The organism is Paenibacillus sp. FSL K6-0108, assembly GCF_045040695.1.
GTDB lineage: Bacteria > Bacillota > Bacilli > Paenibacillales > Paenibacillaceae > Paenibacillus > Paenibacillus pabuli_B.
In genome coordinates this window covers 7,497,104-7,554,774 of sequence record NZ_CP150288.1, presented here as the reverse complement: position 1 = coordinate 7,554,774, position 57,671 = coordinate 7,497,104, and the positions used below count along the sequence as shown (strand labels likewise).

Sequence of the window (57,671 nt, the reverse complement as noted above, 5' to 3'; positions counted from 1 at the left end):
ATCCTATAATTGTAATTTTTCCTGTCCGTATTGCTATGAGGCGCTCGAAGAAAGTGGGAGTAAGAAGATAATAACGGAGGATATGGTAGATAAAGCAATCTCATTATCAGGGGGGCACTTAGAACACATAACCCTTTTTGGTGGAGAACCTTTATTAATTAGTAATAGGAAAATAATTAACTATATAACAAGTAACTATAACAAATATAGCTACTCAGTGATAACAAACGGATACTACCTTGATGAGTATATCGATATATTCAAGAAAATAGATGTAAAACAAGTGCAAGTCACCATTGATGGAACAGAGGCAACTCATGATCTTAGTAGATGCTTGAAAAATGGAAAAGGTACTTATACTAAAATCATGAAAGGGGTAACAAGCTATCTGGAAAACGGTATACCTATAAAGATCAGAATGAATATGAGTGAAGAAAACTATGTTGATTGTATCAACCACAGAGATATCTTATTGGAGCAGTACAAGGAGTTCACCGATATTCTATCTTTTGAAATGGCAACCATATTCGATACGTCTGGAGAAAAACGTTCAAAAATAAATCAGGAACTAATGCAGAATGACCTGAAAAATACAGTCTTTAAGAAGAAAGAATCCATTAATCAATATCTCAGCTCCTCGCTTCCTATAACCAAGTTTTTTACTTTAAACAAGCCCATTAAACCTATAATTACACCTTGCAGAGCCCATACAAATAGTCGATTTTATGATTCAGAAGGAAATATTTATTCTTGTATTCTTTCGGTAGGGAAAGAAAGGTTTTCAATTGGAAAGTATTATCCGAAAGTTGAAACGAAGCAAAATTCTATTATCAATAGAAATGTAAGTAATATTGAACAATGCAGTCAATGTAAATATGCGTTAATATGTGGGGGCGGTTGTCCTTTGATATTTAATGATGATAATTTGATGTTGCCAAATTGCAGCTACTGCATGGATGAATTATATGAGCAAATACCCAATATTTATAACACCAAACATCAAAAAGTAATAAATAACATCTAAATTCGAAGAGGGGATACCGAAGACATGAATGCATTAATTATTGCTGATTTGGAGGGCATAAGTGGCGTTCAATCTTTAGATGAAATTGAAAATTGTAGAAGATTTTTTTCGGATGAAATTAATGTATACATTGAATGTTTGAATAAAAAGGGGATTAACAAGATTACTGTTTGTGATGCTCATAGTAATGGGGACTACCTTAGTGAAGAGGTACTTGTCGGGAAAGTTGAATTGGTATCCAAAGTAACGAATGTTTCATTTGATCAAAAATATGATTTTGCCATTTTGGCTGGATTTCACGGGAAAAGTAGAAGTGACGGTTTATATCCGCACACATTACGTCCAGATATAAAAAATATATGGTTAAATAACAAAGCTATAGGAGAAGTTGAATTATATTGTAGGTGGTTGGGAAGCAAAGGCATCCCCGTCATTTTAGTCACCGGTGACACGCAAGCTATTCTTGAGGCTAATGAATATAATATATACCGTCAGGTTTGTTGTGTTAAAAGTGTACGTGGTGAAGTGCAGGATCATTTCAGTGTTTTGTATAGTAAAATACAAAAAAATATAGAAGCTGCTCTTCAATTAGATTTCCAATATTGTATTTCAAAAGATTCTGAAAAAATAGAGGTAGAATTATTGTTCTCAGAAGTCGCCGATTTAGTGAGTGGTCATATGGCCGATACCAACAGTATTACCTTTAAAAGTTGCAATGAATTCGTCAATCAATTGGATAGATTTTTTAGCTTAGTTAATAGTGCTACTGAAGATTTAATAAAAACTAACATTGCATTTATAAAAGAATTGAGAAAGCAGACAGGACATATTCCTAAAGATAAGATTACAGATCCTAAAACACTTAATATTCTCAATAGTAACCCTATAATGATTACCGGGAACGACAGAAGCTACCTAATAAAAGAGATTAAAAAAATTAGTTCAGAATACGTTGAGGAATAGGCATGGATTTACTTAGATACGGCTTATACTATATCAAGAAAAGAAAATTCCTATGTCTAAGCTATGTTTTGTTAGGTATTCTGGTGACCGTTTTAGTTGTTATGTTGACTTATATAACAGGAACTTTAGTAGATCTTTTGTCAAGTTCAGAAAGTTTGCATCGCATTATGCAAATTATATTTTTACTTACATTCACAAATATAATCATCATTGTGATTAACTATATAACAGGAATTATTTATTCGAGAATGCAAGTTGATATTGCATATAATATCAGTTGCGATGTGGTTCAACATATTCATAAAGCAGAAATCAAACGATTAAATAATATGAATTCTGCCTATTTGAATCAAAGAATAAGTCAAGATGCAGGCTCTGTGATCAAATTTACTCTCCAAACGATAACACTAAGCTTGAAAAATGGGATAACCATTACATTGTGTCTAGTTATTCTATTTAAGCTTTCAATTATGATTGCTATTGTTGTACTTGTTTCTTTAATGATATATGTCTTCCTCTACACTTCTCTTAGAAAAGTTATATTTCTCTACTCCAATGAGATTAAAGAGAAACAAAGCATATATTTTGGACAAATGAATGAGCAACTACATTTATCCTGGTTCGTTAAAGTTCACTCACTTCATGATTTTTTCAAAAATAGACTCCGAAATGCTTATACAATGTTTCAAGATAGCTTTATGAGATATCAAAAGTTCTCTCAGTTTTTTCTTTCTTTAGATAAATTGGTAATGGGGATAGCACAAATTGTTGTGTACTATATATGTGTTATAGAAATTTTTAACGGGAATATTGCTTTAGGGTCATTTGTAATTATTGCAGGCTATTTTAAACAGTTGATGAATGCAATAAGTTATTATTTTAATTTAGGAAGAGATTATCAGGAATCACTAGTTTCGTACCAAAGAATCAATGAGTTAATGAAGTGGGATATAGAGCAAATCGGAGAGAATGAAATACAAACTGTAGAGAGTATAAAGTTTGAAAATTTCGGATTTTCATATAATGAAAACGCTTTGCTTGGAGAGATTCAGTTGGAATTTCACAAAGGAAAGTTGTACTCATTCTCTGGAAGGAATGGTGTGGGTAAAACTACACTTATCCTCTCTCTAATGGGTTTGTTCACTAAAGAGATGGAAGGTAATATTTATATAAATAACTTGCCTATTGAGCAAATCGATATGGTTACCTTAAGAAAAAAGATATTTGGATATTCAGACCAGGCATCTACAGTTATATATGATTCAATAAAAAATAATCTTGAGTTAAATAATGAGTCAAATAATAAATTGAAAGAAATAGTGGAGATTCTTGGACTAAATCATTATATAAACAATAGCCCTGCTGGGTTAGATTCCATTATTAATGAGCAGAGTAAAAATATATCTGGTGGAGAAAAGCAGAAAATTAGTATTGCTCGAGCATTGCTTAAAGATTCTCAAGTGTTAATTTTGGATGAGCCGACGTCAGCTATGGATTTGCAATCTATATCGAGGTTACTTAATTATTTGCACAAGCTTAAATTAGATAAAATCATAATTTTAGTGTCGCATGACTCAAATGTATTGAAGGAATGTGACGTGAATTATACGTTAACTTAGTCTTTTGTCTTTATGTACGAGTAAGGAATGGTGGATTTATTCGGATTTTATATCCTGAGTATTTATAAGATGCTGACTAAACCCGCTTTCTACATGGAAAGTGGGTATTTGGCTTTAAATATTGTAGTGTACATCCCCACGTACGAAGATAAGTTTTTAGGAAAAATAAGGGTATACAGAATAAGCTCAGCATGATAATCTAATTATGCAGATCGTCAATCTATAAAAACAGATTGTTAGTGCGATTACTTTTGAAGAGGAGGTAACATGAATGAGCGGCGATGAATCTTTTAACATTTCCATTGAGCAAGCGAAGCTGCTGGGACATTCGCTTCGAGTGCGAATTATTAAACAGTTGCTACATACTCCAAGGACGGCAAAACAAGTAGCGGATATGCTCGGAGAATCAGGGGGGAATGTCCATTACCATATGATGAAATTGTACGATGGTGGACTGATTAAGATGGTGGAGGAAAAGAAAGTTGGGGGAGTTACTGAAAAATACTACCTTTCCCGCTCTAAATGGTTTAATACGATAGGATCTGGAACTGTCGATCCCGTGTTGGCTGATGAGTTTGACTCGAGTGATGTAACTACATTGATCCTTCGTTTGGATCTTACCAACGATCAAAAGGATGAATTACATGAAGAATTTAAACAGCTGCTTGAGAGGTGGGTGGATAAAACGTCAATGCATATGACGGATAATGTTTTAACAATAAGTCAGGAGTTTAGCGTAGGAATCCAGATCAAGTCAACAAAGGAGAAAAAGGATACTGGTGACAATACGGGGGTGTAACAATGAGTATGCTTCGTAACCGTAATTTTTTACTTATGTTTCTTGGGAGAGTGGTCACGAATATCGGAGATTCCCTTTACGCCGTAGCAGCGATGTGGCTGGTCTCTGAATTGGGAGGATCTACTTTTTATACAGGAGTAGCCGGGTTTCTTACGATAATCCCCAGATTTATTCAATTTTTTTCAGGCCCTATAATCGATCGGGTTAATATCCGCTCACTTCTAATCTATACACAGTTAATACAGGCGGTATTGCTCTTATTAATTCCCATTGCACACTACATGGGTTTCCTAAATGTGGGGCTTGTTCTTATCGTCTCTCCCATTCTCTCCACGTTCAACATGTTTGTCTATCCGGCCCAGATGTCCTCCTTACCACAATTTGTTGAGGATCGAAATCTCTCCAAGGCTAATTCCATGTTCACCTTTGCCAATCAAGGCATTGAAACAGGCTGCAACGCTCTTGCAGGAATACTATTGGTAACCATTGGGGCAACTTCTATCTATCTTCTTGATTCGGTTATGTTCATGATGAGTACGCTCCTCTTTGCTATGATCAAAGTCTCTAGGGTACAGCACCTTAAGTCAAGTGGAGAGGGACCTAACAATCTAATAGAACTTGTCAAGAAATATGGTTCTGAACTTACAGAAGGGATTCAAATCTTATTTAACAAAACAGTTTCACGACTTCTTTTTGGAATAATCCTGATTAATTTGGTGGGCGGTGCAACATTTGTCGTTTTGCCGCAATTCAGTAAGGGATATGGAGGTGCAGAGATATATGGCTTATTGCTAATGGCCCAAGCGTTGGGAAGTTTATTAGGAGCGTTGTCGGCACCATATCTTAGGTTAGAATCAATAGGAATGGGGAAAATTTATGCCTTAGCTTTCATGCTTAGTGGTTTGCTGTGGACGCTCTCTGTTTTTTGCCCCTATCCGTGGTTGATGATAATCGTATACGGATTAGCTTGGTTTCCTGGTGGTGTAACCAACATTTTGATTAATACTTATCTGCAAAAGGGTATACCTACGAATCTGCTAGGAAGAGTTTTTTCAGCTGCCTATAGCTTGAGTGGAATTGCTATGCCTATTGGTTCCTTAATAGGTGGAATTGTGGGTCAGATGGTGGATGGAAAGGAGGTTATCGGATGGAGTGGTTTTGTAGTTATACTGGTCGGAATCTATTGGATGTTGGACTATAAAACACGCTCGCTTCCGAATGCTCAGAGTGTAACTGACAAAGCATTTATATCTTAATTACTGATACACAGGAAAACTGTTAGGGTAACTCACTTGTTGTCTATATTGAGCTTTTAGTTGGAAAATAGGAGATAGAATACTGCGATATTTAAAGTTATACCCTTAGAAATATTCCTTAAAAACATGGATTCCGTACACTCTGGCATGGGGGTATGGGGTCCATGTTTTTTTGGTAACAAAAAAATAAAAAAAATTTAACTTTTTTTATAAAAATTGCAGACAAAATGCCTCTTCACTTCGTCTATATCTGTAAGAGGTGATTTTCTGATGAAAAGATGGTGGATACGGGCAGGAATGCTGCTGGCTCTACTGGTCATTATATATTTAGGTGTGAAACCGGACATGCTGGTGGGCAAACCGGGAATTAAAGCTGAATCGGCGGTATTAATGGATATGAGCACGGAACAGATTTTAATCAACTTTAATGGTTCTGAAGAGATTGCCTCTGGGGGAATCAGTAAATTGATGACAGAGCTGTTGGTTATGGAGGCCGTAATCAACGGAGAGTTACGTTGGGATGACCCTGTTACGATCAGCGCATATGCAAGTTCAGTGGGTGGCAGCCACCTGGGTCTGAAACAAGGGGAGCAATTCACTGTGCAGGAGCTGTTCCAGATTATAGCCGTCTATTCCGCGAATGACGCGGCTATTGCTCTGGCTGAACATATTAGTGGGACAGAGCAGACTTTTGCACAAAAGATGAATCAGAAGGCTACAGAAATCGGACTGTCTGACAAAACGGTGTTTACCAATTCAACCGGTTTAAGTGTGAAGCTGCTTGGTCCGAATCGTCCCAAGGAAATACAAGGGCAGACCGTAATGACTGCTGTAGATGCGTGTAGGCTTGCACGTTATCTGTTAAATGATTACCCTGAAATATTAAGAGTTTCCAGCCAAATGCAGGTATCGATGCACCAGAAAGGTATGTATATGAGCAACACCAATTGGATGCTGTCCTCTATTGGCGGACCCTATGCTTACGATGGCAACGATGGATTGAAGACCGGATATGATGAGGATTCCGGCTATCACTTCGTTGGGACAGCTGAGCGAAATGGCAAACGACTGATCTCTGTTGTACTGGGTTCGGATAGTCGTGAGGGACGCTTTGTTGAGACACGCAAGCTGTTCAATTATGGATTTTCCGGTTCAAAATAAGGGGATAATTGAAATTTACATGACATGTTATTCATTGAAAGCTCTGCAATCAAACTTCGAGGTTGTCAACGCTGTTAACCTTTGGTGAATCATGGTAAAATGATTTACGTATAATTCCAATTTATGATGTAATTCACTTTAAAGGGGGAACTAGTTTGAACGCAATGAGTAAAAAGGTATATGCTCTCACGCTTAGCATGGCGATGTCCATCGCTCTGATTCAACCAGCAGTCCAGGCAGCAGAAGCGGTGAAGCCTACGGCGACAGTCGCTGAATCCATTGCTTCGAAGGCAACACAGACCCTACAGCAACTGGGATACATAGATGGCACAACAGATGGAATGAGAGAATCACAAACGCCAATTACTCGTGCTCAGGCGGCAATCATCCTACAGCGTGTACTTAAACTGGATGCTCCAGCGGCTCTTACAGGTTTCGCAGATGTGTTGGCTAAGGATGAAGCTGCTCCTGCCATTTACGCGCTGAAGCAAAGTGGTCTTATTCAAGGACAAGCCAAAGGATATGCACCAGATGCACCTCTCACAAGAGCACAGATGGCATCGTTGTTTACTCGGGCATTTGAACTGAAGGATAATGGCATTCAGGTTGTATACAGTGATATGTCGCAGATTCCGAAGGTACATACGGAGGATGCCATTCGTCTGAAGCAGCATTTTATTATCGAAGGCAGCGCCTTTAACGCCAAAAATGCGGTGACCCATGGTGAGTTTGCTGATGCGCTGTACCTCGCTCTTGGTCTTGATGTGCAGTCAGAAGGTCTCACACCACTGGAAGACTTCTTCAAACAGCCGGCTCAAGCAGGATTCCAAATGTCTCCGGATGGTAAACATCTGGCTTACATGGAGCCTTGGAACAACCGAATGAATATTGTGGTGAAGGAAAATGGTCAGGACAAGTCGGTACGTATCACAAGTGAGACTGAACGCAGTATAGCGGGATTTGTATGGGCGACGAAGGATAAGCTGTTGTATGTAAAGGATGAAGCAGGGGATGAAAACTACCACATTTATGTAACAGATATCGATGGGAAGAACAGCAAGGATCTGACACCATATCCGAATACAAGAGCGATCTTGGTAGACTCGCTGGAGAATATTCCGGATGAAATTCTGGTAGGTCTGAACAAACGTGATCCACGGATCTTTGACGTGTACCGGATTAACATCAAGACCGGTGAGGCTGTACTTGCTGCAGAGAACCCGGGCAATATTACGGGATGGCTCACGGACCATGAGGGTAAAATCCGTGTGGCCATATCGAGTGATGGTAATGTCTCTTCGTTGATGTATCGTGAATCGGAAGATAAACCATTTGAGAATTTGATGACCACCAAGCTTGGAGAAACATTTGCGCCGGTGATGTTCACGTATGATAACAAAAGCATCTATGCTGTATCCAATCTGGAGCGGGATAAAACTGCGATTGTCGAATACAGCCCAAGCAGCAAAAAAGTAACGAAAACCATCTATGAAAACAAGGATGTGGATGTATCCAGTTTCGTTCCTTCTAAAGAAAAAGGCACAATCCTCGCAGCTGTCTATGAGACGGACAAGGTTAACTATGAATACTTCGACAATGATTTCAAAAAATTGATGCAGGATATTCAGGCGAAAGTTCCGGGTAAAGAAGTAAGCATTTCAAACATAAGTGAAGAAGGTCAGGTTCTGTTCGTTGCGTATAGCGATAAAACGATGGGTACGTATTACTTCTACGATTCCAAGTCTGGTAAGCTCGATAAATTAGCTGACGCGGCACCTTGGATTGATGAGAGCAAAATGTCGGATGTAAAACCCATCACGTACAAGTCACGTGACGGCCTAACGCTTCATGGTTATCTGACGCTTCCAAAAGGAACTGAGGCTTCCCAATTGCCGCTGGTTGTTGTTCCTCATGGTGGACCTTGGGCCAGGGACTCGTGGGGTTTCAATCCTGAAATTCAATTTCTTGCAAGCCGTGGTTATGCCGTACTACAGGTAAATTTCCGCGGTTCTACTGGATACGGCAAGGAATTCCTGGATGCCGGCAACAAAGAGTGGGGTAAAGCGATGCAGGACGATCTCACAGACGGTGTAAATTGGCTGGTTGAAGAGGGAACGGTTGATGCGAAGCGTGTAGCCATCTATGGTGGATCTTATGGTGGTTATGCTGCTCTGGCGGGGTTGGCTTTCACACCGGATGTTTATGCCGCAGGCATTAGCTATGTAGGGCCATCCAACCTGTTCACACTGCTAGAGTCACTGCCGCCTTACTGGGAGTCGGAGCGCAATATGTTCTATGAGCGGATGGGTGATCCGGAGAAAGACAAGGAGTTGCTGACAGCAGCCTCACCACTTTTCCATATTGATCAGATGAAAGCGCCATTGTTCGTAGTTCAGGGCGCCAATGATCCACGTGTCAAACAGGCGGAGTCCGATCAGATTGTGGAGGCATTGCGCAAGCGCGGTGTGGATGTGCCTTATATGTTAAAAGCAAATGAGGGGCACGGCTTTGCCAATGTTGAAAATCAACTGGATCTGTATCGTGCCATTGAAAAATTCCTGAATCGTCACCTGATGCAGAAATAAGAAATAGTTTATTCAAACAAGAAGACCGTCACACGGGTTTTATTTAACCTGTGGGACGGTTTATTTTGTAGAGAAGGAGGTTGAATGAACGTGGTGATTTGGTGTCCAAAATGGCATCCAAGCATATTAACAAATTGACATATACAATCATTTTGTTTTAAAATGACCAGTGAGTCATTTTTATTCGATTCGGTTTAATATATATGTATCATTACAGCCTGACGCTGCTGGATTGCAATCTGATTGGGGAGGAAACATGTGATGCAAAAACAAATGAAGTGGCCGCTTATCCTATTCGCTATCGGGGTGTTTATGGCTGCGCTGGATAACGGGATTATTACATCATCCCTGACGACTTTAAATGCGTCGTTTGGCGTGTCGCCGACGTGGGGAGCATGGACAATTACGCTCTATACGCTCGGTCTTGCGGTTAGTGTGCCGATTGCGGGTAAGCTTTCCGACCGTTATGGACGCAAGAAGCTGTTTCTGATAGAAGTGGCTTTATTCGGAATCGGGTCTTTACTCGTTGCGTTAAGCACATCGTTTATCTTCTTCCTGATTGCTCGTGTCATCCAGGCGTTGGGTGGTGGCGGGATTTTTATCATTGCGAGCTCTTACGTATTAAGCAAGTTCCCAGCGGAGCGTCAGGGCACAGCCTTGGGCCTTCTGGGAGGTATGAACGGGGTTGCGGCGATTCTTGGGCCGAATATCGGTGCTTTTATCCTCGACATTACGGGGAATTGGCATTGGTTATTCTTGATTAATGTACCAATCGCCATTTTGTTATTTATTGCAGGCATCCGTTATATTCATGAAGAACAGGAGCTGAGCCGTAAAGCAGTGGACTGGAGTGGTATTGCGGTCCTGACGCTGGGTGTGCTCAGTCTGATGTACAGCTTCAGCAATCTGGATGGCGTAAATATGCTGCAAAGTCTCGGTTCACCGATGTTCTATGGCTTCTTCCTGGCAGGTGTGGTCATTCTGGTCCTCTTTTACTTTCTTGAAAAAAGGCTGGAAGGATCACATCGTGAACCTGTTGTATCTACACAGCTTCTGGGCATTGCGTCCTTTCGTTGGACGCTGCTGATTGCCTTTTTCTCAGGAGCCATTCTGGCATCTGTGATCTTCATTCCAGGCTTTGTTGAGCAATACCTCGGGGTATCCAACACAGCCTCCGGCTACTGGTTTACACCGCTTGCTCTGGCTTCAGGAATTGGTGCGGGTGGTGGCGGTTATCTGGTAGACCGCAAAGGGCCAATCTGGACGTTATCTGTAGCGGGATTGCTATCGGCCATCGGCTTCCTGCTCTTCCCGCTCTGGGTAGAGCATATCTGGCAATTCGTAATTGCGAGTGTACTCGTGGGGATCGGCTTCGGTATGATGCTTGGAGCTCCAGTGAACGTACTGGTTACTGAGCAAGCAGGTGAGAACAACAAGGGCATTGCGGTAGCGACCAGTTCCTTGTTCCGTCAGATGGCTATGGCTATCGCGCCAACCATTTTTGCCGGTTTCCTGGCTCGCTCCTTCTCCAACCTGGGATCTAATATCCAGCAAGGTTTCGCAGATCAGGGCATTCAGGTGCCGCCCGAAGCGCTCCAACAATATGCGTCTGGCGGCGGTGCGGCTTCAGGGAGCGATATTTCCAGCTTAACCGAAGGATTGTCCCAAATTCCTGATCCGGGCATTCGAGATGTACTGCTGCAGGCTTTACATCAGACAACCGGCGAGGGGTATAGCGGGCTGTTCTGGTCTGCAGTTATTTTCAGTGTGCTCACGCTGGTCGCTGCGCTTATTACAGGACGCCAGCGTTATAAAGAGAAGAGGAATAGGGTGGAGACAGTCTCAACAAATTGAATGGATGGACATTCCACATCAAGAGAACAGTGCACCTTTTGCCAGTAAAAAAAGGAGTGCTGTTCTTTTCAATTTAACCGTATTGTAACTTTTCATCATCCAGCAATGATTACAATAGAACGAGCGTGAGCGGTGTTTTCCTTTCAGATAAAGAAAACTTCTGAGAACACCGTGTCACAAGCCATTACGCACGTTTAATGGTAAGTATATGAGTTGGACGAATAATGAACACTGTACCGTTGCGGGGTCAGGATAATTAAAATTCAACTTATATAGTAGTAGTATCGAATTTCATTTTGACAGTGAAGAAGGAATCGATGGATGACAAGCAGAACTAAAGATAAGAAAAAGAAAAGAAGAAAAGGTCTATATATAACGCTCGTATCGCTCGTTGTTTTGTTAATCGGGGGCTATTTGTTTCGTCAGCAGCTTGCAGTAGCGGCCTTCGATCTGTTTCTCGCTGGTTCGGTTGAAGATCAGTTGTCCCGTTCTTATGTTCCTCAGGAGGGCAACAATACGCCTGACCCAACGGTATATCGAAAAGAACCGTTCTCAGTGTTGCTGCTTGGCTCGGACAAACGTGCCTATGAGAAAACGCGTGGGCGCTCAGACACGGTCATTTATGCCGTTGTTCGTCCGAAAGAATCCCGCGTACTCTTGGTATCCATCCCTCGTGACACCTATGTGCAGATTGTGGGACGTGATGCCAACAAGGATGGCGAGGATGATTATGACAAGCTCGCGCATGCCTACGCTTTTGGTGGGGAGAATATGTCTATTAACACGGTGGAGAAATTCCTCGATGCGGATGTAGGTTACTATGCAACGATTAACTTTGACGGGATCAAAAAAGTGGTTGATGCACTTGGTGGCGTGAAGCTGCCGATTGATGAGGACATTGTGAACAAGAATCCTGAACATGTACAGTTCACAATAGAAGGCGGTAAGCCGATCTATGATGGGCAGGAAGCACTTTACTATGTAAGATACCGTGAGGATAGCGATTTTAATCGCACCAAGCGGCAGCAGATTTTCCTGAATGCCATGGCGAATGAGATGCTTAATTTGAACGCCATCAGCAAAATCCCGGAATTGATTCAGATTATGGGAGAAAGCTTCCAGACCGATATGCAGCCTTCCTTCATTATTGATCTGGCCAAGCAGGTAATGACTCAGGAAAAACCGCAGATCTCAAGCTTCACTATTTTGGGCGAAGGGATGCGGAAAAACGGAATTTATTATGGCAAGGCAGATGAGAAAGATGTCCAATATGCCAAAGAGCTGATTAGCAACTGGATGGATGAGTCGACCCCAGCCGGTGAAGTGATGATTCCTGACCGGCAGAAGATCGAGTAACCAATTCCATACAGAAGTTATGTTTTAGACACAACGATCAGCAGTGCGTTTATTGGCGGGCTGCTGTTTTTTTTCTTTGTAGAAAGAATCATGTCCTTTTGGAACATCTTTCGTTCTAATGCGTATTATGTAAGTTGAATGTAATAAGGTGACTGATGAATTCACAAGGAGGATACGTAAGGGTATGAACATTGCATTTTTTTTGCTGCCCAAACAAGAGGTTACGTGTGTAACGTCGGATTCTACTCTACGGCAAACGTTGGAACGGATGGAGTATCATCGGTTCACGGCGGTACCCATTTTGAATAAGGAAGGCAAATATATTGGTACGGTAACCGAAGGTGACCTGTTGTGGTATATGAAGAACTCTGAGGGGAAGATTTCATTTGAAAACGCTTCAAAATTCCTGCTCAAAGACGTACCACTTCGCCTGGATATCAAGCCGGTATCCATTGAAGCCAACATGGAGGATTTGATCAATCTGGCCAAAGTGCAGAACTTTGTACCGGTCGTTGATGATATGGAGCGCTTCATCGGAATCGTAAGACGGAGCCAGATTATTGAATATTGCGAGGGTATTGTAGCCAAGGAATCCATGAAGGTGAAATAAGTTGAGGGCCAATTTCGATATCATTACAGCATTGTGGATAAACACAGCCGTTCGGTATCATGTTAAACTAAAGAAGAGCTGAACAAAAAGCGAACTTACATGAATTTAGCACTAGATAAAATACGAATTCGTTATACGGGGTCCCCGCAAAGAACCTGAGATGAGTTTCGGAGACTTCTCCGCTTGTTGGGTAATTTTGCGGCCCCCCTTTTTATGCTATAATGGAGAATAAAGCTTTTTCGGGGAGAGTGACTTTCGCCAATATGCCTAAAGAACTGGATGTAGCCAAACGCGCTAAAGTGATTGAATGGCTGAAAACCGAAGTGCTTGATCAGGTATCCCGATTATTTAAAGCGTTATGGGAAGGCAGTACAACCCGAATCGGGGACAGTCTCGCCAGTTTGATGATGAGTAGTTACATATTGGGCCGCAGGCTCGGTATTCCTTTCAAGGATCTGGATGCACTGCTTATTGAGAAATTGAAAAAGCATAAACAGGAAGGTCACCAGCTAGAAGACTGGTACCAGGATATTTCCGCGCTAGAAGATCACATGCGTAAGAGGTGAATTTGTTGAAATTTAGCTTTAAATCAGCTGTCTGGAGCGTAGTTTATCTGCTCTTGCTACTTTCGCTGTTAACTCCTTTATCGGTTTTGGCTATATTTTTCATGATGATACCAGGAGTTATTTTGTTTACATCACTACCAGTAAAATCATTTATATGGCATCTCGTCCCGGTGGCGATTATTTTGGCCGTGTTTAGCCCGATTTATTTGTTATTACTGCTTCTATTCACGCTGCCTGCCATCGTCATGGGCAACGCATATAAGAAAAAGAAATCGGCCTTGTTTGCACTGATGGCGGGAAGTGGAGCCATGCTGGCCGAGTATCTGCTGCTCTTGTTAATTGGAAGTGTAATCTTCCAATTTGATTTGTCGAGTTATATTGATGATGTGGTCAGGCTGACAATTGAACCTCTGACGAATACATCAAGTCAGATGGTAAATGGATTTGTATGGACACCTGAAATGACTCAGGATGTTGCTAGGCAGACACAGCTCATGATTCCGTTCGCTTTGGTGGTGACATCCATGGTGATGGCGCTTATTACACACGTGATCGCACGTCCTATCCTGAATGTGATGGGTGTATCCGTATCGAAGCTGCCGCCTGCACGTGAATGGCGCATGCCTCGTGCCCTGATCTGGTATTACTTCCTGGCATTGCTCTTTGAGGTCATCTCCAGGCAGAGCGATGGGACATACTGGACCATGATTGCCATGAACTTGTCGCCTCTAATCAATTTGGGCTTCATGATTCAAGCTATCGGCTTCTTCTTCTTTCTCTCACATACAAAGAAATGGAATCCGGTTGTACCGTATTTGCTGGCGGCAGCAGTCTTCTTCATCGGGCCGCTGCGGATTATCGGAATTATCGATCTGGCGTTCCCGCTTCGCGAGGCAATATCGAAACCAAAACGATAGGGTGATGAGTCATGCCTAAATTTCTGAAGAAACGCTGGCACGGCTACTATACCGTATGGGCGTTCATACTGCTGCTTCTGCTTGTTATGTTCGTGACCATCTACAACTGGACGCTTGGTTTAATTAGTCTGATATTAGCTTCGGCGCTGGGTATCGTCATGATTAAGGCGGAGCTAGCGTTCCGTCGTGAGCTTAACGACTACATTAATGGCCTGTCCATTCGGATTAAGCGAATGGAGGGGGAAGCGGTCAGCATGCTCCCGTTCGGTATTGTGCTGTACAGCGAAGATCGTACTGTTGAGTGGCATAATCGCTTCATCGCGGACATGTTCCAAGAGAAGACAATGGTAGGCAGTCCACTGCAAAATTTATTTCCCAAACTTCCTCAACCTAAGGAGAAAAAGGATGGGTCCAAGGAGTCGTCCAAGGAACTGCATGACGAATTTCAGTTGGATGATCGATACTATGGAGTTATCCATAATCCGCAGGAGCGATACGTATATGTGTACGAGATTACGGAGCTAGCCATTCTGCGTGACAAATATGAGAACGAACGCATTGCACTGGGTATTTTGGTTCTAGATAATCTGGATGAAGCTGCCCAGGGTATGGATGACCAGCAAAGAACTGCACTGATTGCACGTGTGACGAGTGAGATTACATCATGGGCAAAGCGGTATGAGGTATATCTGCGCCGCCTATCCTCCGATCGTTATCTCATGATGTTGAATCATAAGTCTTTGCAGGAACTTGAGCAAAGCCGATTTGTTATTCTCGATGAAGTCCGGGAGATGACCGCTGATCTTAAGGTACCGATGACACTAAGTGTTGGATTGGCATTCGGTTCGGATACCATTAGCGAGATGGGTGAACTGGCTCAGTCCAGTCTGGATATGGCACTTGGCCGTGGTGGTGACCAGGCTGCCGTAAAATCTGGACAGCGATTGTCCTTTTACGGTGGAAAGTCCAACGCGGTGGAGAAACGTACACGGGTAAGAGCCCGAGTTATTGCACATGCGCTGCGTGACCTGATGCAGGAGAGCGACCGGGTGATTATTATGGGTCACAAAATGCCCGATATGGATGCGATTGGCGCGTCCATTGGAGTATGGAAAGCGGCGAGTCTGTACAATGTGGAGGCACGAATTGTACTGGATGGACCCAATCCTTCCATTGAACGCATGATGGAACAGGTGAATAAGGATGAAAAGCTGTCCAAAGCCTTTGTATTACCGGAGCAGGCTACCCAGATGATGACGGAGCATACACTGCTCGTTGTGGTTGATACGCATAAGGCGTCCATGACCATGGAGCCGAAGCTGGTTCAATCCGCTACGCGTGTTGTGGTTGTGGATCACCACCGCCGGGGTGAAGAATTCATTAACGATGCAGTACTGATCTATCTGGAACCATATGCTTCCTCGGCAGCAGAACTGGTGACCGAGCTTCTTCAGTATATTCATGACAAGGTACAATTCACTCCGCTGGAAGCAACGGCGTTATTAGCGGGGATTACAGTGGATACGAAGCATTTTGCACTCCATACGGGATCGAGAACATTTGAAGCGGCAGGCTTCTTGCGTCGTAGTGGCGCAGACACGATTATGATCCAGCGGCTGATGAAGGAAGATCTGTCAGAATATATTGCTAAGGCAGAAATCATAAAGCATGCTAAAATGGTATACGGGAACATTGCGCTGGCAGTCACGGACCCAGGCAGCAAGATTCCACAGATGATGATCGCCCAAGTGGCGGACACATTGTTAAATATGACTGACGTGGTCGCTTCATTTGTTATTAGTGAACGTCCGGATGGACTGATTGGCATCAGCGCAAGATCGCTGGGGCGCATGAATGTTCAGGTGGTCATGGAACGACTGGGCGGTGGCGGACATTTGACGAATGCTGCCGTGCAGCTTGAAGGAACGCTTGGAGAGGCGGAAAAACGGCTGACGAACGTACTGGCTGAAATCGAAAAGGAAGAGGGTTTGTTCGAATGAAAGTCATTTTTATAAAAGATATGAAGGGTCAAGGTAAAAAAGGACAAGTGAAGGAAGTGTCTGAAGGATACGCACAGAACTTTCTTCTGCCACGGGGAATCGCACGTCCAGCAACAGATGGTAACATGAAAACATTGGACAACCAGAAGGCAGCGGAAGATAGACGTAAGCAGGAAGAGAAAGCAGAAGCGGAAGCTCTGGCTAAGAAGCTGGAAGCTGAAGTGACCGAACTGAAAGCAAAATCCGGCGAAGGCGGCCGTCTGTTCGGTGCAATCACGACCAAACAAATCGCAGAAGCTCTGGCAGCGAAAGGTCTGAAAGTCGACAAACGCAAAATTGAACTGGACGAGCCTATTCGCACACTCGGCGTAACGCAAGTTACCGTCAAGGTTCACCCTGAAGTGAAGGCTACCTTGAAGGTACAGGTAACGGAGGAGTAAGATGGGCGGCGAAATGTTATTCGACCGGATTCCCCCACAGAACCTGGAAGCCGAACAGGCGGTGCTGGGTGCAATCCTGTTGCAGGGCGAAGCCCTGATTACAGCGATGGAACGGGTGCAAACCGAGGATTTCTATGATAAGCCCCATCAATTAATTTTTGAAGCAATGATCCAGCTTGGCGAGGGAAATCAACCGATTGACCTCGTGACACTGACTTCCCTACTGAAGGATAAAGGCGAGCTCGAGGACATCGGTGGCGTCAGTTATTTGGCCAAGCTGGCTCATGGTGTTCCAACTGCTGCGAACGTGGATTATTACGCTCAGATTATCGAAGAGAAATCGATGCTGCGACGCTTGATTCGTACGGCTACGCAGATCGTTAGTGAAGGGTATACGGGCGGCGAGGATGTCGCAGCCATGCTTGGTGAAGCTGAGCGGCGCATTCTGGAAATTTCCAACCGCCGATCCAGTAGTGGTTTTATTGCCATTCAGGATGTACTCATGGAAGTATTCGATAAAGTCGAAACGCTGCATCAGAACCGGGGGAATACAACGGGCATTCCATCTGGGTTCATCGATTTGGACAAGATGACAGCCGGGTTCCAGCGTAGTGACTTGATCATTGTAGCGGCACGTCCATCTGTAGGTAAAACGGCCTTCGCTTTGAATATCGCTCAGAATGTAGGCATTCGGGCACAAGAAACGGTAGCCATTTTCAGTCTGGAGATGTCCGCTGCACAGCTCGTACAACGGATGATCTGTGCGGAAGCCAATCTGGACGCCGGAGTTCTTCGTACAGGGGAATTCAAAGGGGACGAAGACTGGCAGAAGCTGACGATGGGCATTGCGGCCTTGAACGAAGCAAACATCTACATTGATGATACACCAGGGATCACTGTAGCGGATATTCGTGCGAAATGCCGCCGTCTCAAGAAGGAGAAAGGTCTCGGCATGATTCTGATTGACTACCTCCAATTGATTAGTGGACGTGGTAAAGCCGGCGAGAACCGTCAACAAGAGGTATCCGAGATTTCACGTACACTGAAACAGATTGGCCGGGAATTGGAAGTTCCGGTCATTGCCTTGTCTCAGCTGAGTCGGGGTGTAGAGCAGCGTCAGGACAAACGTCCGATGATGAGTGACTTGCGGGAATCGGGTTCGATCGAGCAAGATGCCGACATCGTTGCGTTCCTGTACCGGGATGACTACTATAACCAGGAGACCGAGAAGAAAAACATTATCGAGATTATTATCGCAAAACAGCGTAATGGTCCGGTAGGTACAGTGGAACTGGTCTTTCTGAAAAACTTTAATAAATTCGTTAACTACGAACGGGCACATAATGATGCCTTTGCCATGTAGGGGGCAGACACACTCTGCTTGATTGGGAAGTGAAATCGTCTGTCCCTGATATCAACCGTTAGATCATATGAACTCATAAATACGTTGTGAATACGACATATAGCGTTTGATTTAAATGCGTAGCGTATAACCGGGGTTAGCCGTCAAGCAAGATTTGACTGGCTTCGCCGGTTTTTTGCGTCGAAATATGGAGTCAATTCCGAACATTACAGTTGGACTATATCTAATTGTTCGCCATTTGATTTGACTTTGAAAAAAGGGACTGGTACACTAGTACTGCTGCGTTAAAGCAGCGAAAACCTTCCCTTGGATGTAAACCGAGGGGGATTTTCACTGTCCGTTAGCACGCTTCTCCGCGGTAATTTCACTTCAAATTCCTGCCGAGATAGAGGACGGACAGACCAATACAAAGGTGCGCAAGGCACCCACGGAGGTATGTACTATGTCAACGGTAGTTGTAGTGGGAACGCAATGGGGAGACGAAGGTAAAGGCAAGATTACGGATTATTTGGCGGAATCCGCAGATGTGGTTGCTCGTTACCAAGGCGGTAACAATGCAGGACACACGATTCTGATCGATAACAAAAAATATAAATTGACGATGATCCCATCGGGTATCTTCTACACAGATAAAGCATGTGTAATTGGTAACGGGATGGTTATCAACCCGAAGGCACTCATTGAAGAAATTAACTATATTCACGACAATGACTTTACGACCAAAAACCTGTCCATCAGCGAACGCGCACACATCATCTTGCCATATCACATGGTATTGGATGCATTGGAAGAAGAGAGCAAAGGCCCGAACAAAATCGGTACAACAGGCAAGGGAATTGGCCCATGTTACATGGACAAATCAGCCCGTATCGGTATTCGTATGGTTGATCTGCTTGATGCGGAAGAGTTCGAACTGAAACTGCGTCATTTGGTAAAAGAAAAAAACCGTGTAATCGAGCAAGTCTATGGCGGCGAGCCTGTAGATGTTGAAGAAATTCTGAAAGATTACCTGGGATATGCGGAAATCCTGCGTCCTTACGTACGTGATACATCCGTTGTGCTCAACGAATACATCGATGAGAACAAAAAAGTATTATTTGAAGGCGCACAAGGCGTTATGTTGGATCTTGACCAAGGAACGTATCCTTTTGTTACTTCATCCAACCCGTCTGCAGGCGGCGTATGTATCGGTTCCGGTGTTGGCCCAGCTCGAATTCAGCAGGTTATCGGTGTGGCTAAAGCCTATACAACACGTGTAGGAGATGGTCCTTTCCCGACAGAGCTGCATGATGCAGTTGGTGATCAAATTCGTGAGACCGGACATGAGTACGGTACTGTAACGGGACGTCCGCGTCGTGTCGGCTGGTTCGACAGTGTTGTGGTTCGTCACGCTCGTCGTGTCAGCGGAATTACGGGTCTGTCCCTGAACTCCCTGGATGTAATGACGGGTCTGGAAACGGTGAAAATCTGCACAGGATACAAATTCCGCGGCGAGGTTATCACTCACTATCCGGCAAGCCTGAAAATGCTGGCAGAATGTGAAGCGGTATACGAAGAGCTCCCAGGTTGGGGCGAAGATATCACTACGGCGAAGAAGCTGGAAGATCTGCCTGTGAACACACAGAACTATGTGAAACGTGTTTCCGAACTGACAGGTATTCCAATTGCTATCTTCTCTGTAGGCCGTAACCGTGAGCAAACAAATCAGGTTCTTCCTATCTATGAATAAGCAGCTGGGTTAACCCTGCAATACTAAGTTAAACCTTCATCCAAATGGTAAGCCTATACAGGTATCATAGAGCCCCAGTTATCGCTTAAATAGCGATGGCTGGGGTTTTTCGCACGCCACCCTGATATAATCCCCGAATTTCCGTCAATACTGGTTAACAGTAGACTCATAGATCCTGAACATCGATTGAGGTATGGGGTCGGAAAACGGAGGGAGAGAACGGAAATGAAGCTGCTTCAATGGTTCATCAAAGTATTGCTTACCGTGTTGCTGGTCAGTTCACTGACCCTGCTGACAACCGGATTAATCGTTCAGTCATATGTAAAATCGCTGCTGGCGAGTTTTAATATTCAGTGGGAAGGCCAGCCAATGGGGTTAACGGCCATGTTTCAGGGTGCATTGGGAGGTAAGTCCGGTGAGGAGAAGAAGCCGGGAACGGGCACGACAGATCAGCCGGCAGGAGCAGAAGAGGAACATGTCCCAGAAGATGCAATATCTGTCATGGGTAATGGAACAGAGAATGGAGAAACAGGCGCGAATACAGGCAACAACCCTGAGCGAGATACGGGATCAGACGAGGGCCAAGTAGCAGGCTCAGGAACGGATTCCTCTGCTACAGGGTCCGGTTCAGGAGGGAGCGTTGGCACAGGGACAGACGCCGACACAAGTGCGGGTAACGACTCAGGGACAACAGTTGGAAATGGTACAGAATCAGGTAACGGAACAGGTGCAAATTCCAATGGTACGGCTTCTTCAGGTAATGATGAGATTGTCGTATCACCGGATGACATTACAGGTAAGAAGGACAAGCTGCCGTTAGAGGAAAAAGAAAAGATTTTCAGTCTGCTGATGAACAAGCTGCCTCAGAAAGAAATGCAGCAGATCTCAAGCGCCATGGAAGGCGGCCTGACTGAACAGGAGCTTCGCGATATTGAGCAGGTAATTTCCAAGTATTTAACCAGCGAAGAATACGACAACCTAATGGAGGTCCTTCAGGCGGGGTAAACTCTGTTTATGCAGGCTAAGGAAAGGAAAAAAATGGTAGAATACAATCCGGCCATCTCGAGGCATCCTATAGTATGACTTTCATGAATCCCTCACCAGACATAATCTGGCGAGGGATTTCAGTTTGTATTTTTATGAAAAGTAAAACACATTTCGGTGGGTCTTAGAACCTAGTCTTAAAAGGTGATCAAAAGTACATAGTATACCTGAAGTAGAGGCGTAATGGAGAAGAATTTCGTTATGCCATCTTATGGATAATACAGGAAAACCAAGCGTGGCGCGGCTTTGCGCTATGATGTGTACAGTTGAAATGAGTGTAAAACCTGTGTTAAAGTATACGGGTGTGATAAAAGGTTAAAATTTTGACATTTTTACAAGCACAGCTAAAGTCCTGATTTGCGGACACCCGAATACAAATATCGACAAGCATGGGACAGACACAATGGGTGATGTCTTGACAGAAATGCGAACTAAGAAGTGCTGAAAAGGAGAGAATCATGAAAGGTTTCAGAGGCATACGCCAACCGGGCAAGAACCGGGAACACGAACAATCCGGGCAACACCGGACGGCCGAAGACAAAAACAACATGAGCATGTCCAACTTCAGTGGTAACAAAAAGCGCGTGCTGGCCTCGCGCAAATGGATCATTACAGCAGCATGCGGTTTGTTCATCGCTGCATCGATCGGATTCGCAGGCAAACAATACGTTGCTGCAAACACCGTCCCATATTATAAAGTGATGGTCAAAGGAAAAGAGATTGGCACCATCACGAATGAGGCGCAATTACAGAAATTATTTGCAGATAAAACCGAGGAATTCCAAAATAAATATCCAGATGCGGAAATGGTGCTGAACACAGACGGCATCACGACCGAAACCATTAAAGCATACAAACCCGTAGTGAACAGCGATGAGACGTTGGACAAGCTCGGAGACATGCTCACCGCTTATGCCAAGGGTGTAGAGCTCAAGGTAGATGGTGAAGTAATCGGCATTGTGAAGGATCAGGCAACAGCTGATGCGATTCTGGAACAAGTGCAGAACAAATACATATCGGCATCGGCTGTGCGCAGCTCGCTCAAGACGAAGTCGGTATCGGCAAACTCATTGAAGAAAGCCGAGGGGCCGAGTACTACACTGAAATCTGTAGGCATCAAGGAAGATGTGGCGACAGATGTGGTGAAGGCTGATCCAAACAAAATATGGGATGTGTCCGAGGCGGTTAAAGCTTTAACCGTTGGTAAAGACGCGCCTGTAACCTATGTGGTGCGTGAAGGAGATACGATCTCTTCCATTGCTGCGAAATACGAAATTACGCAAAGCGAGATTCGCAAACATAACCCGGGCATCAAAGAAACGTCGCTGCAAATCGGAGACGAGCTTACACTGACGGTGCCAAAACCAGCCGTTACGGTTAAATCGGTAGAGCAGGTGGTTGAACAGATTGAGATTAAACCGCAGGTGGAAGTACGCAAAAGTGCTGAGCTCAAAGCAGGCACAACCAAAGTGGTGCGTCCAGGTCAAAGCGGTCTGAAAAGCATGCAGTATCGGATAACGAAAGAAAATGGTGAAGTCGTTCAGGAGGAATGGCTTGGCCAGGAAGTCATCAAGGCAGCGGTTACTGAAGTGGTCCTGAGTGGAACCAAAGTGGTTGGTGAAGGTACAGGTGAATTTGCTTGGCCGGTATCGAACGCTACGATGAGCAGCAGCTTTGGACAACGCTGGGGTCGCCAGCACAAAGGTGTTGATCTTGTAGGAAACAGGGACGTGAAAGCGTCTGATGAAGGCGTGATTACTTTTGCAGGACAGAAGAGTGGTTATGGCAATGTGATTATTATTAACCACCGTAATGGATACGAAACACTTTATGGGCACTTGAACAGCATCGGTGTTAAGGTTGGTCAAGTCGTTGAAAAAGGTGAGAGCATCGGCGTCATGGGTAACACGGGCCGTTCGACCGGAACGCATCTGCATTTCGAGATTATCAAGAACGGAACGGTGGAAAATCCGTTGACATACTTGAACTAGTTATATCGCAATCGAGGGGCAAGGTTGGCAGTTGATGCTGGCCTTGTTTTTTGCTGCTGTAAAAATTTTTCAGTTTGGGCTGTACATTGGCCCTGATCGGGATGTGACGGTGCTTCAGGTATGTTAAACTATAGACTATAGGCAACACGACATATGATATAGACTATATTCAATGAAATCGTAGGAAACACAATTTATATAAGTTGAATAAGAGAGATAGACCGCTCAGGCGGATCAAGCAAGATATAGGGGTGAAGACAGCCGATGCAGGGGAAGATTTTGGTGGTGGACGATGAACAGCCCATTGCGGACATTCTGAAGTTTAATTTGGAAAAAGAGGGGTACGAGGTCATCTGCGCATTTGATGGCATTCGTGCGGTTGAATTGGCGTTATCCGAGAAGCCAGATCTGATGCTGCTGGACCTGATGCTGCCAGGTAAGGATGGTATGGATGTGTGCCGCGAGGTGCGTGCCCATCTGGAGATGCCAATCATTATGCTGACCGCAAAGGATGGCGAGATCGACAAGGTGCTCGGTCTGGAGCTGGGTGCGGATGATTACGTGACAAAGCCTTTCAGTACGCGTGAGCTGCTTGCCCGGGTAAAAGCACAGATGCGCAGACGTCAAAAGCCTGCCATCACGGCTGAAGCGCCAGAAGACGAAGAGAAACAGGTCATGCGTTTATTTGATCTGGCGTTTGATATGGACATGTATACAGCTTACAAAGGCGGCGAACCGCTGGATCTGACCCACCGTGAGTATGAACTTCTCTATTATATGGCGAAGCATTCTGGCAAGGTCATGACACGTGAACATCTGCTGCAGGCGGTATGGGGATATGAATATTTCGGGGATGTGCGTACCGTGGATGTTACGATTCGTCGTCTGCGTGAGAAGATTGAGGAGAACCCGAGCAAACCGGAAACGATTCTGACTCGCCGCGGGCTGGGTTATCTCGTGCGCAGTCCCAAAAGCGTGGGGATATAATGGGGCGTTTCTCGCGATTTTCGTTCTTTCGAACGATTCAGGCGAAATTGATTATTATCTATGTACTGCTGATTCTGATTGCAATGCAATTGATCGGCGTTTATTTTGTCAGTGCGATGAAGAACTCGCTGACCAGCAACTTCACGGAGGATTTGCAGGCACGGGCTGAAATGCTGTCTGTGCTTGTAGGGGAGACGATGGCTGGTGGAGAAGCTGAGGCTGGCGAGGACAAAACGGAAAATCTGCGAGAATTGGTAAACAATCTGTTTAACATTAACGGCGCCGAGATTCAGGTGCTGGATGCCAGCGGCAAAGTGCTGACCACCTCGTTAAGTTCCCATTCGGACTATGTTGGGCGCAAAAACACCCAGACTGTTGTCAGCCGTGCGCTGCAAGGCATTCGGGACAATGAGGAATATATCGTGGACGAGGATAATGTCCGCAAAAAAGTCGTTGCCAAGCCGGTGCTGTCCGGCGGCAAGATTATCGGCGCGGTCTACATCGCCGCTTCAATGAATGAGTTATATGCCACAATGGAGGGCATTAACAAGATTTTTATCTCTGGCATTTTGATCGCCTTGGTATTAACCGCAGTGCTTGGTGTCATTCTGTCACATACGATTACACAGCCCATCAAGGAAGTCACACGAAGGGCGACGGCGGTCGCGGAAGGCAACTTCGACCAGCAGACCCCTGTATTCGGAACGGATGAGATTGGACAGCTCAGTCGGGCGTTCAACTATATGACTAGCAGATTGCGGGATGCACTCTCCCAGAATGAAGAGGAGAAGGAGAAGCTCACGTCCATTCTCACCAATATGAGCGATGGCGTGGTCGCAACAGACGAATATGGCAAAGTCATTCTGGTGAACCGCCGTGCCAGCAGCATTCTGGGCATGCGTCCGGCGGACATTGAAGGAAGGCACTTTGCCGTATTGCTGGGCATCGATCCGGAAGATGCAGAAGCGTTAGCCAGTGGCTTTACAGGTTCGACACTGCTCCAGATTGCGCCTGCGGGACAAGAAGATCCCGTTGTCATCCGCATGACATTTACACCGGTTCATCGTCGTGAGCTGGGCATTACAGGTACGATCGCTGTGCTTCAGGACGTTACGGAGCAGGAAGAACTGGAAGCGTCACGGCGTGAATTCGTGGCAAATGTCTCTCATGAGCTGCGTACACCGCTGACTACCATTAAGAGCTACGCAGAAGCGCTGGATGATGGTGCTCTTGAAGATCCGCAGCTTGCTGGACGATTCGTTGGAGTAATCCAGAATGAGACAGAGCGCATGATTCGCTTAGTTACGGATTTGCTGCATCTGTCCAGGCTCGATTCCAAGGAAGCGATGCTGCGCAAACAGCCCACCGACATCATGGAGATGTTGGAAGAAGTGTCCGACCGTTTTTCGTTCCAGATGCATCAGAAGGATATTCAACCTGTGCTTTCTGTAGAGAACGGGATTCCAGCGGTTCCGCTGGATCGCGATCAAATCGACCAGGTGCTTGATAATGTTGTGTCCAATGCTCTGAAATACACGCTCGAAGGCGGCACAATTACTATTGCAGCCAGGCGCAATGATGATCATACTCTTGCTATATCGGTGACCGATACGGGCATGGGGATTCCACAGCGGGATCTGGATCGCATTTTTGAACGATTTTACCGCGTAGACAAGGCCCGTTCCCGCAGCATGGGCGGTACAGGGCTTGGATTGTCCATTGCCCGGGAAATTGTGAAGGCTCATGATGGTCATATCTCACTGGAGTCCGAGGTGGACGTGGGGACGACGGTAACGTTCACGCTTCCGATGCGTGAGGAAGGAGGTGAGCACCTTGAAAGAGCGGATTAAATCTTTGGTGCTTGCTTCCCTCGTCGTTGCCAGTTTGGTACAAAGCTACTTCCTGATCTATCGTTTGCCCGGTGGGGGCGACTCGATCGTGACTTCAGAGACGAACTATGTAAAGACCGAGAATATGGGCCAGGAGCGTAATATTGAAGATTTAATTTTTCCTGATCAGATGGTTATTCATCTGGGAGCGGACAAACATACGGTATTTTATCCGGGCAATACGTTCTATCAGCTGATCTATTCACGGTTGCAGGGCCGTACGTTTGATGATTTTCAGCGTCGGAGCGTGCAGTCTGTCAACTGGGATCAGATTCGTAAGGAGAACCCCGGCTTTGAGCTGTCGTTCAAGGAAGGCATACCTGTTGCGTTATTACAGCGCGTGATGCGACTAGGGACAGACTCTCTCTTTCAGGGGGAGACGATTAATCGGATCTCGATCTATACGGCCAAAAATGAAACCAAGGCACACGCGCTATTCTTCAGCGCCAAAGGTGATGTGGTCTACGAGGCAACGCAGGCGGATCTGACGGTACAGGATGTGCAGCAGCATGTCGACTTCGGCAGCAGCTGGACACCTTATATGCTGATGGACGGTGGATATTATATCCCGGCAGAAGAACTGGAGACGATCGAGGCTGATGTGCCCACAGGCCAGTTCACTGTCGAGCAAATGCAGCGCAGCCTGTTCTTTGATCCAAGCATGACCCGAAACATCCGGGAAAAGGATGGATCGGAAATCTATACGGACAGCAAACGAAGTCTGCAAGTGAAGCAAGAGCAGCGCTGGATTAGCTACACCGATCCGGCGGCACCGCCAGCGGGACAGATTGATGCAGCGAAGGACGCGCTGTCCGCAGTTGATTTTGTCAATCAGCATGGCGGCTGGAAAGGTCGATCACGCATGATGCTGGATACTACCGATACAAAGACGAAGCTTCAGTTCCAGCAATATTACAGCAGCTTTCCGATTATGGACTCGATGCAGTTCCGGTTCGGAACGATCAGCATGGAAATGCAGCAGGAGACAGTGTCCAGCTATGAACGTTCGCTCGAATATCTGAACGAAGGCGCGGAGACGAAGAAATCGGTCACCCTGCCCGGTGGGGACAAGCTGAAGGCGCTCATCCAGAAGGTGGCGGGTACCAACCGCAAGGTCGTAGACGTGTATCCGGCGTACCGTCCATCCAGCATTGAGGACGGGCTGAAGCTGATTCCGGTATGGGTCATTCGCTTCGGAGACGGTGAGGAAACCACCGTTTCTTGATGGGTTGTAAAATATGAAGTCATTTGATATCCGGACGAGGTTTAAGATCACACGTTAACGGAGGGGGCAGGAAAAACCTGAAGAAGCGAAGCGCTCGCCTTTATCTCCGGATTTCTCCCTTAGGAAAAGGGAATCAAGAAATCTGGGGATAACAGCGATCGGAAGGTTGTTCTGACCACGGAGTGGTAAGTGTGATAGTAGTCGTATTTATCAAATGAAGGAGGTGAATGTTTTGGATTGGGGACGGGCGAAAAATGTATTGATCTATGCCTTCCTGCTGCTCAATCTGGTGCTGGGTTACCAGATCTGGATGGATGCGCGGGAGACGGCCGGAGCCAATCTGGACTTCACCTCGCTGGCGGATAATACACAGCAGGCGATGGAGGAGAAGGGCATTCAGGTGCTGGCTCCTATTCCGAATGAAACGCCAAAGCTGCCGAAGCTTTCGTATGAGTTCATCGAAGATAACAAGGCAGGTATTGAGGTTGAACTGGAAAAGCATGTGGACAGCAAGTTGATCTTCTCGCAAAGCGAGCTGGAGGATGCACTGCAGGACGAGATTCCCCAGATCGGTACGTATCGGTTGGATCAGTTGATGGCAGAGGATGGGGCTTTTGTGCTTCACCCGTTGGTGGATGGCAAATGGCCGCTCTTCAATGTTAGTCTGGAGCTATTCTACAGCGACCAGAAAATTACGGGGTACCGTCAGACTCCGGTGCGGATTACGACAGCGGAGGAGAGCGATCAGCAGGTGCTTCCGGCGTCGAAGGCGCTGGGTACGCTGATCGAGAACTTTTTGCCCAATGATGCGATTGTCAAAGATATTCAGTTGGGCTATTATGGCCAGTTGTTCAATTCAGATATGCAGGTGGCGATGCCGGCATGGCGGTTCGTGCTGGAAAGTGGCGAAGTGTTGTACGTGCAGGGCATCAGCGGGGATGTATTCAGTCCCAAGACAGACAAACCAGGGGAGTAATGCGTTATGGGGATATATTTTACCGTGTTATCCAGCGGTTCGACAGGGAATGCCACGGTTATACAGCATGGGGGCACGTCCCTCATGATCGATGCGGGTCTTAGTGCGAAGCGGCTGGAGGCATTGTTCCTGGAACGGGAGATTTCGGGAACGGAACTGGACGGGATTCTGGTGACACATGAACATTCCGATCACATTAAAGGACTAGGCGCGATGTCTCGGAAATATAATTTACCAATCTATGCAAATACGAGTACGTGGGCGGCACTGGAGAAGTCCGTTGGGGCGATTCCAGAGGAGAACCGGAGGGTATTTGAGACCGGTGAAAAGCATGATTTTGGCTCCCTGCGTGTGGAATCCTTCGGGATCTCCCATGATGCGGCGGAACCGGTAGGGTACACATTCGATGATGGCAGTGAGAAGTTGTCCGTGGCGACGGATCTCGGATATATGAGCGACAAGGTTCGCGATGCAATCTCGGATTCGGATGTACTTGTGCTGGAGGCGAACCATGATGTCGAATTGCTGCGTATGGGACGGTATCCATGGAACACCAAGCGCCGCATTCTGAGCGACATTGGGCATTTGTCGAACGAAGCGGCGGGAGCTGCGCTCAGTGAACTGATGAACGGACGCATCAAGCGCACGTATCTGGCACATTTAAGCCGGGATCATAATATGATGGATTTGGCCAAAATGAGCGTGCGTGATGCGATGGAGAGCCGTGGATGTTTTTATCGGGATCATGAGTTCAAGCTCTGTGATACGTATTATGATCGGCCTACGCCATGGGATAGGGTGGGTGAGCCATAAAGCTGTCGAGTTCGGCGGCTTTACGCTCCACTTCTTCGCGGGTCAGAATGCCTTTGTCGACGAGCAGTTCAATTATGGTGCTTAGGGCAAGAGTGTTGCGGTAATGCTCTTCCTTGAGATCGGCCAGCTTGGCCGCCATATGGACTTCATCCATGGCCGTAAGTGTACGCGTGCGATCCATCATGTGAATCCTCCTTCTATGAAGCTTCGAATTGTCTTTTACTATTATTGTAGTCAGGCTGGGTGGAAAACATTCCTCTTTTTGCCGCTATAATTACACGTAAGGGAAGTGTATGCTGAACCAGGGGCTGCTTTTTGTTATAAAAAGACGGAAAAGTTCGCGGGAATAGGGAAAATTGCGCTTAGCGAACCGGATTTTGTGGTGATAGATACTATAGACCTTTTTTGGTTAAGCACGTTATAGCGGAAATTTCCGTTAATCTTCGTAATTATGCAACTTTTTAAGATTTGGCGTGTTTAGTATATAGGGAGCTTTATAGTAGAGGCTGATTTGTGTGCAAAAAGGCATGTCGTAGAATGCGAGAGCATTTCTGATAGAGTCACAGGCAGAATGGGATGCCCGTTCTGTTGTACATAGACGCTTCATTCCGAGTTAGCGGGGATGGCAGCGATATGAAAAACGATTTTTTATAACATGCAAGAAAGCATGGAAGAATGAGTTGGTATTTACGGTACACGCGTAACGGAGGACACAGGAACGAAGCTGGAGAAGCGAAGCGTTCGCTTGAAAGCTTTCTGAAAGAAAGCTGCTTCGGAAGGATACGCTATCACCGGATTTCACCCTGTGAAAAGGGATCGAGGAAATCCGGGGATAACAGCGATCGGAAGCTCGGCTGTGGCCGGAGTGGGGTAACGTAAGGACAAAGTCGTTGGCCATGCGAAAACAATTAGGCGGCAGTCAGGTCTTGATGCGTGACAACGAAGGGGAGAGGATCACGATGGGATTGTTTGGAGACGATTTTTATTCAACCAAAGTATCAAGACGCGCCGAACCTGAACAGAAAGGTAAACTTCAGATCATTCGCCCTGGAGGCAGGGGCAGGGGACGGGACCGCTGGCAGAATCCACGCAAGTCACGCTCGGGCTTTAGCTCCACGGTCAAGGTAGCGGTGATCAGTTCAGTAATTAGCTCCATCGTGACCGTCACGCTGTTCAGCTTTATCGTGCAGCCCGCCGCATTACCTCTGGCGAACGCTGCAGGGAACGGCGGAGGCGGTACACCGACAGCGCAGGCGGCTGATCCGTATGACCGCATTATTCAGGCAGCGGCGAAGGTTCGCCCTTCCGTGGTGAGCATTGTGAATCATAAAACGGGCAGCAGCCTGTCGATGGAAGATTCCGCGCTGGGGTCAGGGGTCATTTTCAAGAAGGAAGATGGCAAAGCCTACATCATGACCAATCATCACGTCGTGGAAGGTGCGAGTGATCTGGAGATTGTTACGGTGGACGGTGAAACGCATAAGGCGAAGCTGGTGGGCAAAGACCGGGTCAGTGACATTGCGGTATTGTCCGTGCAGGATGAGAAGGGCATCGGTCCAGCCGCAGAGCTTGGCGATTCCAGTAAACTCCAGCGCGGCCAAACGGTGCTGGCGATCGGGAATCCACTCGGTCTGGGCGGCACGCTGACGTCAGGCATTGTCAGTTATACAGATCGCATACTTCCAGTGTCCATTAATCAGGATGGTGTGTACGACTGGGAACAAAACGTGATCCAGACGGATGCGGCGATTAACGAAGGCAACAGCGGCGGTGCGCTGGCTGATCTGAACGGCAAATTGGTCGGCATCAACACGATGAAAATCTCGGATACAGGCGTTGAAGGTCTGGGCTTTGCGATTCCGATGAACGAAGTGATGAAAACGGTCGATTCCCTGCTGCTGAACGGCAAAGTGTCTCGTCCATATCTGGGTGTATATACTGTTGATCTGAGCAATCCGTATGCCCCACTGGATGACGAGCAGCGTAAAGACCTGAAGCTGCCATCCCACGTGGACAGCGGTGTGGTTGTGCTGGAGGCGTCTGGTCCGGCATCCGAAGCGGGCATGAAGCTGAATGATGTCATTACGGAATTTGATGGGCAAAAAATTACCTCTACGCTTGATCTGCGGAAATATCTGTACGATAAGAAGAAGATCGGCGATACGATTGAAATCACCTTTTACCGGGACGGCAACGCCGAGAAGGTGTCGGTGAAGCTGACAGACAAACCGGAGTAAGGCAGGTTTAACGGAGCGTATACGGTTACGTGGCTTGAAATGGCAATGCTAGAAGAGTGATCAGATCAACTGACCACTCTTTTTTAGTTGTTGGTTCAGTATTATATGTAATGTTTGTTTATATAAGGTGGAGTGGCTCGGAATAAGAGGCAATGAACTGGCACTTACCACTGATCGACTATGGGTGGACGTATTCATTCGACAGTAAATGAGTGTATTAACCATTTTTATGTTTCCATGATCAGTTAGACCCGGAGCCAAAGGAGCAGATACATAAGACTTGGGCTGTGGTAAACTGTTGTCAATATGTTCGGACGGTCGCTGATGCAAATAACATCCGTTTGTCGATCTGATTTTTTATTTCAGAATGGGAGGGGTATTTTTAATGAAAGGATTGAGGAAAAAAATGCTTGGGGGAACGAGTGTAGCACTGTCGCTGTTTGTGCTGTCTGCCTGTGGATCTGAGGTAGCTACACTAGGAGCATCTGTTGATACAAGTGCTTTGCAGGAGAAGATTGCTGGCCTGGAGAAGAAACTGGTGGAACAGGGAGCCAAGAGTATTGAGCAGGAACAAAAGATCGCAGAGCTTGAGACCAAGTTGAGTGAGCTGAGTACGACTGTGATCGCGGCATATGAGACTGGTAGTCCAACTTCTGCAGCCTCGGGCAACAATGGATCGGCCGGGAAAGGTGACGGAATTCTGATTACATTTGCCCAATACGAGAAGCTTGAAGTTGGCATGTCGGTAGAAGATGTCATCGAGATCCTTGGCGGCGAAGGTGAAGCGCTGAGCGAAGCAGAAAATATGGTGGTCTACAACTATAAGGGCACCGGGGGTTCGGGAGCCAATGCAGTAATCGCATTCCAAGGCGGCAAGCTGCTGACGAAGGCGCAGTCGGGGCTGGAGTAAGAATGATGATGGATATCCGTTGAAGATGGATTAAAATAGGATGGATTCGAACGGGTGAATTCCAGATGTGCGGTAAGTTGATTAGTTGTGAATGATCGGAATAGATTATGGAAACTAGAGAAGTGTTACTTTGGGATGCCAGGGGCGTCGAGAAGTGACGCCTTTTTGGTGTTGTTTTTGCCGAAATGAGAAGAATGGTGGAAGTTGGACACGATAAATGGGGGCTAGGGGTTTCTTTTCCGCGGCAGGTGTGATAGAACAGAGAAGTGGCTATCCTGTATGGATAAGCGGTTGTGAATCGGGAGCATAGCTGGATACAGAAAGGATGCTTGAACGGATGTACGTTGTATGCAAAGAACACGTGGACATCGCCATCGACATGTTTGTTGATGAGTATGAGGACGCTCCGGATATTGTTGATCTGAAGGAGACGGAATTTGCCGATTGGGACCCGCCTGCGAAGTGCGCCGAGTGCGAACAGCACGCGGAGTTTCTCGTCGTTTAGCGTACTGTAGGAATTGACGGCTGGAAGCGCGATTAGATCGGTGCTTCTGGCAGGCTTCCATCCGGTATGAACATCACAGCAAGAAGCAAAGGAGAGCGTGATGAACGCTCTTCTTTGCATTTGTTGGGGATTGGTGTGGTTGTTAGACAGCGTGGAGTTGGGCTTGGATCGTAGGGGCTAATGTGGAATTAGGCGAGAGTAGGAGTTAAAGTTAGGTAGGTGCCAAGTTCCGAGATGGGAGCGAGCTAGATTGTAGCAACGGTGCAAGGTGCAGGTAATCGAAGCCTAGGCATGGGAGAAAAGTGACGTTGGGTAACATTGATGTGGGTAGGGACGTGGATGTGGACGAGCCTAGTAGCTCTAATGAACCTGATACTTCTTATTTGGCGCAAATACCGTCTAGTTGAAATTTAACGAATCGTAGACACGTTATATTACTGAAAAGGCCTCGAAAGAGGTGGGAAACGCTCGTTTTGACTGTGATAGCGTGTTTCAGATTCGTTAGATTTTAAATGAGCCGAAATGGGGCTGAATAAGGTGTGTGGGGTTCGTTAGAATTTGGAGAAATGTGTAGTATAGGTATAATACGTTGGGATGAACGATGCGTTGAAGCATCTTGCTTATAGATTATTTTGCAAGACAATTAGGAGGAATAAATTTTCATGTTGATTCAGATTATTGGCGTAGGCAAATTGAAGGAAAAATATTTGACGCTGGGCATCCAGGAATATGCCAAGCGGCTCGCCCCGTACATCAAGTTTCAGATGATCGAGGTCGCAGACGAAAAGGCGCCCGACACCCTGAGCGAAGCCGAGGTGCGGGCGGTGAAGGAGCGCGAGGGTGAACGCATCCTCGCGCATGTGAAGAGCGAGGCGCATGTCGTTGCGCTCGCGTTGGATGGCCAGCTCTGGAGTTCCGAGGAGCTGGCAACAGAGATCGACAAGCTCGGCACGTATGGGACGAGCCATGTCGTGTTTGTCATCGGAGGAAGCCACGGGCTCTCCGATGAGGTGCTGCGCCGCGCGAAGCAGCGCTTGAGCTTCGGGCGCATGACTCTGCCGCACCAGCTTATGCGGCTGGTGCTGGTAGAGCAGATTTATCGCGCGGTGAAGATCAATCGGGGTGAACCGTACCATAAATGATTTGCGAAAAATAGCCTTAATGGGATCCTATGAGACCTTTAGTTTCAGATGCTTTTTAGTTCTTTATGATAACCAGATATTTTCGATGTTGTGAGACGGATGATCCTCCAAGGCCTCTCTTGCTACTTACTGCGCATAGGAATACCGAGCGAGCGCCAATTTGTCCTGCGTTAAAAATGGTTGAGCGAAGCTTTAGCTCCGTGTTGCCTTGATTCCTTATAACCATCTTACCATCAGGGCCGTAAAATCAACCGTCCGACGGGGTGTACTTGCCCACGTCCGGATCAAATGCGGCTCCGCTCGCCAGGTCCAGCTCCACGTGAGTGGTTCCGCGTTCGTCGGTCAGCACGATCATTCGCGACCCGACGACGGGAACGCGGTCGGTGCTGGTTCGCATGTGTGCTGAGACGACACGAGGAGCACCGTCAACGATATAATTTACCTCAACCGTGAACATCGGAAAATTAAAGTGCCAACTGTTAGTAAAATTCACGGCGGTCAACGTCCCGGTGCATGACGTACCCTCCACGCGGAGTCGCTCGATGTTCGCCTGGCGCCGCCGGGCGTGGGTGATAGAGCCGGGCAACCGCAGGAGTGTGATAGCGGCCCAGAGGGCGAAGGTAGCTCCGACAACGGCGCCGAGCTCTTTCGGGATCGTCGGCGACGTCGCTATTGCCTCGAGATCGAAAGTTCGCGATGGATTGCTTGTTAGCGTCCAGAGCAGGAGGGCTCCCGCGATTACGGTGAGTCCTCCTGTGACTCCTAGCGTCCCGAACAGACCAGCTATCCTGGTCTGTCCAAACTGCTCGACCGTACTTGAGTACACTCCGCTTGTCGCACCGATCGAGATGAAGAGCAGCACCACGGCGACGCTCACAGTGACCGGATGACCGAGGAATATGCTGATCGCTGGTGTCGGTGCTAGGCCGAGCAGGGCACCGAACGGCACGGAGCCTGTTAGTGCCCACAGTATAGCGGATGCGAGTAACCACGGCAGCAGTGGAGCCACTCGTCCTATGCGACGTCCCGGCTGAAGCGTAGTCATCCGTCCGTTCCTGTCCGTGGTGGAGAACAATGGCAGCATCACAATGTGCTCTTGCTGCCCGTGCTTTTGCTGACCCTCCACAGCATCCCTCATCGACATCGCCCTCCCGAGGAAGATACTCGTACCCTGAGCGGCGGAGGGGGATTCCCCGCGACTCGGCCGGGACGCTCAACTATAAAATGGAGGAGTTTCTCCCCTTTTTTTTCCTCGTTATTGAACGTTTTTTTGTAGGTGTTATGATATCCTAGGTGCCGTAGTAGAAAGTTCAACTTCCTGTTATCTTTGTACTCAGCCATACATAACTTCACCCCCAATAGTTCATATCTATATTTTACCACTATAAGGTTGTCTGCTGTAAATACCTTTAAGTCGACATACATTTCAATATGGCGTGAGCAACTAATAGGTACGATGGTTGAACGGAACCAGCAGATCACCGAGCAGCAGCAGTTCCTTTCTTATTTTTCGCCGATAGCCCCGTTAAGCTGAAACGTATCATAAGTAAGACGAAACGGCGATTACGGATTTCATATCATCCTTCCGCTTGTCTATGCTGCGCTTGGCATCGCTTTCTGGGGCTACGTTGAAAAGCCGCAGACTCTAGGTGCCAAAAAGGATTATAATAAATACTTAGAAATTTGTATCTAAACATAGCATTCATGTTGAAAGGAGAATATAGATGACGGTAAGGTTTAGCTTGAGTATTACGGATGGAGATTTCATCGACAACATAGAAGTTCCAATTTATAAAGTGTATCGCAAGGGTACCTCTTTTCAACTGATCATTTAAATCGCAACCCTGCTCGTAATGAACACAAAAGAATTGCTGGTTATCGATGAATCGGGGATAACACCAGAGAGCATGTTTAAAAGTGTTACAGAATTTTGTGAAAAAGATTATCCCTTATTTATTGGATAGGAAAAATGAGTCGTTATTTTGATTTGGAGAGTACTATGATGCAGAGAAAGATAAGATGGTGGACATTGATGATATTGAGATTTCCTGTTTAATAGGCAAGGGCAGCCATCTTACAAGAAGAAGAGAATAAGTAATATAGGATCTACAGAGATAGTTACTGAGGAATATGAATCAATAGATTTTTTAAATAGGATAATTGTGGCTTAAATATGATGTGGAAACGTGGAAGATTTCCTTGCGCGGCCTAAAGGTACCTCATTAAGTTTCTTGGAGGAGAGTTGTAGAATGCCTTTGGACAATAAAACAAAAGTTTTAGTTGAGCGGACAGACAGTATACTTTATTATGCCGAATCTGACCTATCGAAAGATCATGGGGCAGGCTGGATCGGTGGAAATGCACCTGACTTTTTTGATGATCAAGATGACCTCATCCATGAAGGTAACCAGAAATATGTTTTTTACTTGACCCTTGTCCATCCCTTTAAACCGGAGAGCATGATTTCGATCTTCATCCCTGAAGACTATGAGGAGTATTTGGTGAACAATATGTATCCTAATTGCTCGATTAAGGTGATTGAGCATCCCATTTCAACTGAAAGCACTAAAGAGATGTTTACTAATCCAGGCCTTATAAAACACATCATTTCAGATGGGGCACTAAGCAATGACAAGAAATCGATAGACCAGTCATTTTTGATCAAAGTAGGTGGAAACCCGAGACTTATTCAAAATGAAGACTATTATTTTACGAAACTTAGGGAGGAGTCATTTTCCTTCTTATTCCAGGTAGATGAAGATGGTTACCCCGAAACGTTGGTTCAACATGATTACAACTATCCTTTTGGTTTTGGATCGCTTTATATCTTCGCCATAATAGGAGCGACCGAGATCCAACACCCTGTAGCAGGCTTTTGGCAATTCTCTTGATTCGCTCTATAGATGTTACGATGAACCGTATCATAAATAACGGTAAGTTATTAGCGAGGATAGTAGAGACGGATATGGACACGGCAAACTGTTGTATATCAGTTACTTCAAAAATTTATTCAGGTTGAGTCAAAAACACTGACCGTAACTGTCAGTGTTTTTTTTGTATGCTTGTCGAGTGTTAGTCAATAATGGACTGGAGGAACAAAAAATGTTTACAAAAATTGAAGACTTTGCTGCGGAATGGACTAGTGAGGCGGAATTAACTGCTACCGTACTGGATGCACTTACGGATGATTCTCTTGGACAGGAGGTTATCGAAGGCCGACGAATGCTTGGACAAATCGCTTGGCATCTGGTTCGATCGCTGCACTTCATGACAACTTTGGGACTCACGTTCGAAGCTCCCTCCAGAGGCGAAGAAGCTCCGGATTCTGCTGCATTTATAGCTTCGGAGTATCGGCAGATCAGCAAGAATTTGCTAAACGCGGTTCGAACGCAGTGGAATGACGAATCTTTGCGCGAGTCGGTCATGATTCACGAGGAAGCTTGGCTGAACGGAAGTTCCCTTCGTTATACGATCATGCACCAAGCGCATCATCGCGGACAGATGACCGTTCTCATGCGCCAGGCCGGACTTCGAACGCCTAATGTTTACGGTCCGACTTACGATGCTTGGGTCGAGAAAGGGATAGCGCCTTTAATCTAAGTTTCTTTACAATGAAATAAATAGAAGCGATAGGCTATATGCTTTTCAAGATAACGGTCTAGGGAGTGAAGAACGGTTTGTCAAAAGCGGATAATATGCTGTCCATACTATGGTTGCTTCGTTCGGGAAAGCGGGTGACGGCGCAACAGCTTGCGGACGATTTGGAGATTCATGTTCGCACCGTATACCGATGCATTGACTCACTGTGCGCGAGCGGAGCCCCGATTATTGCCGATTCCGGTCCGAACGGCGGTTACCGACTTCTCGGTGAATTTGTCGATTCTCCGCTGCTCTTCGATTCCGAAGAGCAGAAGGCGCTCGTACATGCATCCGTCTTCGCACGGGAAGCGGGTTATCCGTTCACGGATGCGCTTTCTCGAGCGGTCGATAAGCTGAAGCGATACACGAATGAAGAGCAACTTGAGTGGATTAATAGACATAGCAGCGGGCTTGCCGTCATCCAGACACCCACGGACGCGAGAGAACTTGAATTGCTCAGACGGTTAGAGGAAGCCGTAGCCCGAGGAGAGTCGCTGAACATGGACTATGCCAAAGGACCGCAGCTTACTCCAAGCCATCGAGTCCTCGACCCCTACGGCATCGTGCATTGGAAAGGGATATGGTACGTTGCAGGGTTTTGCCGGTTGCGGCAAGAGATCCGAAGCTTCCGAGTGGATCGCATCGTCCGTTTGGAGGCGGCGGATACCCGCTTCGAACGTCCAGCTGCCTTTTCCGCGAGGGATTTCCTCTTGCATTCTTTACTTCCGGATTCGCTCGAAGCCGAGACGCTAGTCATCGTAAGGCTTCAGGGACACGAACACGCGCTTAACGAGCTATGCAAGCATTGGCTGTTTGGTCATGCGCTGATCGAACGCAGGCAGCCCGGCGAAGCTCTGTTTAAGCTAGGAGAACTGTCGCTGAAAACATATGTTCCGTACTTTCTTCTTCCGTACGGGAAGTCTCTCGAGATACTTGAGCCGCAAATACTAATAGATCGAATGGCTGAGGTCAGCCTCGAAATGTTTAAACACTACGAAGCGATGCAAATAAAATCAGAGGATAAGAAGGGATGAAGAGTGGATATGAACAAATTTGCGATGTACGGGAAATTGACGGCCAGCCCCGGGAAACGGGATGAACTCGCTTTATTATTGCTGGAAGCTTCGCGTAGCTTGAAGGATATGTTGGGCTGTGAGCTCTATATTATCAATGAATCCGTAGATGACCCCGATACGATCTGGGTCACTGAGCTGTGGAGCGATGCAGAGGCTCATGCCGACTCTCTCAAGAACGAAGAAGTGCTGGCCGTCATTCAACGCGCACGTCCTTTAATCGAAGGCGTAGAACCGGTTCGACTCCGTCCCGTTGGCGGCAAGGGGTTAGACGTATAAAGAGGCCAAATTCAGCCCCAAAACTTGCCGTTACAGACAGCCCGGTGAACGTATCATAAGTAGGGCGAAAATCAATTTATAGAAGTCAGAAGCCACTTCTGATATTTCGCGGTCATTAGCCGAGGTGGACCCCGAGCACATGTGCGGCTGCAGGCGACCCGACGCCTCCTTCCTATTATCTGGCCAGTCAGAATTCTGATTGGCTTTTTTTCTGTTCACTCTAAGATTACGGTAACCGTGGGAATAGGGGCTCTTAGGGTGCACGCGCAAAAAAAAACGGATCTCCGGTTATTAACGTAATTATCGTTATGATATTGACAATAATTAGCTGCAGGCGGAGCGGAATTTATAGGTGTTCATTACGCCACAAATAGAGATGCGGCTCTGAAGGTTGTTGAGGATATTAAAGCTTTGGGCGCAAAAGCGGTAGCTCTGGAAGCAGAACTAAACACGGGTATTGCCGGTGTTAACAAGCTTTGGTCCGCTTTTGAAGAGGCTGTTCGTTCAGAAATGGGCTCTGTGCAGTTGGATATCCTGATCAATAACGCAGGGATTGCACCGGAAATTCCTTTTGAAGAAACGTCAGCAGAAACGTTTGAAGCTGTCATTAATGTGAACCTTAAAGCTCCATATTTCCTTACTCAGGCAGCTTCCAAGGGGGCTATTGAGACACTTACCTTGGCCTTGGCTCCACATTTCGCATCGAAGCGGATTACGGTTAATGCGGTAAGGCCGGGAGTTACGGCTACGGATATGAACAAGGATTGGCTCGCTGACCCTGAAATTTATGCTGGAGCATCTTCAATGTCTGCTTTCGGAAGAATTGGTACCACTAAGGACGTTGCAGATATCGTTGTATTTCTATCCTCTGAGGAAGCGCGATGGATCACGGGGCAGTTCGTTGATGCTACCGGTGGATCCCGGCTTTAAGAACAGCAAGAGGATCTGGAGCAGGCCGATGCGCCAGGACACTGGAAAACCGTCAGGGAAACCCCTGACGGTTTTTGGCTTCTGCGAGTATTTATTTCGGCTTGCCAAGGAAAATGCACCGTGCCTCCTTCAGGCAGATTGAGAATGGCCATCGAGCCGTTAATCGTGCAGTCCAGTGTTGTGCCATACGGATAGAATGACTTAGGAAACAAGCAGGCAAAGTGCTATGCCGATTCACAATATGGTTCCCGTCCAGACTGTGCGAGAGCTTGTGGGAGCGAAATGGAATCACAATTGCCATTCTTACTCTTTTGGTCACGACGTCTGATTTGATGGGCCCTGCGAAGAAGGAAGCGGAGCAGGTTCGTGTCGAGTACTGGCATGGGGGAGTTATTGAGCAAAAGTTGAAAGTCGATACGGTGAACCATACCATAAGTGGGGCGAAAAATATGGTAAACGGCAGCAAAGGCTCCTTTATCAACAATGAAATATATTCTTATAAACTTCGGCAATTTCATTGGATATCAATCTATTTCCACAGCCGTAATCCAATAAACACATCGGCAAATGCCGAAGGCAACAGATCCAAGAGCCAAAACAGGGTGCATCTCGTGAGAGATGCTTTTTTTCGTTCCTAATTACAGCAAGATGTGGAAAGTCGAGCGAAACCCGTTATGTTATTTTATTTGCAGAAAAGGAATGATCAAATTCGAGCAAAGAAAGGAGCAGACAGAATGAGAAGCGAGCCGCGATCTTACAGAGCAGAATCGGTAGGGAGTTTTTTGATAGGCGCATAGATATGATAGGTCGAATCCAGATGGTGGACATCATCAAAGGCTTGAATGAGTTCAATATCGGTTTCTGCTGTTTCCTGCTTGGAAATCTTTAGAAATCTGGCATAGTCGTTTTCCAGTACATCCCCAATGTCAAGTATTTCACCACAATAGTTGAACCTTGCACAAAAAATCTGTGGCACATCAACCGTGAAAAAATAAGGTTTATCAATTTCAATGCTGCTTGGGATCCCAAACAGTACCTTAAACCGAGTTGAATCGGGTTGACAGTTTGAATAAATGACATAACAGGGACCATCTATGGTTTCATCAATATGACTCAACAGCATTTCTGAATGTGCGCGAATCTTCTCCTTGTAATCATCATTGGCTAAATCCACTTCAAAAGCGATCCCACTGATTCGGGTCTCCTTGAATTCGGTCAGTGTGAAATCCGTGACGATATCACCGTTAATGTTTTTTATAGGTCTCTTCACCACTGTAGGTATGGTGACAGGAGAGATGGTTGTAAGTCCTGTTTTTAAAGAACTTGGAGCTACGCCGTATTGTCGTTTGAAAGCACGAGTGAATGAGGCTTGTGTACCGAAGCCCAGCTGATAGGCAATATCGGTTAGAGAGCTGTTTTTGTTTTGAATAAAGGTTAAAGATGCATTCAATCTTCTGGATAGAATGTATTGGTTTAACGAACAGCTCATCATAGCGGAAAACAGCCGATGAAAATAGTATTTAGACATGTTGAAGGTATTGGCGACGGATTCTACGGTTAAGGACTGTTGTAAATGGTCCTCGATATGGATCAAAGCACGTTCAATGACTTCGTTATGGTCCATAATTACTCCTTGTGTCAAGTTTTGTGGCAAGTATACCATACGTCCATCAGCAAATAAATTTATTGTCTTAGGAGGAAAAATAGATGACGCGAGACCGAAGGAATGCAAGGATACTGGGGATTTTTTATATCCTTGCTGCAGTGACGTCAATCATAGCGGTTGTTTTGTATGGGCCGGTTCTGTCAGAACAATGGCAGATGGCCGTGGCAAATGGATCGGAAACAAAGGTCTTAATCGGTGTATTAAATGATCTCTTACTTATGGTAACGGCTGTTGGTACAGCAGCCATGCTGTTTCCCTACGTTCGGCATTGGAATGAGCATCTTGCACTAGGGTATCTTTGTTTCCGGTTTATGGAAGCTGTTTTTATTGCGATTGGTCTCGTAAGTATATTGGGTTTGTTACAACTTAGTTCACATTATGAACCAACCAACTTAGCAAGTAAAACCAATTTTGAACCCATAGGGCTGTTGATGCAGTCGATTTATCGCTGGACGGCTATGTTGGGTCCAAATCTCATGTTGGGCATAAATACGAGTCTGTATAGTTATTTGCTTTATCGAACAGGCTATGTGCCTAAACCGTTAGCGATTTTCGGAATGATTACAGCGGTTATGGTATTTTTAGCAGGTTTGCTGCAAATGTTTGGGATCATCGGACCCTATTCGGCGGTAAAAGGATTGATGGCGCTTCCTGTGGGCGTTTACGAGATGAGCTTGGCAGTCTGGTTAATTGTGAAGGGATTTCATGGGGAGAACCTTGCTAAATTGAGAGCAAAAACAGCTTCTTCGTCTATAGTAAAATAATCAAAAGTTCTTTGATCGAGAGATTAAGAGGTGATGATGATTCAACTCATAAATTTTAGGGAATAGGGATGAAATTTTGTGCTTCCGGGCAAGTTAGGGAATAACATCGAGGGGAGTGCTGTATGATGGCAAGAAGAAGGAGAAAATATGCGGTGCCAGGGGTTGAACAGGGAATGCAGGCGTTCAAAGCAGATGTAATGAAGCGCGAAGGATATACCGTAAATCCGAATCGACCAGACGATGTAAAATATGAAGTGGCGAAAGAGCTTGGTGTACCTCTGTACCCAGGAAATAATGGTCAACTGACAACGGAATCAGCAGGCCAAGTCGGCGGCAAAATTGGTGGTTCCATGGTTAGGGAATTGATCCGTCTCGCTCAGGAGCAAATAGCGTACAGGGAGTAATCCTGAACTGAAACCTTCGGAAGTTTTTTAACTGGGAAATAGAAGAGATTCGGGTAGTTATGAACCGGTTAAAATTAACCCTTGCCACATCAGTTGATGCGGCTAATGCTGGTGGAGCAGATTTATCGTGCAGTGAAGATCAATCGGAATGAGCCGTACCATAAGCCGAAAAATTATGGGAATAAATGCATTTGAGGACGTAAACCAAGGAAACAATCAGCCATTTTTTCTTCATAATCGGTTCTAAGCGCCGATTTTAATTCCGTGGAACAATTGAAAAAAAACGGCCGCTGTTCGCATCGTTTGCGACAGGGCCGTTTTTCGTTTTTCATACGCTAGCTTCAAATTGCTATTCTTGCCAAACACTCATAGGGTCCCATGGCTTGATCTGATTGCCATATTTTCCGGCCAAAAAAGCTTTCATGTCTTCCAGCTTAGCAGGCACCTCGTTCCAAGTTGGAAGGGGTGATAACCCTCGTTTGCTTTTCAATAGGATATCCACTGTAACATACAAGCGTTCTGGCTGAATCCAATGAAGGAAGCGGGAAATATCAATTTGCTTGGTCAGGGACAAGGAATCAATTTCGTCATTGTAATGCTTGTTGAACTCGCTGATCAGGTTCAGGAGGTAGTCCCTCTGCTCCTTTACGAAGTCCAGGCCGCAGATGGCGCCATGTCCTGGAACAACGATTTCGGGTTTAATTTCATCAATAATGCGATCAAGCACTTTAACCCAATTGAGGGTTCCCTCTTCGCTGTATGCCGTACAACCGTTAAACACGACATCGCCGGCGAACAGCACTTTTTCTTTTGGCATCCACAGCAGCAAGTCACTGTCGGAATGGGCCGGAGCTACGTTGTAAATCATGACTTCCGTATCGTCAAGACGGATGCTGATATCGTCCTTTATCTCAATATTCGGGTGTACCCATTCTACGCCTTCCAGGTCGAATCCTTCAAATTCTGCTGCAAAAAACCGCTCGCCCGAAGTCGATTCCAGAGAATCCTTTCCTCTTCTGATGACGTTGTCCATCCAGGTGATATTTTCGGTGAGACGCTCTCTGGATGCTTCCTTGTGCATAATAATGCAAGCATCTTCAAACACTTTGTTACCCCAGGCATGGTCGCTGTTATAGTGCGAGTTCACCACATATGCGGGAGAGCCGCCGTTGCTTACTTCCTTAAAAGCCTCCCGCATTTCCCGCGCATGGAACAAATCGAAAAACGTGTCATACACCAGCCCTTCACCCTTGTTGATGAACCCGGCATTGGCCCAACTGATGCCGCGATACGGCGAAATACCGGCAAAGACGCCATCTGCGACTTCAAAAAATTTAACGCGAGGTTTTTGGATAATACGTCCATACTTCATGAAAATTCTCCTTTGCGTATATGTTTTTGGGATAAGGCATACTGAATATGTCTTGATTATAGAGAATGGAAAATATAAATGCAAGCGAGTACTTGCATGCATTTACTCTATGCTCTATGATTGTAACAGAACAACATCACACTACATGGATGGAGGCGCTGCAACATGAAGCTAGTAACCTTTCAAACCAAGACATCCCAGGTACCTTTGTTTGGGCTTGTAATTAACGAGAACTTTGTCGTGTCTTTTGCTGCAATTATGAAAAAGCAGGGAACATTCTCTGACAGTCTTGAAAGTATGGACAGCTATCTTCATGATTTGCCGGCAAGTTATGATGCCGCTAAGGAATTGATGCAATATGCTGTCGAACAGTCGCATCAATTCAATGAAAATGAAATCTGCCCGATTGCAGCGGTAAAACTGCTGCCGCCGGTTCCGAATCCGGCTGCGCTTATCGATTTCGGGCTGACGCCAAGACATCTGAGAAATGCTGGCGTAAATCTGCTGCAAAGAGAATATACAGGGCCGGAAAGAGAAGAGCTTAAACAAAAAATCGCCGAAAAATTCCAGCAAGATCCGAATAAAGTGAATTTCAGTTATTACAAGTGTAATCATAATGCTTTAATTGGCGATGGGGATACGATTCATTGGCCATCATACTCTTCATATCTGGATATCGAGCCGGAACTGGCCTTTGTAACAGGGAAGGGGAATTGCATCGCAGGTTATGTTATTTTTAACGACAGTACTGTCCGTGATGTGCAGTGGCCGGATTTCCAGGCGTTGACCGGACCTACGCGCTGCAAAGATTTTGATCGCAGCAAAGGAATAGGACCATTTCTGGTTACGCCGGATGAAATCGACAACCCGCTGGCACTAGATGTGGATGTACACATCGGGGAGAGACTGCACTGGAAGGGAAGCACTTCCGAGTATTCTGCACACCCTGGGAAAGTGATGGAGGAGGTTCTCAAAGTTTTCACGCCGCTCCCGGGCACGATTATAGGTATGGGGACGATACCAGATTGCTGCGCAATCGAGACCGAACAATGGTTGTTGCCCTCTGACCGAATCCAGATTACATTTGATAAATTAGGCACGCTCACGCAATTTGTGCCTGAACATGTCAAGATTACGGAACCAAGCCGCTGGGAAAAAAGAAGCGATTTTCCTTAAATAAACGTTGAACCCCGACCCTGCTGCATATGCAACACTTGTAGTAGAATAGGTTTAACATATGCAAAAGGAGAAATACAATGAATACTTCAGACAGAATCATTGAAGCCGCGACACAGCTCATCAAAAAGAAGGGCTATCGGGGAGTAAGCACCAAAGCCATTGCAACGGAAGCTAAAGTCAATGAATCTACGATTTTTCGGCAATTTGGAAGCAAGCAAGGCATATTGGAAGCCATCGTTGAAAGACATGCAGATATCCCGCAATTTGAGAAGCTGTTAAAAGAGGACGCGACCGATAATCCGGAAGTCGATCTGCTGAATGTAAGCCAGCAGTACCGTATGTTTTTCCATAAAAATGCGGACATCATTTTGATTGGCATCCGTGACAAAGGAATGCTTCCCGAATTGGACAGAGTGCTGGCCGATCCGCCAGTGAAGCTGCACTCCTTGCTGGTTGAATATTTTGAACGCCTGCAGAAGAAAAAAGTTATAGCTAGACAGGATGAGCGTCTTACCGCTATGTCTTTTCTCTCGATGTGTTACGGATTTCAGATGAGTGAGCTGATTCACCGGCAATATCAGTCCCAACTCGTCACCGAGGAAGAGTTCTACAAGCACAGTGTCTCATTGTTTGTTAAAGGAATTTTGTCTCAGTCATAAGCTTTGTTGATTTATTTAAATATGCCGAAGACTGCTTGCGCGGCTCTGACTCTAGAACAATTGAAAGAAGATGCAAGGACTGCTTTTGCTCGACTACCTTCACCATTCGTTTCACTTGAATCTTACTAGGAGGCTGCAACATGACGGCAGAGCGCTACGCACGAGGTTGGAACAAACTAATGGAAGTAGGCGGGGGCGGAGGAGAAGCAGAACGTGTAATCGAATCACTGAAAGATATTGCTCCTGACGTTGCTAACTACATTATCGAGTTTGCATTTGGCGATATTTATTCCAGAGAAGGACTGGATCCAAAACAGCGGCAACTGTTGACGATTGCTTCCCTGACAACCCAAGGTGGAGTCGAGTCAGAACTTCATGCCCATATTCACGGGGCTCTTAATGTTGGTCTCTCTACGAATGAAGTCGTTGAAGCGATTACCCATTGCATATCCTATACAGGTTTCCCACGCGTACTCAACGCTATTTCTGTAGCAAAGCGTGTGTTTGAGGAACGAAATGTGAAAGTAGAGACATCACAAGAACAGGAATGACAAACCTGACGATGATTTGATCTTGTTGATGGAATACTTGGCAAAGAAGTCTTTGGGTAACTTATAACTCAATAATGAAAATGCTGCCGAGTGGTAGCCCTTTGTTCAACTGACGGGACACGATAGTTGAATCACCAACATCTAGGCCGCTGATTACTTCAACGGCCTTTTGGGTATGTTGCGAAAGCTTAATAGTCGCTTCCAATCTGCTCCAAGCAGGATATGCATTGACCGTATACAACCGCACTCCAGAAAAAGCGGAGCCGCTCGTGGCCCAAGGTGCGCTGCAGGCGGTCCGTCCAGCTGACACCGTGACAACCGGTGGCATCGTCGTCACCTTGGTTTGGGACGATGAAGCATTGGAAGACGTCGTCAAAAGCGAAGATTTCCTGGAACGCCTTGGCATAGGCGGTATTCATGTATCAATGAGTACGGTGTCGCCGGATACGGGCAGGAAGCTGGCGGATCTGCACGGGCGGCATGGCTCCGTCTATGTTGAGGCGCCTATCTTTGGACGGCCGGAGGCAGCCGCTGCCAGGCAATTGTGGATTCCAATAGCGGGTCCCAAGGAAGCAAAGGAGCGGGTCCGGCCGATGCTGGATGCTATGGGAGCTAAGGGGATTTTTGACTTTGGCGAGGAAGCCGGTTCGGCTGTAATCATCAAACTGATCGGTAACTTCCTTATTGTCTCCGCCGCACGCTCAATGGAAGAAGCACTAGGAATAGCTGAGCGCAGCGGTGTTGATCCCACTGCGGCGGTTAATATGCTTACGAGCACACTGTTTACCGCCCCAATCTATCAAAGCTACGGCAAAATGATTGCCGAGAAGTCATCCATATCCGAAAGTAAAATTCCGCAGAAAGATGTCGGCCTCTTGCTGTCGGCGGCGCAAAATGCACAAGTTCCAGCCCCGCTTTCCAGCCTGCTGCTTGATATGCTAGAGAACAGAGATCGAAGCAGACCCTAAGGCTACGGTCGATGTTATTCGTACTCTTGTATAACCGGTCGGCCTGGTTGCGGTTATAAGTGACATTCGGCTCTGAATTCAATACGCTCAAAGGATAGGCGGCCCCAGGGCCGCATTTCGTCGATAGCCCCTACTCCGAAATGCAGTAGTAAATACCTTATATTCTGTTAATGCATCATTAAATTAGAACTCCATCGATCTTCCGCCAAAATCCGTTTGAATAGCACCCGGTTCAATTCGTTTTACTTTGATGTTTTGTGATGCTAATTCATAAGATACCGACTCAGAAAAACCCTCCACCGCGAATTTGGATGAATGATACAGGGATATCGTAGGAAAAGTTACTTTTCCACCCATAGAAGGGATTATCAGCAGACTTTCTTGAGTGGATCTAAAGTGTGGCATCATGGCCTTAGTCATTCGGATTTGACCAAAAACGTTCACTTCAAACTGTCTTCTAATCTGCTCTTCCGTAATTGCTTCTATAAGACCCATTGTTCCATACGTTGTGTTCTTGTTCTATATATTTCTGGGCAATTTCTATAATGTCTGGTCTTTTGGCTATTGTTAAAAGCTATGACTAGCCATGCTTTTTTCATATAGCAAGCATTCCTTTTGACCATGCTATACTCATTAGACCAAAAAGTTAGAAGGAGAAATAGTTATGATACCATTTCGTAATGATCATGTAGGTAGCTTTCTACGTCCTGCAAATTTAAGTCAGGCACGTGAACAATATAAATCAGGCAACATCACATATGAGGAATTAAGAGCTGTGGAAGATCAAGAGATTATTCGAATTATTGAAAAGCAAAAGGAAAATGGCGTATTGGCAGTTACGGATGGTGAATTCCGCAGAAGCTGGTGGCATTTTGATTTTCTGGGTGGCTTGGATGGCGTAGAGCTGTATGAGCAAATTGATGGACCGAAATTCCATAATATGCAAACGCGTAAGGGCGGGATTCGTGTTGTTGGTAAAGTTGATTTCTCGAGTCATCCCTTTGTTGAGGATTTTGAGTTTTTGAAAAAGCATGCAGGTGACGCAGTGGCGAAACAGACCATTCCAAGTCCCAACATGCTTCTATATCGATTGGAAAATGGCGCCAATATCTATACGGACCGGGAGCAATTCCTTCAGGATACGATTGCGGCGTATCAAAAAGCCATTCAAGCTTTCTATGATGCGGGATGTCGATACCTGCAATTAGATGATACAGCATGGGCAGACCTATTCTCAGAAGCTGGTCACGATAAGCTGCGTGCTAAAGGTCTGGAACCAGCGGATGAGTTGAAAACGATGCAGCGAATGATTAACGAAACTTTGGCTCATAAACCGGCAGATTTAGTTGTGACGATGCATATTTGTCGTGGTAATTATAAATCGAACTATTTCTCAACAGGTGGTTACGAGTACGCTTCTGAAGTTATTTTTGGAGGCTTAAACGTAGATGGATTATTTTTAGAATTCGATGATGAGCGCTCAGGTGGTTTTGAGCCATTAAAGTATGTGAATCGAAAAGATTTGAAAATCGTGCTTGGTTTACTCACATCGAAAACAGGCGAGTTAGAGGATAAAGAACACATTAAAGCTCGGATTGCAGAGGCGGCAACCTATGTACCACTTGAGCAACTTTGTTTGAGCCCCCAATGTGGTTTTTCGTCTACAGAAGAAGGCAATATTTTAACGGAAGAACAACAATGGCGTAAACTTCGTTATGTGAAGGAACTTGCTGAAGAAGTTTGGAATTAATCCATCTAAATAACGGAGGGGATGTAGAATGACGATACAAGCAGACCAAGAGACAATTATAGTTGAAGCGTTCATTAATGGTCAAAATATAAAATCCCTTTCGCAGTTAGCAAAAGAGAACCCGACAAACCCAACTGAGATCGTAGGCTATTTCCCTGTCACTACGAAAGAACAAGCGGTTGAAGCGATTGAAGCGGCGGCAGGGGCTTTTAAAACATGGAAGCAGACCTCCATTGATGAACGCATTATGATGATGCGCAAGGCGATCGAGAAGATTAGGGCAGCTGAGAATGAAATTGTGCATTTGCTGTCTAGAGAGCATGGCAAGCCGCTGTATGATGCACACGGTGAGATTTATGTTTCGTTAATGTGGATGGAGTTTGCTTGTAATGAAGCCAAATCGGCTCTACAGGAAGAGATCAAAGAGCATGAGAATGGTAAAACGATTCTTTCCTATGATCCAATGGGTGTGGTGGCAGCAATTAGTCCATGGAATTACCCCATTGCTTTATCTACGATTAAGATTGCTCCTGCCTTACTTGCAGGCAACACGATTGTGCTTAAACCAAGCCCATTTGCGCCACTGGCGGCAGCGAAGGTGGCAGAGATTATTGCGAGTGAGTTCCCGGCTGGTGTAATCAATGTCGTTCATGGTGATGCGGATGTGGGCGTTGAACTGACCACGAATCCTCATGTTACGAAGATCGCCTTTACAGGTGGGACTGCGACCGCTAAGTATATTATCAAAGCAGCTTCGGAAACGATTAAGGATATGACGCTTGAGCTTGGTGGTAATGATGCGGCGATCTTCTTGGAAAGCTTTGATGTTCATGATGAGCGAGCGATGCGCCGGATTGTCATTTCTAATTTCTTAACAACAGGACAGATCTGTATGATCGCCAAACGTGTGTATGTACACCGTTCTATTTATGATGAGTTTGTGGAAAAATATATAGAAGCGGCAAATCGCTGGATTCGAATTGGCGATCCTTTTGATTCAAATACGACGATAGGTCCGGTGAATAACCTGAAGCAGAAGAATTACGTGCTTGGTTTGGTGGAAGATGCGCAAAAGCGCGGGGCTAAGGTCATCCCTCTCGGGCAAATTCTGGATCAGAAGCTGTTTGACCAAGGTTACTTCTTACAACCAACGCTTGTTTTGGGTTGCGATGTTCATGATCCGATTGTGGTAGAGGAACAGTTTGGTCCTACGGTTCCGATTCTGCCATTTGACGATGAAGAGCAGGTTATTCATCTACACAATGAAAGCATATATGGATTGACGAGTTCTGTGTGGGGGAAAGAAGAGGATGCCATCTCCGTCGCAAGTCAACTCGAAGCTGGAACGACAATGATCAATACCGCTGCTGTGCAGGGTCTCGATGTTCGGTTCCCTTTCGGTGGCTTCAAGCAATCCGGTATTGGACGTGAATACGGCGCGGAAGGGATCCGCACGTATACCGAAAAACATGTCATCAACGTTCCGAAGACACTGGATCTTCCTTATATACCAGAATAAATTTTATATCACATCACTGTGTATCGTACAGAGAATGTACATGTGAAATGGAATGTAGCCTATAACTTTGCTCTGATGGAAATATCAAAATAATAAGAAATAAAGAAGCCACTCCATTTTTTGGAGTGGCTTCGTGTTCAGCTAATATACGGTGAACAACGACTATCTTCTGCCTAGTGTCTCCCAAATTCCATGGAGCCAAGAGTCGAACTCAGCATCTTTGTCGCCTTCGTAAGTATCATAGAGATCCAGACGTGTCTTTTGCAGTTTTTCCTTAAACTCCTCAAATGTATGACCTTCAGGAAGGCTTTTTTTGATCCGTAGCAAAATTTTGTTAGTACCTTTAAACAGCTCACCTTTGTTTTTGGCAGGCATTTGTACATCTTCATCCAACTGTTTCAGCTTGAGATATGCGGCTTCGCGTACTTGAAACACTTGATCATTTTTCAAAACATGCTGCAGCAACTTAATGGTAGGGGCTGTATCCCAGTTCCCCAATTCGTTCACCGCATTCAGTCTGTCTCTCCAGCTTGACGTCCGGTTGGCCGCTCGTTTGAGCTCTTCAAAGTTCTCCGGTAGTTCGTTAACTGCTCCAATATCCTGGTTGTTCGTCAAAATTCAATCTCCTTAATCATCGCCATCTCGGCAGAATGATGAATGTTATTTATGTGATCACTATTATAGCACGAACCTGACTAAACTACTGCTATGAAGCCGATGGGTTAGCCCAAAAATCACATACACCGATTCATGATTTTGTATTTAATTACGCATAAAGATGTACCAACCTATCTAATCTCCGTGACAATCATTTTTCCTTAATGAAGCCTACCATATACACCCAACCAATAAGTCCACATAAGACAAAACCAAACGCATGCAGAGATCCATAGATGGGAATAAAATCGAGTATGGTTAAGGAGTACATATTTTTCAGTAACGGATAGAAGATGGAAATGACAACCACCGCGTAAAAGGATAGGCAAGAAAGGCCTAAGAAGAAAGCTGCCTTAATATCCAAGGCGTTTTTTCTCAAGTAAGTAAGGAGATAAGCGGTGTAAACCACAATATTACATGCGAACAAAGTGACACCGACGTATTCAATCGGCTTGGAGAAAATCATACCAATAGCAATCAAAAAGGATATTCGGTAGAATATGGGACTATAATGAAAACAATAGAAATGGATGGAAAAACGGCGTATGGTGATATCTATAGAAAATAAATATAGAAGGAATAATGATATGCTTTAACTACTGATAGGTGCAATTTTCAAGCCTTGTAAGCTGATATTAAACGAATCGGATAGGGTTACACGCTAGTAAACGATCGGAAAACAAAAAAAGAGCCGCGCATCATGCGGCTCTTTATCTTTTAGCGCCCGCCCGTATTCGAAGCCCAGACAGGAATCCAACTGTTCGGATAATTGTTATTGGTCAGCGTTGTGTTATAGAGAACTAAATTCCCATCACTTTGCATGACCAGGGTGTCCCCCGTTGTGTTAGCTGGTAAGCTGCCCCCATGATGGCCTGGAATCCATGAGGTGGTGTTGGGAGACCAAGCAGCTACCTGTACAGAAGTATCAATCACCAAAACTTTATCCCATCCCCAACCGGTGTAATATTCGAATTTACCTGTAGCCGGGTTGAAACCATAACGATAACCATATTGGTAAACATCTTGATATTTCATGCCATATTTATACATAACAGGTTTCCCGTATTGTGGTTCGAATGTAAACGAAAGAGCCCCACTGTTACTGGTCCCGCTGCTCCAAAGAGAAGAACCGTTCTGATAGATAACGAAGTTCCCGTCATTCTGCCAAATGGCTGAGAACCTGCCATCTTGGGAGGTGAGATAGTCCCCCTTCGCCATGCTTTGGCCGATTGTGAGCTTATCTCCAAGATAGCCGGCAGAAGCTGTCGTGGGTACGGCAAATGCAAGAATCAACAAGCAAGCCATAAGAATTCGAATCGTTTTTGGGAAAAGTCGTTTGTTCATTGGACACGCTCCTATTTTTTTATATGGGTAGGAAAGATGGGAACTAAGATCTAAAATGCTGCTAACGGTCACCTCCTTTAATAGAAAGCATGAAAATTTTTGATACTATTATGTAATGGGATGTGTGCTTTTAGGAGATGGAAGCGAGTATTACTTGTGCTTTGATAGAGGAATCGCAGCATCGGTGAGATTTAATACTTTTTTTTCCATTATAGCTATCAGAAAATATAAAATCCATATTTATCTACATGGAATTTTGAATCTATCACTCAAATCCAATGCGTCATAACTTCTCGTCTGCATCTTCTCTAGTAATCTTCCGAAATTTTTACACTCATTTGATATATTCTACGACTTTTATGAATTGAACTATGGTAAAATATTTCAGGATCTATAATTGGAGAGGGGTTTTGTTAATTCATGTATTGGAAAAAAGTTCTGGGCCAAAGCACAATTCGTGTGGCAACTGCTGCACTATTACTCACCCAACTATTGGGCGCAGCGGGTTCTGTCTCTGCCGCAGGCAAAGATGTAGAAGTACACTTGATTGGTATCAATGACTTCCATGGTCAGTTAGATACTACATCAATCGTTAGTGATAAAAAGGCAGGAACGGCTCCGATTCTAGCAACCTACTTAAAAGAAGCTCAAGCAAAATATGAACATTCCCTACTCTTCCATAATGGCGACTCTGTGGGTGCATCTGCTCCAGTCTCATCTCTCGATCGTGACGAGCCTACCATGGAATGGATGAATATGATGGGCTTCGATGTAGCATCTCTGGGCAATCATGAATTTGACCAAGGTATCGCTGCTTTGAAGGCACAAATCTTCGGTGGTCTTGATCCAAAAGAAGGAAAAGTAACTCATGCGGGTGCAAAATTTGATTACGTCAATGCAAACGTCATTGAAACTGCCACTGGCAAAACATTGATTAAACCCTATGTTATTAAAGAAGTGGGCGGAGTCAAAATTGGATTCATCGGGTTAGTGACGAAATCCACACCTGCAAAAGTATCCCCATCTGGGACAGCTGGCGTGCGTTTCCTAAGTGCAGAAGAAGAAGTTGAAGCCGTTAATAAATATGCAAAAGAGTTGCAAGATCAAGGTGTAGAAACGATCATCGTTTTGGCGCATGATCCAGCATCAACCAAAGAAGGCGTAACCACTGGAGAAGCGGCTGATTTGGCAAAAGCTTTGCCAACAGATTCCCCTGTTGACGTTATCGTCGCAGGTGACAATCATGCCTTGGCTAACGGTGAAGTGAATGGAAAATTGATCGTTCAAGCGTTCTCTTATGGTACGGCATTTGAAGATATTAAATTGATGATTGACCCTGCTACCGGGGATGTAACGGAGAAATCAGCTACCGTTACAACGACTTTCCAAGAGGGTGTAAAAGAAGACCCTGAATCTTTAGCTATTATTAAAAAATCTTTAGACAAGCATCCTGAGCTGACGAAGCCTGTAGGTACAACGGATGGTTCTGTTACTCGTACAGATGCTTATAATAACGAAGCCGCTCTGGGGAACCTCATTGCAGATGCAATGCGCCAAGCAGACTTTGGTGATAAAGCAAGCGAAGCAGACTTTGCATTTATGAATCCAGGTGGTATTCGTGCGGACCTGCCGCAAGGCGATGTAACCTTTGCTGATCTTGCTAAAATCCAACCTTTTGGCAATACTCTAGTGAAACTGGAGTTGACTGGTGAACAAATTAAAACGTTGTTGCAGCAGCAATGGGGAACCAATGCTGACGGTACACCTAACACAAAAACACTGCAAATCTCTGGCTTGAAATATACTGCAGATTTCAATAAGCCAGTTGCAGAACGTGTGACTAGTCTTAGTCTTGAAGATGGCACACCTATTGATCCTGCAAAAACATATACGGCTGTAGTTAACAACTTTATGGCTGCAGGTGGAGATAACTATAAAGTGCTAGTGGATGCCAAATCATCCTTGGCAGGTCCTATCGATTTGGATGTATTCTACCAATACATCGTAGATACGTATAAAGGCGGCGCTATTCAAGCTGCAACGGAAGGACGTATCACGAATCTGGCTGCATCTACAGAGCCAACAGAAACACCTGCAATAACGGAATTCATTTCCCGTGCTGAATTTGTTACTGCTTTGGTAGAACTGTTGAAACTGAACGAAGTAACTTCAGCACCTGCATTCAAGGATGTTGCTGCTAACGCTGCATATGCAGATGCAATCGCTGAAGCGACACATGCTGGATTTATTCAAGGCTACGGTGGTAACTTCAATCCTGATCGTGATATCACTCGTGAAGAAGCGGCTACTATTCTTGCTAAATTGTTGAAAGATCAAGCTTCTGATAAAGATGCTGCTACGATCATTGCAGGTTATGAAGATGGCAAAACCGTTTCTACTTACGCGGTGAAATCTATGGCAAAACTGATTGACAAAGGTATTCTTAGTGCAGCAGACAAAAACTCACTTCAACCTAAACAAGGGCTTTCTACTAACGATGCCAAAGCTTTAATTCAAAAAGCTGTTGCAGCGAAAGCTTCATAATGTAGAACTTATTCAAACTTTATATTAAAACAAAAAACACATCTTATTGGGTAAATAAGCTTTCCAGGAGAATGCTTATCCCAATTTAGGATGTGTTTTTTCATATTTACATGACCTATAACTGATCTCAGATTGGTGGCACCTTGTTTTGGGCAGGTATAGTTGATAATGGTAATGGTTGGTTATGCCAGCCCCTCATTCATTTCTTTTTCTCCAATTCCGCCTTTAATCGTGCATTCTCTTCCAACAGCTTTTGGACGTCCGGGACATCCTTAGCGGAAACCCAACCATGCAAATCGTCTCTTGCTGCATACCCCGGCAATTGATCACGAAGTACCATTTTAATGTGCCGTACATCTTCAACATAATAGATAGGGATTTGTTCCATGACGGTTTGCTTAAACTCTTGAAACTCCTGATAGTACTCAATTGCTGCGAAGTCATATGGCTTTTGTCTTAATGCTTCATCTGTGACAACAAAAGCAAATCTAGGTTTGCCCGCTTCTCCGGCATACTCATACTCCCAATGGGTATAGCTCTTGGATTCATCTTCAGGAAGTGTTAAACCATAGAATCCTCCGAGAATCAGGACATATACATCGGACTCGTCGATCCATCTCTTCCTAATTTTCATTGGACTTTCCTTGAAAAATTGCTCGATTCCCGCAGGGATATGACCAGCTTGAAGTACGGCTTCAACAGCGGTATGTCTTTCCTCAATAAGATCGTAGTAAGTAGACGATATGTAAATTTGTAGTTTTTTTCTCATAGGCCCACCCCATTTAAAGAATGAATATAATTAGAATCTATCACTCTCTCACTTTATTTGTCAAAATTGACTGGGGTTTCATGCGGCAATGTTTCCCCTATGTGGAGAAACTGAATACGGGTCAAGCACGTTTGGCGGGGATATTTTTGATATTCGCCCAGTCGCCCTTTCCGCGAATGCATATGATGATTATGCCTACTCATCGAAAGGAGCGATCATATATGGGATTTTTTCCAATGCCGGGACCTGGCGGAGGGTTTCCAGGCGGACCAGGTGGACCAGTAGGGCCGGGGGGTCCGGGTTTTCCAGGGGGTGCACCGGGAGGTGTTCAAGCGCCGACGGCTCCTCCACCGCAGTTCGTACCGCAAATGCAGACCGCCGTTCCATTTGCTATTGACCCCGGCGGGATCAGACGCTGCATGTTCCGCAACACTTACATTTGGCTGAACAACGGCGAGCAATTTTGGTTCTTCCCGGTATTTGTCGGGCGTAATTCTGTTGCAGGGTTCAGATGGTTCGGTTTCTTCTGGGGATACTTCGGTATTGATTTGAATCGGATTAGCTCGTTCACGTGCTTTTAAGACAGAGAGCGAAAGAGAACAGCCTGGGGCTGTTCTCTTTGTTGTGTACTGCATCCCTGGCAAATTACTTATCTTTTACTTATGAAATAGTCGTATGAGTGTTGATATTTCTTCTATGGTTTCTTGTTGTCCATTTTTGATCCATGTCATCCAAATTTCAAAAACACCGGCACTCATAAAATGAATCCAATAATTTCGTTTTGCACCTGTCCAGTTTGGAAAGGGAATGAGCTCATCATAAAATTGAGTTATGTTGTTCTTGAAGATTTGATAAATTAACCCTGTGTAATCACTCTCAATAGACATTTTAATATCATTGGAGATGACCAGAAAAAAGTTGGTTAGATCTGTTATTTTTTGTTCGTTACTCTTTTTGTGCGCAATTTTATTGAATATATCTGCAAATTTAGGCTCGTAGTACTCTATTAATACTTGTTCAAGATTTTCATAATTTCTATAGAATGCCATTCGACTGACACCGGCTTTTTTAACGAGTTCTGAAATGGTTAGCTCCGAAATTTTTTTTGTTTTTAGCAGCTCCAGCAATGCAATCGTTATCCATTCTCTTGTGTCTTTTTTTATAATTTGTGCGTGATCCGTTGCTGCCATTACATTTCCTCCAATCTGTCACATATGCTTGTTTCTTGCTTGCTATTGATAATGCCTGATCTTATTATAGGATAAAACATGTTACAAGTGTAACGTCAACTGAAGGGAGTATTTACGATGGCAGACCCTAACAAACCTTTAGTGCTGGTGACCGGAGGTTCAGGATTTATCGCTGTTCATATAATCGTGAAATTACTGGAGAAGAAGTATCGTGTGCGGGCAACTCTTCGTACAATGAGCAGACAAGATGAAGTAAAAGCCATGATAATATCGGGCGGGGTGACACATATTGAGAATTTGTCATTTGTTCAAACGGATTTAACTTCTGATAATAACTGGGATAGTGCGGTTGAAGGAGCGGATTATGTCATTCATGTGGCATCCCCAACACCCAATAAAATATATAAAGATGAACATGAAATGATTGGGCCGGCACGTGAGGGTGTGTTACGA

General features: G+C 45.4%; 54 protein-coding genes and 2 pseudogenes (2 of these 56 running past the window's edge). 46 read left to right on the top strand and 10 right to left on the bottom strand.

Annotated features, from left to right (window positions below; all coding sequences use genetic code 11):
- The 23 genes from MHB49_RS34095 to MHB49_RS33985 all read left to right on the top strand — a co-directional run.
- Positions 1-1,024, top strand: partial view of a radical SAM/SPASM domain-containing protein gene (locus MHB49_RS34095; RefSeq protein WP_247900093.1) — the 3' portion only. The gene continues 308 nt to the left of window position 1, outside the view; only the last 1,024 of its 1,332 coding nucleotides appear in the window; its start codon lies beyond the left edge, outside the window; it ends in the stop codon at positions 1,022-1,024.
- 24 nt (positions 1,025-1,048) lie between these two features.
- Positions 1,049-1,987: a M55 family metallopeptidase gene (locus MHB49_RS34090; RefSeq protein WP_247900092.1), complete on the top strand. Its 939-nt coding sequence runs from the start codon at positions 1,049-1,051 to the stop codon at positions 1,985-1,987.
- Between the two features lie 2 nt (positions 1,988-1,989).
- Positions 1,990-3,606, top strand: a complete 1,617-nt coding sequence (locus tag MHB49_RS34085) for an ATP-binding cassette domain-containing protein (protein ID WP_405154589.1) — start codon at positions 1,990-1,992, stop codon at positions 3,604-3,606.
- Between the two features lie 271 nt (positions 3,607-3,877).
- A complete protein-coding gene (locus tag MHB49_RS34080) occupies positions 3,878-4,405 on the top strand; it encodes a transcriptional regulator (protein WP_247900090.1) in 528 nt (175 codons plus the stop codon).
- A 2-nt stretch (positions 4,406-4,407) separates the two neighbouring features.
- Positions 4,408-5,661: an MFS transporter gene (locus tag MHB49_RS34075; RefSeq protein WP_247900089.1), complete on the top strand. Its 1,254-nt coding sequence runs from the start codon at positions 4,408-4,410 to the stop codon at positions 5,659-5,661.
- Positions 5,662-5,931: 270 nt separating this feature from the next.
- Positions 5,932-6,822, top strand: coding sequence for a D-alanyl-D-alanine carboxypeptidase family protein (locus MHB49_RS34070; protein ID WP_405154588.1), 891 nt, complete (start codon positions 5,932-5,934; stop codon positions 6,820-6,822).
- Positions 6,823-6,986: 164 nt separating this feature from the next.
- Complete coding sequence (locus tag MHB49_RS34065) at positions 6,987-9,407, top strand: alpha/beta fold hydrolase (protein ID WP_405157309.1); 2,421 nt, start codon at positions 6,987-6,989, stop codon at positions 9,405-9,407.
- 261 nt (positions 9,408-9,668) lie between these two features.
- A complete protein-coding gene (locus MHB49_RS34060) occupies positions 9,669-11,261 on the top strand; it encodes an MFS transporter (RefSeq protein ID WP_405154587.1) in 1,593 nt (530 codons plus the stop codon).
- Between the two features lie 321 nt (positions 11,262-11,582).
- Positions 11,583-12,617, top strand: a complete 1,035-nt coding sequence (locus MHB49_RS34055; protein WP_405154586.1) for an LCP family protein — start codon at positions 11,583-11,585, stop codon at positions 12,615-12,617.
- Between the two features lie 184 nt (positions 12,618-12,801).
- Positions 12,802-13,227 (top strand): CBS domain-containing protein, encoded by a 426-nt coding sequence (locus tag MHB49_RS34050; protein WP_024629546.1) that lies wholly within the window; start codon positions 12,802-12,804, stop codon positions 13,225-13,227.
- Between the two features lie 263 nt (positions 13,228-13,490).
- Positions 13,491-13,793 (top strand): MazG-like family protein, encoded by a 303-nt coding sequence (locus tag MHB49_RS34045; RefSeq protein WP_076287192.1) that lies wholly within the window; start codon positions 13,491-13,493, stop codon positions 13,791-13,793.
- A complete protein-coding gene (locus tag MHB49_RS34040) occupies positions 13,790-14,710 on the top strand; it encodes a DUF2232 domain-containing protein (RefSeq protein ID WP_247900085.1) in 921 nt (306 codons plus the stop codon). The genes MHB49_RS34045 and MHB49_RS34040 overlap by 4 nt, the downstream gene beginning before the upstream one ends.
- An 11-nt stretch (positions 14,711-14,721) precedes the next feature.
- The gene (locus MHB49_RS34035; RefSeq protein WP_405154585.1) at positions 14,722-16,710 is read left to right on the top strand and encodes a DHH family phosphoesterase; all 1,989 of its coding nucleotides are present in this window, start codon (positions 14,722-14,724) and stop codon (positions 16,708-16,710) included.
- The gene (gene rplI, locus MHB49_RS34030; protein ID WP_247900083.1) at positions 16,707-17,150 is read left to right on the top strand and encodes a 50S ribosomal protein L9; all 444 of its coding nucleotides are present in this window, start codon (positions 16,707-16,709) and stop codon (positions 17,148-17,150) included. Before MHB49_RS34035 ends, rplI begins: the two co-directional genes overlap by 4 nt.
- A 1-nt stretch (position 17,151) precedes the next feature.
- Entirely contained in the window at positions 17,152-18,513 is a 1,362-nt protein-coding gene (gene dnaB / locus MHB49_RS34025; RefSeq protein WP_247900082.1) for a replicative DNA helicase, read from the top strand.
- 442 nt (positions 18,514-18,955) lie between these two features.
- On the top strand, positions 18,956-20,242 hold the full coding sequence (locus MHB49_RS34020) for an adenylosuccinate synthase (RefSeq protein WP_405154584.1): 1,287 nt from the start codon (positions 18,956-18,958) through the stop codon (positions 20,240-20,242).
- A 225-nt stretch (positions 20,243-20,467) separates the two neighbouring features.
- Positions 20,468-21,247, top strand: a complete 780-nt coding sequence (locus MHB49_RS34015; protein WP_405154583.1) for a hypothetical protein — start codon at positions 20,468-20,470, stop codon at positions 21,245-21,247.
- 497 nt (positions 21,248-21,744) lie between these two features.
- Positions 21,745-23,277 (top strand): peptidoglycan DD-metalloendopeptidase family protein, encoded by a 1,533-nt coding sequence (locus MHB49_RS34010; RefSeq protein WP_405154582.1) that lies wholly within the window; start codon positions 21,745-21,747, stop codon positions 23,275-23,277.
- A gap of 264 nt (positions 23,278-23,541) precedes the next feature.
- Complete coding sequence (gene yycF / locus MHB49_RS34005) at positions 23,542-24,264, top strand: response regulator YycF (RefSeq protein WP_062327757.1); 723 nt, start codon at positions 23,542-23,544, stop codon at positions 24,262-24,264.
- On the top strand, positions 24,264-26,114 hold the full coding sequence (gene walK, locus MHB49_RS34000) for a cell wall metabolism sensor histidine kinase WalK (RefSeq protein WP_405154581.1): 1,851 nt from the start codon (positions 24,264-24,266) through the stop codon (positions 26,112-26,114). Before yycF ends, walK begins: the two co-directional genes overlap by 1 nt.
- The gene (locus tag MHB49_RS33995) at positions 26,098-27,378 is read left to right on the top strand and encodes a YycH family regulatory protein (protein ID WP_405154580.1); all 1,281 of its coding nucleotides are present in this window, start codon (positions 26,098-26,100) and stop codon (positions 27,376-27,378) included. The genes walK and MHB49_RS33995 overlap by 17 nt, the downstream gene beginning before the upstream one ends.
- A gap of 232 nt (positions 27,379-27,610) precedes the next feature.
- Positions 27,611-28,354 (top strand): two-component system regulatory protein YycI, encoded by a 744-nt coding sequence (gene yycI, locus MHB49_RS33990; protein ID WP_405154579.1) that lies wholly within the window; start codon positions 27,611-27,613, stop codon positions 28,352-28,354.
- A 6-nt stretch (positions 28,355-28,360) separates the two neighbouring features.
- Positions 28,361-29,167, top strand: coding sequence for an MBL fold metallo-hydrolase (locus MHB49_RS33985; RefSeq protein WP_405154578.1), 807 nt, complete (start codon positions 28,361-28,363; stop codon positions 29,165-29,167).
- Here MHB49_RS33985 and MHB49_RS33980 read toward each other — a convergent pair.
- Positions 29,136-29,348: a hypothetical protein gene (locus tag MHB49_RS33980; protein WP_090903604.1), complete on the bottom strand. Its 213-nt coding sequence runs from the start codon at positions 29,346-29,348 to the stop codon at positions 29,136-29,138. The genes MHB49_RS33985 and MHB49_RS33980 overlap by 32 nt on opposite strands.
- 494 nt (positions 29,349-29,842) lie before the next feature.
- Between MHB49_RS33980 and MHB49_RS33975 the strand changes: the two genes are divergently transcribed.
- The 5 genes from MHB49_RS33975 (at position 29,843) to rlmH (ending at position 33,961) form a co-directional block, all read left to right on the top strand.
- Positions 29,843-30,046, top strand: a complete 204-nt coding sequence (locus tag MHB49_RS33975; RefSeq protein WP_405154577.1) for a hypothetical protein — start codon at positions 29,843-29,845, stop codon at positions 30,044-30,046.
- Between the two features lie 80 nt (positions 30,047-30,126).
- Positions 30,127-31,404 (top strand): S1C family serine protease, encoded by a 1,278-nt coding sequence (locus MHB49_RS33970; RefSeq protein WP_405157308.1) that lies wholly within the window; start codon positions 30,127-30,129, stop codon positions 31,402-31,404.
- Positions 31,405-31,789: 385 nt separating this feature from the next.
- Positions 31,790-32,314, top strand: coding sequence for a hypothetical protein (locus MHB49_RS33965; protein WP_405154576.1), 525 nt, complete (start codon positions 31,790-31,792; stop codon positions 32,312-32,314).
- 337 nt (positions 32,315-32,651) lie between these two features.
- Positions 32,652-32,819: a CxxH/CxxC protein gene (locus MHB49_RS33960; protein ID WP_017691462.1), complete on the top strand. Its 168-nt coding sequence runs from the start codon at positions 32,652-32,654 to the stop codon at positions 32,817-32,819.
- Between the two features lie 662 nt (positions 32,820-33,481).
- A complete protein-coding gene (rlmH, locus tag MHB49_RS33955; protein WP_076287200.1) occupies positions 33,482-33,961 on the top strand; it encodes a 23S rRNA (pseudouridine(1915)-N(3))-methyltransferase RlmH in 480 nt (159 codons plus the stop codon).
- A gap of 247 nt (positions 33,962-34,208) precedes the next feature.
- On the opposite strand, the gene MHB49_RS33950 is transcribed toward rlmH, so the two are convergent.
- Positions 34,209-35,099 (bottom strand): hypothetical protein, encoded by an 891-nt coding sequence (locus MHB49_RS33950; RefSeq protein ID WP_405154575.1) that lies wholly within the window; start codon positions 35,097-35,099, stop codon positions 34,209-34,211.
- 1,111 nt (positions 35,100-36,210) lie between these two features.
- Between MHB49_RS33950 and MHB49_RS33945 the strand changes: the two genes are divergently transcribed.
- The 6 genes from MHB49_RS33945 (at position 36,211) to MHB49_RS33920 (ending at position 40,520) form a co-directional block, all read left to right on the top strand.
- On the top strand, positions 36,211-36,852 hold the full coding sequence (locus tag MHB49_RS33945) for a hypothetical protein (RefSeq protein ID WP_405154574.1): 642 nt from the start codon (positions 36,211-36,213) through the stop codon (positions 36,850-36,852).
- Between the two features lie 211 nt (positions 36,853-37,063).
- Positions 37,064-37,561: a DinB family protein gene (locus tag MHB49_RS33940; protein WP_405154573.1), complete on the top strand. Its 498-nt coding sequence runs from the start codon at positions 37,064-37,066 to the stop codon at positions 37,559-37,561.
- 77 nt (positions 37,562-37,638) lie between these two features.
- Positions 37,639-38,634, top strand: coding sequence for a helix-turn-helix transcriptional regulator (locus MHB49_RS33935; protein ID WP_405157307.1), 996 nt, complete (start codon positions 37,639-37,641; stop codon positions 38,632-38,634).
- 9 nt (positions 38,635-38,643) lie between these two features.
- Entirely contained in the window at positions 38,644-38,952 is a 309-nt protein-coding gene (locus MHB49_RS33930; protein ID WP_405157306.1) for a putative quinol monooxygenase, read from the top strand.
- Positions 38,953-39,300: 348 nt separating this feature from the next.
- Positions 39,301-39,882 carry an SDR family NAD(P)-dependent oxidoreductase gene (locus MHB49_RS33925; RefSeq protein WP_405157305.1) on the top strand — a complete coding sequence of 194 codons (582 nt, stop codon included), beginning with the start codon at positions 39,301-39,303 and terminating at the stop codon, positions 39,880-39,882.
- A 311-nt stretch (positions 39,883-40,193) separates the two neighbouring features.
- Complete coding sequence (locus tag MHB49_RS33920; RefSeq protein WP_405154572.1) at positions 40,194-40,520, top strand: hypothetical protein; 327 nt, start codon at positions 40,194-40,196, stop codon at positions 40,518-40,520.
- 116 nt (positions 40,521-40,636) lie between these two features.
- Here MHB49_RS33920 and MHB49_RS33915 read toward each other — a convergent pair whose 3' ends face one another.
- Positions 40,637-41,506, bottom strand: a complete 870-nt coding sequence (locus MHB49_RS33915; RefSeq protein ID WP_405154571.1) for a helix-turn-helix transcriptional regulator — start codon at positions 41,504-41,506, stop codon at positions 40,637-40,639.
- Between the two features lie 83 nt (positions 41,507-41,589).
- On the opposite strand from MHB49_RS33915, the gene MHB49_RS33910 reads away from it, so the two are divergent.
- From MHB49_RS33910 to MHB49_RS33900, 3 genes and pseudogenes are all read left to right on the top strand, one after another.
- Positions 41,590-42,312 (top strand): DUF4386 domain-containing protein, encoded by a 723-nt coding sequence (locus tag MHB49_RS33910; RefSeq protein WP_247900064.1) that lies wholly within the window; start codon positions 41,590-41,592, stop codon positions 42,310-42,312.
- Positions 42,313-42,437: 125 nt separating this feature from the next.
- Positions 42,438-42,716 (top strand): alpha/beta-type small acid-soluble spore protein, encoded by a 279-nt coding sequence (locus tag MHB49_RS33905; protein ID WP_405157304.1) that lies wholly within the window; start codon positions 42,438-42,440, stop codon positions 42,714-42,716.
- Positions 42,717-42,797: 81 nt separating this feature from the next.
- A pseudogene (locus MHB49_RS33900) lies at positions 42,798-42,911 on the top strand (23S rRNA (pseudouridine(1915)-N(3))-methyltransferase RlmH); the annotation flags it as partial.
- Between the two features lie 154 nt (positions 42,912-43,065).
- Here MHB49_RS33900 and MHB49_RS33895 read toward each other — a convergent pair.
- Complete coding sequence (locus tag MHB49_RS33895) at positions 43,066-44,088, bottom strand: MBL fold metallo-hydrolase (protein WP_405154570.1); 1,023 nt, start codon at positions 44,086-44,088, stop codon at positions 43,066-43,068.
- Positions 44,089-44,253: 165 nt separating this feature from the next.
- On the opposite strand from MHB49_RS33895, the gene MHB49_RS33890 reads away from it, so the two are divergent.
- The 4 genes from MHB49_RS33890 (at position 44,254) to MHB49_RS33875 (ending at position 47,445) form a co-directional block, all read left to right on the top strand.
- Positions 44,254-45,264: a fumarylacetoacetate hydrolase family protein gene (locus MHB49_RS33890; protein WP_405154569.1), complete on the top strand. Its 1,011-nt coding sequence runs from the start codon at positions 44,254-44,256 to the stop codon at positions 45,262-45,264.
- Between the two features lie 80 nt (positions 45,265-45,344).
- Entirely contained in the window at positions 45,345-45,926 is a 582-nt protein-coding gene (locus tag MHB49_RS33885; protein ID WP_405154568.1) for a TetR/AcrR family transcriptional regulator, read from the top strand.
- A 140-nt stretch (positions 45,927-46,066) separates the two neighbouring features.
- Positions 46,067-46,477 (top strand): carboxymuconolactone decarboxylase family protein, encoded by a 411-nt coding sequence (locus tag MHB49_RS33880; protein WP_405154567.1) that lies wholly within the window; start codon positions 46,067-46,069, stop codon positions 46,475-46,477.
- Between the two features lie 227 nt (positions 46,478-46,704).
- Positions 46,705-47,445: an NAD(P)-dependent oxidoreductase gene (locus MHB49_RS33875; protein ID WP_405154566.1), complete on the top strand. Its 741-nt coding sequence runs from the start codon at positions 46,705-46,707 to the stop codon at positions 47,443-47,445.
- Between the two features lie 183 nt (positions 47,446-47,628).
- Here the strand turns inward: MHB49_RS33875 and MHB49_RS33870 are convergent.
- Positions 47,629-47,946 (bottom strand): annotated as a pseudogene (locus MHB49_RS33870) (SDR family NAD(P)-dependent oxidoreductase); the annotation flags it as partial.
- Between the two features lie 163 nt (positions 47,947-48,109).
- Between MHB49_RS33870 and MHB49_RS33865 the strand changes: the two are divergent.
- Together MHB49_RS33865 and MHB49_RS33860 are read left to right on the top strand one after the other, a co-directional pair.
- A complete protein-coding gene (locus MHB49_RS33865; protein WP_405154565.1) occupies positions 48,110-49,195 on the top strand; it encodes a 5-methyltetrahydropteroyltriglutamate--homocysteine S-methyltransferase in 1,086 nt (361 codons plus the stop codon).
- 28 nt (positions 49,196-49,223) lie between these two features.
- Positions 49,224-50,714, top strand: coding sequence for an aldehyde dehydrogenase family protein (locus MHB49_RS33860; protein ID WP_405154564.1), 1,491 nt, complete (start codon positions 49,224-49,226; stop codon positions 50,712-50,714).
- A 162-nt stretch (positions 50,715-50,876) separates the two neighbouring features.
- Here the strand turns inward: MHB49_RS33860 and MHB49_RS33855 are convergent, their stop codons facing one another.
- From MHB49_RS33855 to MHB49_RS33845, 3 genes are all read right to left on the bottom strand, one after another.
- Positions 50,877-51,329 carry a HEAT repeat domain-containing protein gene (locus tag MHB49_RS33855; protein WP_405154563.1) on the bottom strand — a complete coding sequence of 151 codons (453 nt, stop codon included), beginning with the start codon at positions 51,327-51,329 and terminating at the stop codon, positions 50,877-50,879.
- A gap of 193 nt (positions 51,330-51,522) precedes the next feature.
- Positions 51,523-51,852: a YndJ family transporter gene (locus MHB49_RS33850; RefSeq protein ID WP_405154562.1), complete on the bottom strand. Its 330-nt coding sequence runs from the start codon at positions 51,850-51,852 to the stop codon at positions 51,523-51,525.
- A gap of 236 nt (positions 51,853-52,088) precedes the next feature.
- Entirely contained in the window at positions 52,089-52,715 is a 627-nt protein-coding gene (locus MHB49_RS33845) for a hypothetical protein (protein WP_247900049.1), read from the bottom strand.
- A gap of 420 nt (positions 52,716-53,135) precedes the next feature.
- Between MHB49_RS33845 and MHB49_RS33840 the strand changes: the two genes are divergently transcribed.
- The gene (locus tag MHB49_RS33840) at positions 53,136-55,259 is read left to right on the top strand and encodes a 5'-nucleotidase C-terminal domain-containing protein (protein WP_405154561.1); all 2,124 of its coding nucleotides are present in this window, start codon (positions 53,136-53,138) and stop codon (positions 55,257-55,259) included.
- 199 nt (positions 55,260-55,458) lie between these two features.
- Here the strand turns inward: MHB49_RS33840 and MHB49_RS33835 are convergent, their stop codons facing one another.
- The gene (locus MHB49_RS33835) at positions 55,459-56,028 is read right to left on the bottom strand and encodes a DUF4062 domain-containing protein (protein WP_405154560.1); all 570 of its coding nucleotides are present in this window, start codon (positions 56,026-56,028) and stop codon (positions 55,459-55,461) included.
- 221 nt (positions 56,029-56,249) lie between these two features.
- Here MHB49_RS33835 and MHB49_RS33830 point away from each other — a divergent pair, with 221 nt between their 5' ends.
- Positions 56,250-56,609, top strand: a complete 360-nt coding sequence (locus MHB49_RS33830) for a collagen-like protein (protein WP_247900046.1) — start codon at positions 56,250-56,252, stop codon at positions 56,607-56,609.
- Between the two features lie 75 nt (positions 56,610-56,684).
- On the opposite strand, the gene MHB49_RS33825 is transcribed toward MHB49_RS33830, so the two are convergent.
- Positions 56,685-57,218 carry a TetR/AcrR family transcriptional regulator gene (locus MHB49_RS33825; RefSeq protein ID WP_247900045.1) on the bottom strand — a complete coding sequence of 178 codons (534 nt, stop codon included), beginning with the start codon at positions 57,216-57,218 and terminating at the stop codon, positions 56,685-56,687.
- Positions 57,219-57,335: 117 nt separating this feature from the next.
- Here MHB49_RS33825 and MHB49_RS33820 point away from each other — a divergent pair, with 117 nt between their 5' ends.
- A protein-coding gene (locus tag MHB49_RS33820; RefSeq protein ID WP_247900044.1) for an aldehyde reductase crosses the window boundary here: on the top strand, positions 57,336-57,671 show its 5' portion. The gene runs 708 nt beyond the window's last position; the window shows 336 of its 1,044 coding nt (coding positions 1-336); its start codon is at positions 57,336-57,338; its stop codon lies beyond the right edge, outside the window.

Excerpts from the sequence above, each read along its gene's own strand:
- MHB49_RS34090 (WP_247900092.1), top strand. The coding sequence starts at position 1,049 with ATGAATGCATTAATTATTGCTGATTTGGAGGGCATAAGTGGCGTTCAA.
- MHB49_RS34085 (WP_405154589.1), top strand. The coding sequence starts at position 1,990 with ATGGATTTACTTAGATACGGCTTATACTATATCAAGAAAAGAAAATTC.
- MHB49_RS34080 (WP_247900090.1), top strand. The coding sequence starts at position 3,878 with ATGAGCGGCGATGAATCTTTTAACATTTCCATTGAGCAAGCGAAGCTG.
- MHB49_RS34075 (WP_247900089.1), top strand. The coding sequence starts at position 4,408 with ATGAGTATGCTTCGTAACCGTAATTTTTTACTTATGTTTCTTGGGAGA.
- MHB49_RS34070 (WP_405154588.1), top strand. The coding sequence starts at position 5,932 with ATGAAAAGATGGTGGATACGGGCAGGAATGCTGCTGGCTCTACTGGTC.
- MHB49_RS34065 (WP_405157309.1), top strand. The coding sequence starts at position 6,987 with ATGAGTAAAAAGGTATATGCTCTCACGCTTAGCATGGCGATGTCCATC.
- MHB49_RS34060 (WP_405154587.1), top strand. The coding sequence starts at position 9,669 with ATGCAAAAACAAATGAAGTGGCCGCTTATCCTATTCGCTATCGGGGTG.
- MHB49_RS34055 (WP_405154586.1), top strand. The coding sequence starts at position 11,583 with ATGACAAGCAGAACTAAAGATAAGAAAAAGAAAAGAAGAAAAGGTCTA.
- MHB49_RS34050 (WP_024629546.1), top strand. The coding sequence starts at position 12,802 with ATGAACATTGCATTTTTTTTGCTGCCCAAACAAGAGGTTACGTGTGTA.
- MHB49_RS34045 (WP_076287192.1), top strand. The coding sequence starts at position 13,491 with ATGCCTAAAGAACTGGATGTAGCCAAACGCGCTAAAGTGATTGAATGG.
- MHB49_RS34035 (WP_405154585.1), top strand. The coding sequence starts at position 14,722 with ATGCCTAAATTTCTGAAGAAACGCTGGCACGGCTACTATACCGTATGG.
- rplI (WP_247900083.1), top strand. The coding sequence starts at position 16,707 with ATGAAAGTCATTTTTATAAAAGATATGAAGGGTCAAGGTAAAAAAGGA.
- dnaB (WP_247900082.1), top strand. The coding sequence starts at position 17,152 with ATGGGCGGCGAAATGTTATTCGACCGGATTCCCCCACAGAACCTGGAA.
- MHB49_RS34020 (WP_405154584.1), top strand. The coding sequence starts at position 18,956 with ATGTCAACGGTAGTTGTAGTGGGAACGCAATGGGGAGACGAAGGTAAA.
- MHB49_RS34015 (WP_405154583.1), top strand. The coding sequence starts at position 20,468 with ATGAAGCTGCTTCAATGGTTCATCAAAGTATTGCTTACCGTGTTGCTG.
- MHB49_RS34010 (WP_405154582.1), top strand. The coding sequence starts at position 21,745 with ATGAAAGGTTTCAGAGGCATACGCCAACCGGGCAAGAACCGGGAACAC.
- yycF (WP_062327757.1), top strand. The coding sequence starts at position 23,542 with ATGCAGGGGAAGATTTTGGTGGTGGACGATGAACAGCCCATTGCGGAC.
- walK (WP_405154581.1), top strand. The coding sequence starts at position 24,264 with ATGGGGCGTTTCTCGCGATTTTCGTTCTTTCGAACGATTCAGGCGAAA.
- MHB49_RS33985 (WP_405154578.1), top strand. The coding sequence starts at position 28,361 with ATGGGGATATATTTTACCGTGTTATCCAGCGGTTCGACAGGGAATGCC.
- MHB49_RS33980 (WP_090903604.1), bottom strand. The coding sequence starts at position 29,348 with ATGGATCGCACGCGTACACTTACGGCCATGGATGAAGTCCATATGGCG.
- MHB49_RS33975 (WP_405154577.1), top strand. The coding sequence starts at position 29,843 with ATGAGTTGGTATTTACGGTACACGCGTAACGGAGGACACAGGAACGAA.
- MHB49_RS33970 (WP_405157308.1), top strand. The coding sequence starts at position 30,127 with ATGGGATTGTTTGGAGACGATTTTTATTCAACCAAAGTATCAAGACGC.
- MHB49_RS33965 (WP_405154576.1), top strand. The coding sequence starts at position 31,790 with ATGAAAGGATTGAGGAAAAAAATGCTTGGGGGAACGAGTGTAGCACTG.
- MHB49_RS33960 (WP_017691462.1), top strand. The coding sequence starts at position 32,652 with ATGTACGTTGTATGCAAAGAACACGTGGACATCGCCATCGACATGTTT.
- rlmH (WP_076287200.1), top strand. The coding sequence starts at position 33,482 with ATGTTGATTCAGATTATTGGCGTAGGCAAATTGAAGGAAAAATATTTG.
- MHB49_RS33950 (WP_405154575.1), bottom strand. The coding sequence starts at position 35,099 with ATGAGGGATGCTGTGGAGGGTCAGCAAAAGCACGGGCAGCAAGAGCAC.
- MHB49_RS33945 (WP_405154574.1), top strand. The coding sequence starts at position 36,211 with ATGCCTTTGGACAATAAAACAAAAGTTTTAGTTGAGCGGACAGACAGT.
- MHB49_RS33940 (WP_405154573.1), top strand. The coding sequence starts at position 37,064 with ATGTTTACAAAAATTGAAGACTTTGCTGCGGAATGGACTAGTGAGGCG.
- MHB49_RS33930 (WP_405157306.1), top strand. The coding sequence starts at position 38,644 with ATGAACAAATTTGCGATGTACGGGAAATTGACGGCCAGCCCCGGGAAA.
- MHB49_RS33915 (WP_405154571.1), bottom strand. The coding sequence starts at position 41,506 with ATGGACCATAACGAAGTCATTGAACGTGCTTTGATCCATATCGAGGAC.
- MHB49_RS33910 (WP_247900064.1), top strand. The coding sequence starts at position 41,590 with ATGACGCGAGACCGAAGGAATGCAAGGATACTGGGGATTTTTTATATC.
- MHB49_RS33905 (WP_405157304.1), top strand. The coding sequence starts at position 42,438 with ATGGCAAGAAGAAGGAGAAAATATGCGGTGCCAGGGGTTGAACAGGGA.
- MHB49_RS33895 (WP_405154570.1), bottom strand. The coding sequence starts at position 44,088 with ATGAAGTATGGACGTATTATCCAAAAACCTCGCGTTAAATTTTTTGAA.
- MHB49_RS33890 (WP_405154569.1), top strand. The coding sequence starts at position 44,254 with ATGAAGCTAGTAACCTTTCAAACCAAGACATCCCAGGTACCTTTGTTT.
- MHB49_RS33885 (WP_405154568.1), top strand. The coding sequence starts at position 45,345 with ATGAATACTTCAGACAGAATCATTGAAGCCGCGACACAGCTCATCAAA.
- MHB49_RS33880 (WP_405154567.1), top strand. The coding sequence starts at position 46,067 with ATGACGGCAGAGCGCTACGCACGAGGTTGGAACAAACTAATGGAAGTA.
- MHB49_RS33865 (WP_405154565.1), top strand. The coding sequence starts at position 48,110 with ATGATACCATTTCGTAATGATCATGTAGGTAGCTTTCTACGTCCTGCA.
- MHB49_RS33860 (WP_405154564.1), top strand. The coding sequence starts at position 49,224 with ATGACGATACAAGCAGACCAAGAGACAATTATAGTTGAAGCGTTCATT.
- MHB49_RS33845 (WP_247900049.1), bottom strand. The coding sequence starts at position 52,715 with ATGAACAAACGACTTTTCCCAAAAACGATTCGAATTCTTATGGCTTGC.
- MHB49_RS33840 (WP_405154561.1), top strand. The coding sequence starts at position 53,136 with ATGTATTGGAAAAAAGTTCTGGGCCAAAGCACAATTCGTGTGGCAACT.
- MHB49_RS33835 (WP_405154560.1), bottom strand. The coding sequence starts at position 56,028 with ATGAGAAAAAAACTACAAATTTACATATCGTCTACTTACTACGATCTT.
- MHB49_RS33830 (WP_247900046.1), top strand. The coding sequence starts at position 56,250 with ATGGGATTTTTTCCAATGCCGGGACCTGGCGGAGGGTTTCCAGGCGGA.
- MHB49_RS33825 (WP_247900045.1), bottom strand. The coding sequence starts at position 57,218 with ATGGCAGCAACGGATCACGCACAAATTATAAAAAAAGACACAAGAGAA.